This is a genomic window from Shewanella putrefaciens (assembly GCF_016406305.1).
GTDB classification, from domain to species: Bacteria; Pseudomonadota; Gammaproteobacteria; order Enterobacterales; family Shewanellaceae; genus Shewanella; species Shewanella putrefaciens_C.
The window spans coordinates 3,393,743-3,451,413 of record NZ_CP066369.1 but is presented as its reverse complement, the minus strand read 5'-3'; the positions used below and the strand labels follow the sequence as shown (position 1 = coordinate 3,451,413).

At 47.3% G+C, this 57,671-nt stretch carries 50 protein-coding genes and 1 tRNA gene (2 of these 51 running past the window's edge); 38 read left to right on the top strand and 13 right to left on the bottom strand.

All coding sequences use genetic code 11. From position 1 onward, the window contains the following. From JFT56_RS15100 to dinB, 10 genes are all read left to right on the top strand, one after another. Window positions 1–441: the 3' portion of a Na(+)-translocating NADH-quinone reductase subunit C gene (locus tag JFT56_RS15100; protein WP_198780842.1), read on the top strand. Its footprint begins 348 nt before the window's first position; only the last 441 of its 789 coding nucleotides appear in the window; its start codon lies off the left edge, out of view; the stop codon is at window positions 439–441. Then, window positions 441–1,073 carry an NADH:ubiquinone reductase (Na(+)-transporting) subunit D gene (locus JFT56_RS15095; RefSeq protein WP_006080467.1) on the top strand — a complete coding sequence of 211 codons (633 nt, stop codon included), beginning with the start codon at window positions 441–443 and terminating at the stop codon, window positions 1,071–1,073. Before JFT56_RS15100 ends, JFT56_RS15095 begins: the two co-directional genes overlap by 1 nt. Before the next feature lie 5 nt (window positions 1,074–1,078). Further along, a complete protein-coding gene (gene nqrE, locus JFT56_RS15090; protein ID WP_006080469.1) occupies window positions 1,079–1,687 on the top strand; it encodes an NADH:ubiquinone reductase (Na(+)-transporting) subunit E in 609 nt (202 codons plus the stop codon). Between the two features lie 46 nt (window positions 1,688–1,733). Then, window positions 1,734–2,990 carry an NADH:ubiquinone reductase (Na(+)-transporting) subunit F gene (gene nqrF / locus JFT56_RS15085; RefSeq protein ID WP_198780841.1) on the top strand — a complete coding sequence of 419 codons (1,257 nt, stop codon included), beginning with the start codon at window positions 1,734–1,736 and terminating at the stop codon, window positions 2,988–2,990. A 99-nt stretch (window positions 2,991–3,089) separates the two neighbouring features. Next, window positions 3,090–4,148, top strand: coding sequence for an FAD:protein FMN transferase (locus tag JFT56_RS15080; protein ID WP_233095525.1), 1,059 nt, complete (start codon window positions 3,090–3,092; stop codon window positions 4,146–4,148). A gap of 11 nt (window positions 4,149–4,159) precedes the next feature. Continuing rightward, a complete protein-coding gene (gene nqrM / locus JFT56_RS15075) occupies window positions 4,160–4,384 on the top strand; it encodes a (Na+)-NQR maturation NqrM (RefSeq protein WP_007645837.1) in 225 nt (74 codons plus the stop codon). Between the two features lie 250 nt (window positions 4,385–4,634). Next, entirely contained in the window at window positions 4,635–5,108 is a 474-nt protein-coding gene (bfr, locus tag JFT56_RS15070; RefSeq protein WP_198780840.1) for a bacterioferritin, read from the top strand. Between the two features lie 9 nt (window positions 5,109–5,117). After that, complete coding sequence (gene bfr, locus JFT56_RS15065) at window positions 5,118–5,585, top strand: bacterioferritin (RefSeq protein ID WP_198780839.1); 468 nt, start codon at window positions 5,118–5,120, stop codon at window positions 5,583–5,585. A 350-nt stretch (window positions 5,586–5,935) separates the two neighbouring features. Beyond that, complete coding sequence (locus JFT56_RS15060) at window positions 5,936–7,939, top strand: methyl-accepting chemotaxis protein (protein ID WP_198780838.1); 2,004 nt, start codon at window positions 5,936–5,938, stop codon at window positions 7,937–7,939. 187 nt (window positions 7,940–8,126) lie between these two features. Then, complete coding sequence (gene dinB, locus JFT56_RS15055; protein WP_198780837.1) at window positions 8,127–9,203, top strand: DNA polymerase IV; 1,077 nt, start codon at window positions 8,127–8,129, stop codon at window positions 9,201–9,203. A gap of 179 nt (window positions 9,204–9,382) precedes the next feature. On the opposite strand, the gene JFT56_RS15050 is transcribed toward dinB, so the two are convergent. Then, window positions 9,383–10,843 carry an aminoacyl-histidine dipeptidase gene (locus JFT56_RS15050; RefSeq protein ID WP_198780836.1) on the bottom strand — a complete coding sequence of 487 codons (1,461 nt, stop codon included), beginning with the start codon at window positions 10,841–10,843 and terminating at the stop codon, window positions 9,383–9,385. 219 nt (window positions 10,844–11,062) lie between these two features. Here JFT56_RS15050 and JFT56_RS15045 point away from each other — a divergent pair, with 219 nt between their 5' ends. From JFT56_RS15045 to JFT56_RS15025, 5 genes are all read left to right on the top strand, one after another. Then, window positions 11,063–12,601 (top strand): leucyl aminopeptidase family protein, encoded by a 1,539-nt coding sequence (locus JFT56_RS15045; protein WP_198780835.1) that lies wholly within the window; start codon window positions 11,063–11,065, stop codon window positions 12,599–12,601. A gap of 930 nt (window positions 12,602–13,531) precedes the next feature. Beyond that, a complete protein-coding gene (locus tag JFT56_RS15040; protein WP_198780834.1) occupies window positions 13,532–15,703 on the top strand; it encodes a TonB-dependent siderophore receptor in 2,172 nt (723 codons plus the stop codon). A 412-nt stretch (window positions 15,704–16,115) separates the two neighbouring features. After that, complete coding sequence (locus JFT56_RS15035) at window positions 16,116–17,405, top strand: NCS2 family permease (RefSeq protein ID WP_198780833.1); 1,290 nt, start codon at window positions 16,116–16,118, stop codon at window positions 17,403–17,405. Between the two features lie 198 nt (window positions 17,406–17,603). After that, on the top strand, window positions 17,604–18,722 hold the full coding sequence (gene proB / locus JFT56_RS15030; RefSeq protein ID WP_198780832.1) for a glutamate 5-kinase: 1,119 nt from the start codon (window positions 17,604–17,606) through the stop codon (window positions 18,720–18,722). Between the two features lie 12 nt (window positions 18,723–18,734). Then, a complete protein-coding gene (locus JFT56_RS15025; RefSeq protein ID WP_198780831.1) occupies window positions 18,735–20,012 on the top strand; it encodes a glutamate-5-semialdehyde dehydrogenase in 1,278 nt (425 codons plus the stop codon). Between the two features lie 131 nt (window positions 20,013–20,143). Here JFT56_RS15025 and JFT56_RS15020 read toward each other — a convergent pair whose 3' ends face one another. The 3 genes from JFT56_RS15020 to JFT56_RS15010 all read right to left on the bottom strand — a co-directional run bounded on the left by JFT56_RS15020 (window position 20,144) and on the right by JFT56_RS15010 (window position 22,063). Continuing rightward, a complete protein-coding gene (locus JFT56_RS15020) occupies window positions 20,144–20,446 on the bottom strand; it encodes a hypothetical protein (RefSeq protein ID WP_198780830.1) in 303 nt (100 codons plus the stop codon). A gap of 120 nt (window positions 20,447–20,566) precedes the next feature. Beyond that, window positions 20,567–21,043 (bottom strand): Cys-tRNA(Pro) deacylase, encoded by a 477-nt coding sequence (gene ybaK / locus JFT56_RS15015; RefSeq protein WP_198780829.1) that lies wholly within the window; start codon window positions 21,041–21,043, stop codon window positions 20,567–20,569. Between the two features lie 99 nt (window positions 21,044–21,142). Then, window positions 21,143–22,063, bottom strand: coding sequence for a DMT family transporter (locus JFT56_RS15010; RefSeq protein ID WP_198780828.1), 921 nt, complete (start codon window positions 22,061–22,063; stop codon window positions 21,143–21,145). 292 nt (window positions 22,064–22,355) lie between these two features. Between JFT56_RS15010 and dnaK the strand changes: the two genes are divergently transcribed. Together dnaK and dnaJ are read left to right on the top strand one after the other, a co-directional pair. Next, a complete protein-coding gene (dnaK, locus tag JFT56_RS15005) occupies window positions 22,356–24,275 on the top strand; it encodes a molecular chaperone DnaK (protein ID WP_198780827.1) in 1,920 nt (639 codons plus the stop codon). Between the two features lie 109 nt (window positions 24,276–24,384). Then, on the top strand, window positions 24,385–25,518 hold the full coding sequence (dnaJ, locus tag JFT56_RS15000; RefSeq protein WP_198780826.1) for a molecular chaperone DnaJ: 1,134 nt from the start codon (window positions 24,385–24,387) through the stop codon (window positions 25,516–25,518). 444 nt (window positions 25,519–25,962) lie between these two features. On the opposite strand, the gene JFT56_RS14995 is transcribed toward dnaJ, so the two are convergent. Then, the gene (locus JFT56_RS14995; protein WP_198780825.1) at window positions 25,963–27,018 is read right to left on the bottom strand and encodes a hypothetical protein; all 1,056 of its coding nucleotides are present in this window, start codon (window positions 27,016–27,018) and stop codon (window positions 25,963–25,965) included. 261 nt (window positions 27,019–27,279) lie between these two features. On the opposite strand from JFT56_RS14995, the gene JFT56_RS14990 reads away from it, so the two are divergent. Then, window positions 27,280–28,326, top strand: a complete 1,047-nt coding sequence (locus JFT56_RS14990) for a transposase (RefSeq protein ID WP_198780824.1) — start codon at window positions 27,280–27,282, stop codon at window positions 28,324–28,326. Window positions 28,327–28,338: 12 nt separating this feature from the next. Here the strand turns inward: JFT56_RS14990 and JFT56_RS14985 are convergent, their stop codons facing one another. Continuing rightward, window positions 28,339–28,608, bottom strand: a complete 270-nt coding sequence (locus JFT56_RS14985; RefSeq protein ID WP_198780823.1) for a DNA polymerase III subunit epsilon — start codon at window positions 28,606–28,608, stop codon at window positions 28,339–28,341. 321 nt (window positions 28,609–28,929) lie between these two features. Between JFT56_RS14985 and JFT56_RS14980 the strand changes: the two genes are divergently transcribed. The 9 genes from JFT56_RS14980 (at window position 28,930) to JFT56_RS14940 (ending at window position 39,936) form a co-directional block, all read left to right on the top strand. After that, window positions 28,930–29,478 carry a DUF4256 domain-containing protein gene (locus tag JFT56_RS14980; protein ID WP_198780822.1) on the top strand — a complete coding sequence of 183 codons (549 nt, stop codon included), beginning with the start codon at window positions 28,930–28,932 and terminating at the stop codon, window positions 29,476–29,478. 199 nt (window positions 29,479–29,677) lie between these two features. Next, window positions 29,678–31,018 carry a DEAD/DEAH box helicase gene (locus JFT56_RS14975; RefSeq protein WP_198780821.1) on the top strand — a complete coding sequence of 447 codons (1,341 nt, stop codon included), beginning with the start codon at window positions 29,678–29,680 and terminating at the stop codon, window positions 31,016–31,018. Between the two features lie 160 nt (window positions 31,019–31,178). Next, window positions 31,179–31,763 carry a GNAT family N-acetyltransferase gene (locus tag JFT56_RS14970; RefSeq protein ID WP_198780820.1) on the top strand — a complete coding sequence of 195 codons (585 nt, stop codon included), beginning with the start codon at window positions 31,179–31,181 and terminating at the stop codon, window positions 31,761–31,763. Between the two features lie 159 nt (window positions 31,764–31,922). Beyond that, window positions 31,923–32,732: a M48 family metallopeptidase gene (locus JFT56_RS14965; protein ID WP_198780819.1), complete on the top strand. Its 810-nt coding sequence runs from the start codon at window positions 31,923–31,925 to the stop codon at window positions 32,730–32,732. 219 nt (window positions 32,733–32,951) lie between these two features. Next, the gene (locus JFT56_RS14960) at window positions 32,952–33,569 is read left to right on the top strand and encodes an FKBP-type peptidyl-prolyl cis-trans isomerase (RefSeq protein ID WP_198780818.1); all 618 of its coding nucleotides are present in this window, start codon (window positions 32,952–32,954) and stop codon (window positions 33,567–33,569) included. A gap of 72 nt (window positions 33,570–33,641) precedes the next feature. Then, window positions 33,642–34,454, top strand: coding sequence for a 4-hydroxy-tetrahydrodipicolinate reductase (gene dapB / locus JFT56_RS14955; RefSeq protein WP_198780817.1), 813 nt, complete (start codon window positions 33,642–33,644; stop codon window positions 34,452–34,454). Window positions 34,455–34,624: 170 nt separating this feature from the next. Further along, complete coding sequence (carA, locus tag JFT56_RS14950) at window positions 34,625–35,785, top strand: glutamine-hydrolyzing carbamoyl-phosphate synthase small subunit (RefSeq protein WP_198780816.1); 1,161 nt, start codon at window positions 34,625–34,627, stop codon at window positions 35,783–35,785. 27 nt (window positions 35,786–35,812) lie between these two features. Further along, window positions 35,813–39,037 carry a carbamoyl-phosphate synthase large subunit gene (gene carB, locus JFT56_RS14945; protein WP_198780815.1) on the top strand — a complete coding sequence of 1,075 codons (3,225 nt, stop codon included), beginning with the start codon at window positions 35,813–35,815 and terminating at the stop codon, window positions 39,035–39,037. Window positions 39,038–39,186: 149 nt separating this feature from the next. Further along, on the top strand, window positions 39,187–39,936 hold the full coding sequence (locus tag JFT56_RS14940; protein ID WP_198780814.1) for an RluA family pseudouridine synthase: 750 nt from the start codon (window positions 39,187–39,189) through the stop codon (window positions 39,934–39,936). 73 nt (window positions 39,937–40,009) lie between these two features. Here the strand turns inward: JFT56_RS14940 and JFT56_RS14935 are convergent, their stop codons facing one another. The 4 genes from JFT56_RS14935 to JFT56_RS14920 form a co-directional block, all read right to left on the bottom strand. Continuing rightward, window positions 40,010–40,783, bottom strand: coding sequence for a substrate-binding periplasmic protein (locus JFT56_RS14935; protein ID WP_198780813.1), 774 nt, complete (start codon window positions 40,781–40,783; stop codon window positions 40,010–40,012). Window positions 40,784–41,012: 229 nt separating this feature from the next. After that, window positions 41,013–42,101 carry a methyl-accepting chemotaxis protein gene (locus tag JFT56_RS14930; protein ID WP_198780812.1) on the bottom strand — a complete coding sequence of 363 codons (1,089 nt, stop codon included), beginning with the start codon at window positions 42,099–42,101 and terminating at the stop codon, window positions 41,013–41,015. A gap of 278 nt (window positions 42,102–42,379) precedes the next feature. Beyond that, window positions 42,380–43,753: a magnesium transporter gene (gene mgtE, locus JFT56_RS14925; protein ID WP_198780811.1), complete on the bottom strand. Its 1,374-nt coding sequence runs from the start codon at window positions 43,751–43,753 to the stop codon at window positions 42,380–42,382. 19 nt (window positions 43,754–43,772) lie between these two features. After that, window positions 43,773–44,492 (bottom strand): hypothetical protein, encoded by a 720-nt coding sequence (locus JFT56_RS14920; protein ID WP_198780810.1) that lies wholly within the window; start codon window positions 44,490–44,492, stop codon window positions 43,773–43,775. A 587-nt stretch (window positions 44,493–45,079) separates the two neighbouring features. On the opposite strand from JFT56_RS14920, the gene JFT56_RS14915 reads away from it, so the two are divergent. Both JFT56_RS14915 and JFT56_RS14910 read left to right on the top strand, forming a co-directional pair. Further along, window positions 45,080–46,285: an endonuclease/exonuclease/phosphatase family protein gene (locus JFT56_RS14915; RefSeq protein ID WP_198780809.1), complete on the top strand. Its 1,206-nt coding sequence runs from the start codon at window positions 45,080–45,082 to the stop codon at window positions 46,283–46,285. 241 nt (window positions 46,286–46,526) lie between these two features. Further along, a complete protein-coding gene (locus JFT56_RS14910) occupies window positions 46,527–47,717 on the top strand; it encodes a class I SAM-dependent rRNA methyltransferase (RefSeq protein ID WP_198780808.1) in 1,191 nt (396 codons plus the stop codon). A 145-nt stretch (window positions 47,718–47,862) separates the two neighbouring features. Here the strand turns inward: JFT56_RS14910 and rpiA are convergent, their stop codons facing one another. Then, window positions 47,863–48,525 carry a ribose-5-phosphate isomerase RpiA gene (rpiA, locus tag JFT56_RS14905; RefSeq protein ID WP_198780807.1) on the bottom strand — a complete coding sequence of 221 codons (663 nt, stop codon included), beginning with the start codon at window positions 48,523–48,525 and terminating at the stop codon, window positions 47,863–47,865. Window positions 48,526–48,763: 238 nt separating this feature from the next. Here rpiA and JFT56_RS14900 point away from each other — a divergent pair, with 238 nt between their 5' ends. From JFT56_RS14900 to JFT56_RS14885, 4 genes are read left to right on the top strand one after another with little or no spacing between them, the layout of a single operon-like run. Further along, window positions 48,764–49,693 (top strand): DUF808 domain-containing protein, encoded by a 930-nt coding sequence (locus JFT56_RS14900; protein ID WP_198780806.1) that lies wholly within the window; start codon window positions 48,764–48,766, stop codon window positions 49,691–49,693. 51 nt (window positions 49,694–49,744) lie between these two features. Beyond that, window positions 49,745–50,677: a 3'-5' exonuclease gene (locus tag JFT56_RS14895; protein ID WP_198780805.1), complete on the top strand. Its 933-nt coding sequence runs from the start codon at window positions 49,745–49,747 to the stop codon at window positions 50,675–50,677. Further along, window positions 50,674–50,832 (top strand): hypothetical protein, encoded by a 159-nt coding sequence (locus JFT56_RS14890; protein WP_198780804.1) that lies wholly within the window; start codon window positions 50,674–50,676, stop codon window positions 50,830–50,832. The genes JFT56_RS14895 and JFT56_RS14890 overlap by 4 nt, the downstream gene beginning before the upstream one ends. Window positions 50,833–50,880: 48 nt before the next feature. Then, window positions 50,881–51,840: a hypothetical protein gene (locus JFT56_RS14885; protein ID WP_198780803.1), complete on the top strand. Its 960-nt coding sequence runs from the start codon at window positions 50,881–50,883 to the stop codon at window positions 51,838–51,840. Window positions 51,841–51,960: 120 nt separating this feature from the next. On the opposite strand, the gene JFT56_RS14880 is transcribed toward JFT56_RS14885, so the two are convergent. Beyond that, window positions 51,961–52,299 carry a PBPRA1643 family SWIM/SEC-C metal-binding motif protein gene (locus JFT56_RS14880; RefSeq protein ID WP_198780802.1) on the bottom strand — a complete coding sequence of 113 codons (339 nt, stop codon included), beginning with the start codon at window positions 52,297–52,299 and terminating at the stop codon, window positions 51,961–51,963. Between the two features lie 396 nt (window positions 52,300–52,695). Here JFT56_RS14880 and JFT56_RS14875 point away from each other — a divergent pair. From JFT56_RS14875 to JFT56_RS14860, 4 genes are all read left to right on the top strand, one after another. After that, window positions 52,696–52,772 (top strand) — tRNA-Trp (locus JFT56_RS14875). Between the two features lie 158 nt (window positions 52,773–52,930). Continuing rightward, complete coding sequence (locus JFT56_RS14870) at window positions 52,931–53,221, top strand: DUF2607 family protein (RefSeq protein ID WP_198780801.1); 291 nt, start codon at window positions 52,931–52,933, stop codon at window positions 53,219–53,221. A gap of 84 nt (window positions 53,222–53,305) precedes the next feature. Further along, the gene (locus JFT56_RS14865; protein ID WP_198780800.1) at window positions 53,306–55,465 is read left to right on the top strand and encodes a TonB-dependent siderophore receptor; all 2,160 of its coding nucleotides are present in this window, start codon (window positions 53,306–53,308) and stop codon (window positions 55,463–55,465) included. Continuing rightward, complete coding sequence (locus JFT56_RS14860) at window positions 55,455–56,669, top strand: DUF1624 domain-containing protein (protein WP_420136002.1); 1,215 nt, start codon at window positions 55,455–55,457, stop codon at window positions 56,667–56,669. Before JFT56_RS14865 ends, JFT56_RS14860 begins: the two co-directional genes overlap by 11 nt. Window positions 56,670–56,752: 83 nt before the next feature. Here JFT56_RS14860 and dpsA read toward each other — a convergent pair whose 3' ends face one another. Continuing rightward, entirely contained in the window at window positions 56,753–57,220 is a 468-nt protein-coding gene (gene dpsA, locus JFT56_RS14855) for a DNA starvation/stationary phase protection protein DpsA (protein WP_198780799.1), read from the bottom strand. 222 nt (window positions 57,221–57,442) lie between these two features. Between dpsA and JFT56_RS14850 the strand changes: the two genes are divergently transcribed. Beyond that, window positions 57,443–57,671 carry the 5' portion of a DNA polymerase III subunit psi gene (locus tag JFT56_RS14850; RefSeq protein ID WP_198780798.1) on the top strand. It continues 122 nt past the right edge of the window, so the window shows 229 of its 351 coding nt (coding positions 1–229); it begins with the start codon at window positions 57,443–57,445; its stop codon lies off the right edge, out of view.

Sequence of the window (57,671 nt, the reverse complement as noted above, 5' to 3'; positions counted from 1 at the left end):
GCTTCTGTGAAGCGTGTTGCAGAGGATGCAGTGGTTTATTTGGTTCGTGATGAACAAGGTAAATTGACTAGCGTGATCCTGCCCGTTCACGGTTATGGTCTGTGGTCGACTATGTATGCCTTCCTCGCGTTAGATGCTGATCTCAACACGATTCAAAGCCTAGTTTACTACGAGCAAGGTGAAACCCCTGGCTTAGGTGGCGAAGTGCAAAATGCCCAGTGGAAAGCAAAATGGCATGGCAAAAAGTTATTTGATGAGCAAGGTAACATTGCCATCAGCGTAACTAAAAACCCTGCTGTGGCTAGCTCTGAATACGGTGTAGACGCATTATCTGGTGCGACACTGACCAGTAACGGTGTGCAACATTCACTGACATTCTGGTTAGGTAAAGAAGGTTTTGCGAGTTTCATTGAAAAAGCACGCAATGGAGGTCTCAGCTAATGTCTGACGCTAAAGAACTGAAACAGGTTCTGACAGGACCTATAGTCAACAACAACCCGATTGCATTACAAGTTCTTGGTGTATGTAGTGCGTTAGCGGTAACGAGCAAGCTCGAAACTGCATTGGTCATGGCGTTGGCATTAACTGCGGTAACTGCGTTTTCGAACCTGTTTATCTCAATGATCCGTAATCATATTCCTAGCAGTGTGCGTATTATCGTACAGATGACCATTATTGCCTCTTTGGTAATCGTGGTTGACCAATTGCTGCAGGCTTATGCTTATCAGATTTCTAAGCAATTATCGGTATTCGTCGGCCTTATCATTACGAACTGTATCGTAATGGGACGCGCCGAAGCCTACGCGATGAAAACACCGCCAATGATGAGCTTTATGGATGGTATCGGTAACGGTTTAGGTTACGGTGCAATTCTGTTAGCCGTTGGCTTCGTACGTGAACTGTTTGGTAACGGTTCTCTGTTCGGTGTTGAAATCCTGCACAAGATCTCTGATGGTGGCTGGTATCAACCAAACGGTCTGCTACTACTGCCTCCGAGTGCGTTCTTCCTGATCGGTGTTCTGATTTGGATTATTCGTACCTATAAGCCAGAGCAAGTTGAAGCAAAAGGGTAAGTGCGATGGAACATTATATTAGCCTGTTAATTCGCTCTGTTTTCATTGAAAACATGGCACTGGCCTTCTTCCTTGGTATGTGTACTTTCTTGGCTGTGTCTAAGAAAGTGACCACCGCCATGGGCCTAGGGATTGCGGTAGTTGTAGTGTTAACTATCTCTGTTCCTGCTAACCAAGTTATCTATCAAGGGCTGCTCGCTCCTGGTGCTCTCGCTTGGGCTGGCGCACCTGAAGCCGATTTAAGCTTCTTGAAATTCATTACCTTTATCGGTGTGATTGCAGCTTTGGTTCAAATTCTGGAAATGGCACTGGATAAGTACTTTCCACCTTTGTACAACGCCTTAGGTATCTTCTTACCTTTGATCACTGTGAACTGCGCGATTTTCGGTGCGGTATCATTCATGGTTGAGCGTGACTACAAACTCGGTGAGAGTGTGGTGTTTGGTTTCGGCTCTGGAGTAGGTTGGGCATTAGCTATCGTATTGATGGCCGGTATCCGTGAGAAGCTGAAGTATGCCGACGTGCCTAACGGCCTGCGTGGTTTAGGTATTACCTTTATTACCGCTGGTTTAATGGCCTTAGGTTTCATGTCGTTTTCTGGCGTGTCGCTGTAAGGGACACCAAACGGCTTCTTGAATTGGACCTTCTAAGGATAAGTTAATGGATATTCTTGGTATTTTTAAATCTACTCCGCTCGAGGTTTACCTCGGTGTGAGTATGTTTACTGCTATCGTCCTCATCTTAGTATTAGTGATTTTATTCGCTAAATCTAAACTTGTGGCGAGTGGTGACATCACGATCGGCATCAATGACGATCCTGAAAAAGCGATTAAAACCGGTGCGGGCGGTAAGCTGTTAGGCGTTTTAGCCAATAGCGGTATCTTCGTATCGAGTGCCTGTGGTGGCGGTGGCTCATGTGGCCAATGTCGCGTGGTGATTAAGTCTGGTGGTGGTGATATTCTGCCAACTGAACTTGACCACATCAGCAAAGGTGATGCCCGTAAAGGTTGTCGTCTTTCGTGTCAGGTTAACGTTAAGAACGATATGGAAATCGAGCTTGACGAAGAAATCTTCGGTATCAAAAAATGGGAATGTACTGTTATCTCTAACGATAACAAAGCCACTTTCATTAAAGAACTGAAGCTACAAATTCCTGATGGCGAATCAGTTCCATTCCGCGCAGGCGGTTATATCCAAATTGAAGCGCCAGCTCACCATGTTAAATATGCAGACTTCGACGTGCCTGCAAAATACCGCGGTGACTGGGAACACTTTGGTTTCTTCAATCTTGAGTCTAAGGTTGATGAAGAAACGATTCGTGCTTACTCAATGGCTAACTACCCAGAAGAGTTTGGCATCATCATGCTGAACGTGCGTATTGCTACGCCTCCACCACGTAATTTGACACTGCCTTGCGGTAAGATGTCATCTTACATTTGGAGCTTAAAAGCGGGCGATAAAGTGACGATTTCTGGTCCATTCGGTGAGTTCTTCGCGAAGGATACCGATGCAGAAATGGTGTTTATCGGCGGCGGTGCGGGTATGGCACCAATGCGTTCGCACATTTTCGACCAACTCAAGCGCCTTAAGTCTAAGCGTAAGATGAGTTTCTGGTACGGTGCGCGTTCTAAGCGTGAAATGTTCTACGTGGAAGACTTCGACGGCCTCGCCGCTGAGAATGAAAACTTCGTATGGCATGTGGCGCTGTCCGATCCTCAACCAGAGGACAATTGGGACGGTTATACTGGTTTTATTCATAACGTATTGTATGAAAACTACCTGAAAGATCACGAAGCCCCAGAAGATTGCGAGTTCTACATGTGTGGACCTCCAATGATGAACGCTGCCGTAATTGGTATGTTGAAAAATCTTGGTGTCGAAGATGAAAACATCCTACTGGATGACTTCGGCGGCTAATGTTCATTAGCCTGAGATGAAAAAAGTTGCAGATGTTGAGGACCATCTCTCATCTGCAACTTTTGCATTTAAGGGCACAATAAAGAGTTGTTGGTCACTATGTCTAAGACCTTAGCGTTAAAAACCGCAATGTTAAAAACCTCAGTGTTAAAGCATTCAGTGAACTGGCTAGTCCTCCTTGGGCTGGCCTTTTTTATTTCGGGCTGTACAAAACCGGACGAAGTGATTTCATTAGCCGGTAGCACTATGGGCACGACTTATCACATTAAAGTCGTTTCGAATAAGCAGATGCCGACGGCGCAATTACTACAGGCAGAAATTGATCTGGCGCTTGAGTTAGTCAATGATCAAATGTCTACCTATCGCCCTCATTCAGAATTATCCCGTTTCAACCAACTGCCATTAGAGCAGAGTGTTGAAGTTTCTGCCGATACCATTAAAGTGGTGCAGGAAGGCATACGTCTCTATGACGTAACCGATAAAGCCTTGGATATCACCCTTGGGCCATTAGTGAATCTATGGGGATTTGGGCCTGATAAGCGTCCAACTCAAGTGCCATCACAGGCCGATATTGATGCGGCTAAAGCGAAAACCGGTATCCACGAACTTTCTATCGAAGGCAATCGTTTAAGTAAACACAACGCCCATTTGTATGTGGATCTATCATCAATTGCCAAGGGCTTTGGTGTCGATAAGGTGGCCTCTATTTTAGATAAGTACCAGGCAACGGGTTACTTAGTGGAAATTGGCGGCGAGCTAAGCATTAAAGGTACTAAGAGTGATGGCAGTTCTTGGCGCGTGGCGATAGAAAAACCCACAGATGATGGTATGGCAGTGCAACAGGTGATTGAGCCGGGCACTATGGCTATGGCCACTTCAGGGGATTATCGCAATTATTATGAAGAAGACGGTCAACGTTTTACCCATATAATTGATCCACGTACTGGTTTACCTGTAAATCATAAGCTAGCCTCTGTGACCGTGCTGCATAAAGAGTGTATGACGGCCGACGGTTTTGCGACGGCGATGATGGTTTTAGGCACAGAAGCATCATTGGAGCTTGCCAAGAAGGAACACTTGGCGATAATGCTAATAGAAAAGCAAGGTGAAGGATTTAAAGTCTATTATAGTGACGCCTTCAAGCCTTTCCTTAAGTAGTTGGAGTAAACATGAGCACTTTTATCGCGGCATTTGTGATTTTGTTATTGTTCTTTTTGCTGATGTCGATAGGTTATCTCATTAAGCGCAAAGCCGTTGAAGGAAGCTGTGGCGGTTTGGGTGTACTAGGGATTGAAAAAGCCTGCGATTGTGATGATCCCTGCGACAAGCGTAAGCGTCGCATGGCTGCTGAAGAAGCGCGCCGTGAGAAGCTAACCAAAGACCGAATTATTTAACCCCTCTTAATCGACAATAGCCTCCTACCTAGGAGGCTATTTTTTGCCTGAAACTTACCAGCCTAGACGATTCACTTAAATTTATCCTTGGGATATGAGGTAGATAGCGTGCTAATCTAAGTGAAAATGAGAATGTTTTTTATCTTTAAGTTTGTGAAAAATAAAGAAAATTTGAGTTAGTCGATAAATTGTACTAGGCTAGAAGCTTGATTTAGATCAATCTTTTTCCCTTTAACAAGGATCGTAACTTATGAAAGGTCATCCAAAAGTGGTTGGGCAACTGAATCGGGTGCTTACCTGTGAGTTGACGGCCATCAATCAATATTTTCTCCATGCTCGAATGTTTAAACATTGGGGCCTAGAAAAGCTCAATCACGTCGAATACAAAAAATCCATTCAAGATATGAAACACGCCGATAAGCTTATCGAGCGGGTGCTGTTTTTGGAAGGACTGCCGAATCTGCAGCAACTTGAAAAGTTACGCATTGGTGAACATAGCCAAGAAATGCTCGACTGCGATCTAGCCATGGTGCAAGAGCAGCTAACACTGCTGCGCGATGCGATTAGCCTGTGTGAAGCCGAGCAGGATTATGTCAGTCGCGATCTGCTAGAAGATATTCTTGAAGATGAAGAAGAGCACTTAGATTGGCTCGAATCACAGCAGGAGCTAATTAGCTTAACCGGTATTCAAAATTATCTGCAGTCACAAATGAGTGAGTCATAGGAGCGAAATATGAAAGGCGATAAAGACGTTATCGATGCATTAAATCGACTCCTAACGGGAGAACTCTCGGCGATGGATCAGTATTTTGTCCATGCCCATATGTACGAAGATTGGGGGCTAAACGAACTCTATGAGCGGATCGCCCATGAATCGGATGATGAGAAAGGTCATGCGGCAAAACTGGTACAACGTATTTTATTCCTCGAAGGCGTGCCTAATGTGGCGGCCCGTGAGGCATTAAATATCGGCTCAAATGTGGAACAGATGCTGCGTAACGATCTCGCCTACGAATATAAGGTTGCCGATGATTTGCGTAAAGTCATTGCCCTGTGTGAGCAGAAGCAAGATTACCAGACCCGTGAAATTCTCGAAGTATTACTCGACGATACTGAGTCTGACCATATGTATTGGCTCGAAAAACAACTCGGACTAATTGACCGAATTGGTTTGCAAAATTATCTGCAAACGAAAATGTAGTTAAAGTTGCACCTCAAATTAAGGCCAGTTAAGTCATTTAACTGGCTTAATGTTATCAAGTCCACTTAAGAGACAAAGCTTGCCTTGAGCAGGTTTGGACGAGTACGGCTCCCGCATAATTAGAGTATATAGCCTAATTGACTGCCAAATAGGTCTTTCACCAACTCATCCTCTGTGATCTATATCAAATTTAGCAAATAGTGTTAAACGACTATTCCTGTGTCTTTACAAATACTTGTTTACGTATTTTCTGAGCATTTCATCTGTTGTTAGTCGGTAAAAATTGTTACCGTGTGAAACTGTTTTTGTACGCCTTTTGTCAGTTATAGCTCAGCCAGACGGGAAGATTAATGGAATATATAAAACGCTCTCTCAGTTTACAGTTGGTGGTGACTATCGTTGGTGCACTTGCTGTACTCCTCACTTTAGTTGCTGCTTTGCTTGTTAATAAAGAAAGTAACAATACCCGTAAGCAAGTGGATGCGGATATTTCGGCGCTGGTAGCCTTAAAAGCCAACGAAATCAGTGGTTACTTTATTGCCAAGGGGCAAGTGATCCATTCAGTGTTTGCCGAGCCCGGGTTAGTTAATTGGTTTAGTCAGTACCATGCCCGCGGCAGTAACCTCGCCACTGATGCGCAGTACCAAGATATTATTCGTTATTTTAAGTCGTTCTCTGAGCGTGATAGCGATGTGAAGTCAGTGTTCTTTGGCTCGGCCAATACCTTTGAATATTTTGATTTAAATGGCCGTTTCGATGGCGATCCTAACTATTACACCAATAAACGCCCTTGGTGGCAGGAGGCGATTGACCAGCGCGGTCTGTTTGTTGGCGATCCCGCAGTCGATGCCAACGACGGTTCTATTTCTGCGACGGTTAAAACCCCTGTCTATGGGGCCAATGGCGAGCTTATCGGCATTGGTGGTATGGATATTTTGATCGACACCATAGGCAAAAACCTTTTGGCACCAATCAAATACCGTAATTTCGGTCAAGCTTTCTTGATGACGGATGAAGGCAAGTTGGTGTATTTCCCTGGTTTCTCCGAGCGTTTTCCTCCGGGGTCCTTAGCCAATCAAATTGATAGTCAATTTAAGGACACTGCAGGTTTTACCGCCCTAAGACAGCAGATGCAGCGTGAGCCTGAGGGGTTTGCTGAAGTCACCTTCAATGGCATTTCCCAGCGGGTGGTATTTGTGTCTGTCGGCGGCGATTATCCAAAACAAAAATGGCACTTAGCCTTTATGTTGCCCCACGAAGTGATTGAAGCACCCGTTACGGCGGCATTTTGGAATGCCTGTTTTGTCGCCATCGGCATTATGATCTTAGTGGGGATGACGGTTTGGTTGATGTTACTGCCCTTTAGACGTCAGTTGTCTAAGTTGCTCGATGCGATGGAAGACATTGCCGAAGGTGATAGCGATTTATCCCAACGTATTCTTATGCAGCGGGAAGATGAGTTAGGTAAGTTGGGTGATGCTTTTAATCGCTTCGCCGAGAAAGTGCAGCATATGCTGTTGGATACTCGAAGTTTAACCCAAGAGGTGGGCACGGGTGTTGTCGATGCGCGGCAGATCTGTGACTTAGCCGTATCGTCGGTCTCATCGCAGAAGCAACAGATAGATTCGGTTGCCACCGCCGCAACTCAAATGGCGCAAACCAGCCAAGAAATGGCCGTGAGTGCCCAGCGGGCGAATGATTTTGCCGAGAAGGCGCAAACTCAGGCCAGCGATGGTACGCAAATCGTTTCCCGCGCGACCGAAGGCATGAAGGCGCTATCCCAGCAGGTGATTGAAGCGGCGAAAGTGATTAAACACCTACGCAGCAGCTCAGAGCAAATCGGTGAAGTCCTGAGTGTTATCCGTAATATTGCCGAGCAAACCAATCTACTCGCATTGAATGCGGCGATTGAAGCGGCGCGGGCGGGGGAGCAGGGCCGTGGCTTTGCCGTAGTGGCCGATGAAGTACGTACTTTGGCATCCCGTACCCAAGATTCTACCGCCAATATTCAAGGAATTATCCAAACGCTGCAACAGAGTGCCCTGCAAGCGGAGCAAGTGATGGAGTCGGGCGTCGAGCAGGCGAAAGCGGGTCAAGTGTTAACGACTCAGGTTGAAGCGGCGCTGAATGACATTGCCACGGCGATCATGTCTATCCAGCAGCAGACGGTAGAAATTACCGTTGCTATCGGTCAGCAAGCTGTGGTGGCCGAGGAAGTGGCGCAAAATGTCGAGAATGTGCGTGGGCTATCGGATCAGTCTTTGTTATCGAGCCAGGATTTGTCCCAAAGCCTGCAGGGTTTTGAGCATATGACCCGTGAACTCAGCCGCAATATCGGCCAATTCAAGATCTAAACCTGAGTGAGGCAGCGTGTTCACTAATATGCTGACGGCTTGCTAACTTAGCCCATGCATTAACGAATTATTCCCCCATAAAAGGAGCCTAGGCTCCTTTTACTTTTCGCCTTATTCCATGTAAATCGGCTAGCGGCACTTGATTACTGTTTTTATATACAGTATTTTGGCGTTGGAGGAATTCAACGTGCGAAAAATTATTCACATCGATATGGACTGCTATTTTGCCGCAGTGGAAATGCGCGACTTTCCCGAGTACCGTGGCAAGCCGTTAGCCGTGGGCGGTAGCAGCGATCGCCGTGGAGTGATCAGCACTTGCAGCTACGAGGCGCGTAAATTTGGTGTACGTTCGGCGATGGCGACCGCCTATGCCCTTAAGTTGTGTCCCGATCTTATTTTGGTACCTGGGCGGATGCAGGTTTACAAAGAAGTGTCGCTGCAAATTCGTGAAATTTTCTCCCGCTATACCCCATTGATTGAACCGCTTTCCTTAGATGAAGCCTATTTAGATGTGAGTGAGTGCCAACAATATAAGGGCTCTGCGACTTTGATTGCTAAGGCCATTCGCCGCGATATCTTAGCCGAAACAGGGTTAACCGCTTCGGCGGGCATAGCCCCGGTGAAGTTTTTAGCTAAGGTCGCCTCGGATCTGAATAAACCAAACGGCCAATATGTGATTACCCCAGAGACGCTTCCCGAGTTTGTTAAAACCCTATCGCTACGTAAAATTCCCGGTGTCGGCAAAGTCACCGCCGAAAAGCTTGCTTCACTCGGGCTTAACACCTGTGGCGATGTGCAGCGCTATTCGAAACAAGAGTTACTTGCCCGATTCGGTAAATTTGGCGGAGTCTTGATTGAACGTTCCCAAGGAATCGATGAACGGGGTATTTCCATCGGCCAAGAGCGCAAATCCGTCGGGGTTGAAACCACGCTGGCGAAGGACATTTATACTCTAGAGCAGTGCCAACAGGTGATGCCGGGATTGATCCAAGAATTAGCCCTACGTTTAAGTCGCAGCGCTAAGGAGCGCAAAATTCATAAGCAAGTCGTTAAACTCAAGTTTAACGATTTCAAGCAAACCACCATAGAGCACCGCAGCGATGAAGTCTCGATTGTCATGTTCTACGAGCTACTGGCGCAGGCGATGGCAAGGCAAGAGGGGCGCGGCATTCGCCTATTAGGTATTTCAGTGGGGCTCGCCGATTCTATCCTCACCGCCTCCGAGAGCCTAACTGCCCAGACTCAACTCGATTTAGCCTTCTAGGGCGTATAGATACTTTAGGGGGGATGTTGGTGAAGATTAAGTGGTAAAGATTGAGTGACGAAGATTGTGTTGTGAGAATCAAGATTAAGCGACAAAGATTTAGCGGCGATAAAACTAAGGCCATATCTGAATTTTGCAGATATGGCCTTCGATTGGTGCGAATCGCTTAAGGCTAATCCTTAGGCTTTAACTGGAATGCGCTCGAGTACGGCTAATAATAAGGTCCAGTATTGGCCGACTGTGGTGATGTTCACCATCTCGTCTGGACCGTGGGGATAGCGAATGGTGGGGCCAATCGAGACCATATCCATCTCTGGATAGGGTTTCTTGAATAGACCACACTCGAGACCCGCATGGATCACCATGATCACTGGCTCTTTGTGGTAAATGTCTTGATAGGTTTCACGCACTATCGCCATTACGGGCGAGCTGTTATCGGGTTTCCAGCCTGGATAAGCGCCGCTTAAATCAATTTCGGCTCCGGCTAAGTTAGTTAACGCAGTTAACATGCCTTCGACTTGGCTGCGACCAGAATCAATTAGTGAACGGATAAGGCATAGGATTGTGACTTGTTCATCGTCTGTGCTGATAACGCCTACGTTGAGTGAGGTTTCAGTCACCCCTTCGACTTCATCGCTCATGCGGATCACGCCGTTCGGGCACACATGTAGCAAATCGATCAGGGTATTTTGGCTGTTCTCACTCATCACCCGTTTTGGCGTTGGGATTTCAGTCAACACTAAACGCATATCGGGATCGGCAATAGCAAGTTCTGTGCGTACTAAGGCTTCGAAGGCGCTGACTTTTTCATTAAGCGCATCGACATTTTCGGCGGGCAACATAAAGCTGATATTGGCTTCCCGTGGAATCGCATTACGCAGTGAACCGCCGGTAAATTGGGTCAGCTCTAACGCTAACTCATCGGCATTTTCAAACAGGAAACGCGCCAATAGTTTATTGGCGTTGCCACGACCTAAGTGAATGTTCACCCCAGAGTGGCCACCCTTTAAGCCCGACAAATGCAGACTAAAGGCCGAGTAACTTTGCTCAGAGGCCTGCCACACCATAGGCAGGGTGATTTGGGCATCGACGCCGCCGGCGCAGCCCATGTAGATTTCACCTTCTTGCTCTGAATCTGTGTTGATCAGGATCTCAGCATCGAGCATGCCCGCCTGTAAACCGAAGGCGCCCGTCATGCCCGCTTCTTCATCTATGGTCAGCAGCACTTCTAATGGGCCGTGCTTGATATCATCAGAGCCTAAAATGGCCAGCGCCGATGCCATACCGATACCGTTATCAGAACCTAAGGTTGTACCTTTGGCTTTAACCCAATCGCCATCTACATAGGCTTCGATAGGATCTTTCGTAAAATCATGGACTTTATCGGCATTCTTCTGTGGCACCATATCGATGTGAGCTTGGATCACCACAGTTTTACGATCTTCCATACCCGGCGTAGCAGGTTTACGGATGATTAAGTTGCCAACGGCATCTTCGACTACGGCGAGTTGCTTATCTTTGGCCCATGCTTGGATGTGCTGGCTTAAGGCTTGCTCGTGTTTGGAAGGGTGGGGAATAGCACAAATTTGTTCAAACCATTGCCATAATGGCTGTGGGTATAACTGACTTAACGCTGTCACGGATGTGTCCCTCATAAGGTCTTGTGGGTATAGGGCAAATTTGCGGCCATTCTAGCACATTCTGTGCAGCCAAATAATCACAGCGTCACAGGCTTTTGCTACGCTGGCAGCCAAAGTTTCCAGTTCGATTTTTTAAGAGGGTGCCGATAGCACTTTTAGATTGGTAATTAGGCGATAGAGCGGGAATAATGCAGACACAATAATGAAAAAGGATGGGTCATGTTTCAAGTTAATTTCGTTGATGTAAAAGCAGAAAATGCCATTTTTGATGGTGAAGGTTGGGATGCGGTTGTGGTGGTGACGCCCGATCTGGATGCCATCGATTTTGATGAGATAGGGTTATTAGCTAAGCACGGTGCCCACGTGGATAAGCGTGTCGGTAAGAGCCCGACATTACTGTTTGCCCCTGGGCTGGCGGGAGGTCGCTTGATTATCGCGCCTGTCACCCAAGTGAACGACGAGTATGTGGACGTGCGAGTCTATGCCGATGCCGCAAGGGCGGCGATTGCCATTGCCAAAGAGGCGGGCGCAAAACGCCCACTGTTATATGTAGTGCCATCGAAGGACGCGCGTTTTGGTTTTGCCGCTGAAGTTGCGGCCTTAGCCTGCGGTCAAGAACTGTGGCAAACCTTAGAGCTGCGTGAGGCGACCGGCTTAACACCTGCATTTGAGGCCATAGGGTTATTCTCTTCATCAACCCATAACAGTAATTTGCTCAATGCCTTAGAAGCAGGACGAGTACTAGCGCGGGATTTATGTGGTACTGAGCCCGAGCGCATGTCGGCTAAAGCCTTTACCGATTATTGTCTGCAATCCTTTAAGGGCAGCGTGATCAAAACCGCCGTGGTGGAAGACAGAGATATTTTAGAGCGAGATTATCCGCTGCTCAGCGCCGTGGCGCGTTCGTCTTTTGCCGTCAGTCGTCATCAGCCCCGAGTCGTGAAATTAGAGTATTTGCCAGAGGGTGAGGTGACTCGCACTTTCCTGTTTGCAGGTAAGGGCGTGATTTACGACACCGGCGGCGCCGATCTGAAAGTCGGCGGTGCTATGGCGGGCATGAGCCGCGATAAAGGCGGCGCTTCTGCCGTGGCGGGGCTATTTAAAACTCTGTCCATGCTCAAACCTAAGGGAATTCGCGTGATTGCCGAGTTGGGGTTAGTGCGTAACAGCATTGGTAGCGAAGCCTTCGTCACCGATGAAATCATCACTAGCCATGCGGGGGTGCGAGTGCGGATTGGTAATACGGATGCCGAAGGGCGTTTAGTGTTAGCGGATTTACTGAGTCATTTACGCATCAAAGCCGTGTCGGCGGTGAAGCCAGAACTATTTTCGGTGGCAACACTGACTGGGCATGTGGTGCGCTGCTATGGCGGTTATCCTGCGGCGGTGGAAAACTCGGTAGCGAGCGCACAGCAATGCGCTGTCACTTTACAACAGCAGTCGACTCAGTGGGGCGAGCCCTTTGAAGTGTCGAGCCTGCGCCGTGAAGATTTTGCTAAGATCCGCGATGTGTCTGGCGCTGCTGAAATATTATCCTCAAATAATGCGCCGTCATCGGTGACTGCCCGTGGACATCAATATCCTGCGGCGTTTTTACTGAAGGCGTCAGGGCTATTTGACCATGGGCTTAATGCCCCCATTCCCTTAGCTTATACCCACTTAGATATCGCCGGCAGTGCGACTGAAGGTGATCCGCTGTATGGCAAACCTACGGCCAGTCCGCTGGTGGGCTTGTATCAATATCTGATCAATCGCTAACGATTTGTGGTAACAAATAGAAATAATTCTGTAATATCTTACTTATTAGATGTTTACAGGATTATTTCTGTTTTTATGTGAAGCAGATCGCCATTAACTCCACTATGATTGTGTAATTTAATTACATTAAAAAGCGTTAATTAAAAAAAATACAAATAAAGGTTGTAATAAAACTACAAATCCATATAATTGCTTTCGTGGATTAGGCACTACGCCTTTCCTCTCTAGTCTATCCAGGATGGATATTTTTCTCCAAGGACCCGAGTGACAAGTCGTCTCAACGGATTTGAGAATCTCTAGTTCCAAGGAACCGAGCCAAGCTTCACTAGAGCACTTAATCACAACTTATTTAGGAGTATTGACTATGTCTTATACAGGCAACAACCATTTTTATTGGCAGAACACTTGGTTCAACACTGATGTTTTGCGTGGCGGTTTATTCGCCATGAGCTTTAAGGGCTAACCCTCCTTAAAGTTTTAGTTTCCATCATCCATCAACCTTTGTATCGCCTTTTTTGGCGTGTTTAGACTCAAGTAGCATATCGGTGTTTTTGCATGGGTATGCCAGGTTTTTCCCGCTAGCGCGGTAATGTACTTCCCCGAAAGGGACGCTTGAAATATGTCTTTGCCTGCTCATTGAGCAGGCTTTTTTTTGCCTTTTTTTCTCCTAACGCTTAGCAACGGATACCTATGATCGGAAAATTCTATAGCGGATTGAGGCTGTTATCTTAAAATGACAATGTCATCGCTAGAGAATAGCGTTCCTATAAGAGCATGTTTTTTAAAAGTAAATTGCTGTAGATGTTCGGTGGGAGTGTTCTACGACTAAAGAATGATAAAATTTGTTACCTTTGTCACACAAAATGCAAATGCAAACCGTTCTCAATAGTGTTACCGTATGCACACCCTGAAGCAACAACCTAACTAACTATGCGCTTTAATCTACTTCCTCTTGCGGCTGCTGTGACTCTGGCATTAAACCCCTTGGCAGTTTGGGCTGAAGATCAGTCTTCTGCTGCCGATGCAAAAGATCAAAATATCGAAAAAATTACTGTGATGGGTAAATACACCATCAGCAGAACGATTGATACTGCGACAGGCTTAGGGCTGTCGCTGCAGGAAACTCCTCAGTCCGTCAGTATTATGACCGCCGAGCGGATACAGGATCAGGCATTAAATACCGTTGTCGATGTAGTCAATAACACTGTGGGTTTGTCTTCATCTAAGACAGATAACGTGCGTAATGGTTTTTCTGCCCGTGGATTCGATGTTCAAAACTATCAAATTGATGGCGTGCCATTATCGTGGAGCTTAGGTGGGGATGCGGGGGAAACTGTCTCCGATGTGTCTATTTACGAGCGCGTTGAAGTGGTTCGTGGCGCGACAGGATTACTCACAGGTGCGGGCGATCCTTCTGCCTCCATTAACCTTGTTCGTAAACATGCAGATAGCTCCGATCTTAAGGGGTACGTCGATGTGGCGACGGGCAGCTGGGATAAAAAAGAAATCACCGCCGATGTCTCCAATGGGTTGAATGAAAGCGGTAGTGTGCGTGGCCGCATGGTGGCTAAGTATTTGAATAGCGACTCTTATCAAGATCTCTATGAGGACCGTAAGACCATTTTCTACGGTGTTGTCGATACCGATATCACCGAGAATACGCTGCTGCGAATAGGGGGGAGTTACAATCATAATGACCCTAAAGGCGCTATGTGGGGAGCATTACCCGCGGTATTCAGTGATGGTTCCCCCACAGATTGGGATGTTTCTACGACTACGGCTGCCGACTGGAGCCGCTGGGAAACAACTAATATCAACTACTTTGCTAACCTTAATCACTACTTCAGCAACGGTTGGCAATTAGTGGCGAACTATAATCGCATGGAGTATGAAACCACCACCAAAATGATTTATATGTCTGGTTTACTCGATGAAAATACCGGAGCCGGATTAAGTGGCCAGCGTTATCACAGTCATGGTGAGAGTAATTCCGACAACTTCGATTTGCAGTTGAAGGGCGATTATGAGTTATTTGGGCAACAGCATGAGTTTGTAACGGGGGCTCTCTATAGCAAACAAAAATCCTATGCCGACACCTTTGAACCTATCCGCGACAATATGTCGGGGTGGGATTCACAGCCAGTCGATAACTTCTATGAATGGCAGCAAAATCAATTTGCAGAGCCTGAGTGGTCAACAGATGCTAATCGCCAGTTGGATATGGATACGGAGCAGAAAGGCGTTTACGCTGCCACTCGATTGACCATTACCGATGATTTTAAAGTGATTGCCGGTGGACGTATTTCCAGTTGGAATCGTGAAGGTGTTAGTTATGGCACCGATACTAACTTTGGTGATGATGGTGTGTTTGTGCCCTATGTGGGCGCCTTGTACGACATCAATGAAGCGCACCGGGTTTATGCCAGTTACACCGAAATCTTTAACCCGCAAAACTACATAGATATCAATGGTGATTACCTTGATCCATTAGAAGGTAAAGCCTATGAGCTAGGCCTTAAGAGTTCTTATCTCGATGATCGCCTGCACACCACAGTGGCAATATTTCAAATCGATCAGGATAATTTAGCCATTCTTGCGGGCACTGTGATGATTGATGGTCAACCCGTGAATTATTATGAGGCTGCCCAAGGCACTAAGAGTAAGGGCTTTGAGTTGGAAGTCGTGGGTGAGCCCGCCGATGGTTGGAACATCTCCGCGGGTTATTCGCAGTTTAATGCTGAGGATAAAGAGGGGAAAAGAGTCGCGACAACCAGCCCTCAGAAACAGTTTAAGCTATTTACCACTTATCAATTTGTTGAGCTTTTACCCGAGCTGACCGTGGGCGGAGGCGTTAATTGGCAAAGTGACAGCTATTCTGAGGGGGGCACAGTACGGATTGAACAGGAGGCTTACTCATTAGTGAACCTGATGGCACGCTATGATTTAGCCGATAATATGGATCTGCAGTTCAACCTCGAGAATCTGCTCGATGAGAAATACTATGCCTATATGTCGACCTCAGACTATCTGCCCGAAGCTTATAGCGTATATCACTACGGTGCGCCGCGTAACTTTACCGTGAGCTTTAACTACCGTTTTTAAGTGCTTAAATCGTTTGAACTAAAAGTAGCCGGTGTTCCTCGTAGCGCCGGCTTTTTTATGTGCAGCGCTTGCTATATCAGTGAATATCAGGGGTCTAATTCATGGTGGCATGTAAGTCGTTGCCATCCATCAAGATTATCCTGCTTAAAAAACAGTGCGCTTTTACTTTTAATAGACGCTTGAATATTGTGCTCGTGCCTATTGGCTTGCTAAGCCTAGTTACCACAGTTTTTTATAGGGTTAACTCGGGGTGATTTTTTTGTTCTGATTAGCGATTTCTATCAAGCATTTTTCTATCAATGTTCTGGCCTGACCAGCACAAACTCCCTATAATCGCCAACGAATAACACTAGCTACATAGTATTTACATTTTTATCCCCTACCTACTCAAAATAAAAAGGAACCCAGTTCCATGTTAGAAAAGCTGTTCAAACTGAAACAAAATCAAACGAGCCTCAAGCAGGAAGCAATAGCAGGTTTGACCACATTTATGACGATGGCCTACATCATTTTTGTCAATCCAATGATGTTAGCCGATGCGGGTATGGACCATGGTGCCGTGTTTGTGGCGACCTGTTTAGCCGCCGCTGTCGGTTGTTTAGTGATGGGACTCCTAGCGAATTATCCCATCGCCCTCGCCCCCGGCATGGGGCTTAACGCCTTTTTTACCTACACTGTCGTGGGGGAAATGGGTTATAGCTGGGAGACAGCCCTAGGCGCGGTATTTCTCTCGGGAATTTGCTTTTTAATCTTATCCTTAGTGCGTATACGGGAATGGATTGTGAATAGTATTCCTATGTCGTTGCGCCTAGGTATCGCCGCGGGGATTGGATTGTTCCTCGCACTTATCGGCCTTAAAAGCGCAGGTATAGTGGTGGCAAGTCCTGCAACCTTAGTGACTATGGGGGATATCACAGCGTTCCCAGCTGTGATGGCGGTGTTAGGGTTCTTCCTGATTATTGCCATGGTGCAACGTGGCATGAAGTCGGCGGTGATTTTAAGCATCCTGATAATCACTGGCCTAGGATTAGTGTTTGGTGATGTGCAGTACCAGGGCATAGTTTCGATGCCGCCTTCTGTTGCGCCGACCTTTATGAAGATGGATTTATCCCAAGTATTTGAAGTTACAATGCTGTCAGTCGTGTTTGCCTTCTTATTTGTGGATCTCTTCGATACCTCTGGCACCTTAGTCGCCGTCGCCCAGCGCGGTGGTTTTCTCGATGATAAAGGCCGTTTACCACGGTTAAATCGTGCCTTAACCGCCGATAGTTTAGCGACCATTGCGGGCGCGGCTTTTGGGACTTCGACGACCACTAGCTATATCGAGAGCACATCGGGTGTGAGCGCGGGTGGCCGCACAGGTTTAACCGCCGTGGTCGTTGGGTTGCTGTTTATTGCCGCATTATTCCTGTCGCCATTGGCGGGCATGATCCCCGCCTACGCTACTGCGGGCACCTTGTTTTATGTGGCGATTTTGATGATGTCGGGTCTAGTTCATGTGGAATGGGAGGATTTAACCGAAGCCGCCCCAGTGGTGGTGGTGTGTATTTTAATGCCGCTAACCTTTTCCATTGCGACTGGCATCGCCTTTGGCATTATCTCCTATGCCGCAATCAAGTTAATGACGGGACGTTTTAGTGATCTGAACCTAGGTATCGTAGTCTTGGCGGCATTATTTGTGGCTAAATTCATTTATGGCTAATGGATAGCCCTTAGTGAATAACCTTTAGTGAAATAGCCTGTTATTAGGCAAAATGTTGAGGGTCATCTAATCGATGACCCTTTTTAATGCGCTATCCCAAGCAAAATAGAAAATTTATGGCGACTTAAGGGCTCCTCGCTACCAATTAGTGAATGGATTAGGTATAAGGATTGTTCGGTTATTTTTTACAAATGAATAATGAACTTAAGTGAGATTGCGTATCGCCGCGTAGTAGTGAAATTGGGGACGAGTGTGCTGACCTCCGGCAGTAAACAGCTGGATAAAGCCCATATGGTTGAGCTTGCTCGTCAAATGGCCGCACTGATGAAGTCAGGGGTCGAAGTCGTATTATGCACCTCAGGGGCGATTGCCGCTGGGCGTGAACATCTCCAATACCCGACACTGCCCGACACTATGGCCAATAAGCAATTGTTAGCCGCTGTCGGGCAAAGTCAGTTGATCCTCGCTTGGGCACAACTCTTTAGTATTTATGGGCTGCATGTGGGGCAACTCTTGCTAACCCGTGCCGACCTACAGAATAGGGAACGTTATCTCAATGCTAGGGATACCCTTAATGCTTTGTTAGCAAACAATATTATCCCCATCATCAACGAGAATGATGCCGTCGCCACCAACGAGATTAAAGTCGGTGATAACGACAATTTATCGGCCCGCGCGGCGCTGCTGTGCGATGCTGACTTATTGATTTTATTGACGGATCAAAAGGGTCTATTCGATGCCGATCCGCGCACTAATCCAAACGCTAAACTGATCTCCCAAGTTGTTAAAATTGACGATAGCCTGCGGATGCTGGCGGGCGGCTCTGTATCGGGTTTAGGCACGGGCGGTATGTCGACTAAACTGGAAGCGGCGGATATTGCGCGCCGCGCCGGGATTGAGGTGGTGATTGCCTCGGGGCATCATCCCGATGTGATCAAAAAAGTCGTCGGTAAAGAATCCGTTGGCACTCATTTTAGTGCGATTGAAAACCCGCTCGAAAGCCGTAAACAGTGGATATTAGCTGGCCCCGCGACTCAAGGTTCCATAGTGCTGGATGCGGGCGCGGTAAAAGCCGTCACCGATAAGGGCCGTAGCCTATTGTCTAAAGGTATTATTGGGGTTAAGGGCGAATTTGAGCGCGGTGCAACGCTGCAATTAGTTGATCAAAAAGGTAAAGTGATTGCGAAGGGGATGACGAGATATTGTGGTCAAGCCTTGAGTTTGATTGCGGGCAAGCATTCCGACGAGATCGAGTCTGTGCTCGGTTACGATTATGGTGACGCCATAGTGCACCGCAACGACATGGTGGTCTTATAAGCGAGGTCTGTTTTGAGTGAAATGAATCAAGCGCAGTATTTACAGCAACTTGGCCAAAATGCCAAGCAGGCAAGCTATGCCCTAGCCAACTTAACGGCGCGCCAAAAGGCCGATTTACTCGAGGCCATCGCCGCGGCGCTAACGGAAAACACCGCCGCCATTTTAGCCGCCAATGCTAAGGATGTGGCTGCAGCTAAGGCCGATGGCTTAACGGAGGCGATGATCGACAGATTATTGCTCGATGATGCTCGCCTTGCGGGCATTATCGGTGATATCAGCGATGTGGTCCGCCTTGCCGATCCCGTCGGCGAAGAATTTGGCAGCAAGTTGTTAGATAACGGTTTAAGGCTGACTCGCCGCCGCGTGCCGCTTGGGGTGATCGGGGTGATTTATGAGGCTCGGCCTAATGTCACCGTGGATATCGCTGTGCTTGCCCTTAAAACGGGTAACGCGGTGATCCTCCGTGGCGGTAAAGAAACCCTTGAATCGAATAAGCTTATTAGTGAAGTGATCCGCGGCGCCATTGCTGCCCAAGGTTTGCCCATAGATGCGGTGCAATTTATTGATTCGCCGGATAGAGCCCTAGTGACAGGGTTACTAAAGCTTGATCAATATGTCGACATGATAGTGCCCCGCGGCGGTCAAGCGCTGCAGCGCCTTTGCGCCGAGCAGGCGACGATTCCGGTGATCTTAGGTGGCATTGGTATTTGCCACTTATATGTGGATAAAAGTGCCGATCTAGAGCGGGCCTTGGCGGTGATTGCTAACGCCAAAGTACAGCGTCCAACCGTGTGTAATGCTCTCGACACCTTGCTAGTAGATGAGCGGGTGGCAAGCCGTTTTGTGCCGCAAATTGCCGAGTATTTGCATCGTTTAGGCGTGCGTTTTTCAGTTTGTGAGCAAAGTTTTGCTTTGCTCGATGGTTTAGGCTTCGATGTGACGCTCGCCAAGGTCGAGGATTTTGGCATCGAATGGTTGTCGTTAACCTTAGGTATCAAAGTTGTGGGCGATATCGACGCCGCCGTGAGTCATATTCGTCAATATTCGAGTGGCCACTCGGAAGCGATTTTGACCGATGATATTCACGCCGCAGCGCACTTTATGAATGAAGTGAACTCAGCCGCCGTGTATGTGAATGCCAGCACCCGCTTTACCGATGGTGGCCAGTTTGGTTTAGGTGCAGAAGTGGCAGTGAGCACGCAAAAACTCCACGCCCGCGGTCCAATGGGACTCGAGGCGCTAACCACGTATAAATGGTTAGCGTGGGGCGATTACACTAGTCGTATTTAGCTGTTAAAAACCCAAAGTCAAAAACCAATAAGGAAAAGCCGTCAATGCTCTGCATCGACGGCTTTTTTATTCGCACTATCTAACTGAATCAATTGGCAATAATTGGTGTGACTCGTCAGTTAAGGTTTTTATCAATGAATAAGCGGCGTATAGGTGGCAAGTAGCCAAACACAGAAGAAAATCGCCGACATAATGCTAGTGAATTTACGAAAGGCCTTGATGTATTCCAAGGTATAAATAAAGTACTTCTCTTGCACTCTGCGGGTGAGTAATACCGAGGGGAGCAAAAAACTGCAGTAGAGCATAACTACCATAGTGGTAAACCCATTCCCCCAAAAATGTTCATAGATAAAGAGGGCAATACAAAGCAACATAGCGACCCAACCTAAAGGTCCTATACCATCCTCTTGGCTCCATTGTGTTGATTTTTCCATCTGACTGTCCTTAGCCTTTTTTGCTGGGCAATACAATTTATAGATGGAAATATCCGCTTTTACAAACGCTTTCCTAACATAGATTTAAAGGGCTATTGTTGGCTGGTTTGCGGAATCTTATTAAAGCGTTTTGATATCGGCAAATGAGCCTTTACATAGCTGGGCTAGATCATTGGCGCTTAGACAGATCTCCAACCCGCGGCGTCCAGCACTGACATAGATTTTTTCAAATGCAAGCGCGCTTTGGTCTATTAAGGTGGGGAGTGATTTTTTCTGGGCTAAGGGGCTGATACCGCCCACAAGGTAGCCGGAGGATTTTTGGGCAAGATCAGGATCGGCCATTTGCAGCTTTTTCTGGCCTAAGGCTTTGGCCACCGCTTTAAGATTAAGTTGATGATCGACGGGGACTAACGCCACCGCAAGGGGCGCGTGGGCTTTATCTGTGGCAACTAATAATGTCTTAAATACCTGTGCAGGTTGGAGCCCTAAGGTATTTGCCGCCTCTTCACCGTAGGCGGCGCAATGGGGATCGTGGCTATATTCTAAAATTTCAAATGCAATCTTGGCTTTTTTCGCCAGTCGAACGGCAGGCGTCATGCAATATTCCTTCGCAAAAATGGGGGATATTAGCCGCTAATTCGACGTAAAAATGTTAGCCGCTTCATTTTTTGTGCCCCTTGGGATGAAAGTTAACCCTTAGTCAGCAAGTTTTGGGTTTATTTTTGACTTTCGTTCCCAATATCTCGGTAAAAGCTGTTGCAACATCATCCCCGAGAGAATAAACCCAAGGCCAATATAGGTCGTTATCGCAATGGTTTCCTGCAAAATCCACGCGATAAAACCAATCGACATAACAGGGGATAGAAAGACTAAGGTGCTGATATTGGCGGTGCGGGTGGCGGTTTTCAGCGCCATTAGCCAGAGCACAAAGGTAATGCCCATCTCAAACAAACCCACATACATACCTGCAAAAATCGCCTTAAGACTAAAACTGGGCAGGGTATCTGTCAGCACTAAGGTGACGGCAATAAAAGGTAAGCCGATAAGAAAACTCAATAATAAACTCACCACGGGATCGCCTTGATCTTTAGTGTTCACAATCCAATATAGGCACCAGAGTAAGGTGCTTGCCAGGGCTAGGCCAATCCCGAGTGGGCTATCGAAGCGAAAGCCGCTGATATCGCCGCCGGTGGCAATAATAAACACCCCAGTATAGGCAATCAGCGCCGCTGCAATGTCACTCTTACGCAAATGTTGCTTTAACAAAGGCGCGGCGAGCAGTGGCAGTAACACCGCCCAAGTGTAATTGAGTGACAGGGCCTGCTGCGCGGGCAGTAAGGAATACGCCTTAAACAGCACCACATAGTAGAGGAAGGGATTGATTAACCCTGTGATCAGGTAAAAGGTTGGGCGCCGTAAAAATTGTTGCTTAAGCAAAGAGAGCTTCTTTTGCCAGGCGAGGATACCGCCAAGTGCGACAATCGAAGTGAGCACGGCAACAAAGACTAATTGCAATGGACTGTAATATCCGAGGGCAATTTTAAAGGCGGTGGCGACTGTCGACCACAGGAATACCGCCGCCATGCCATACAGGTACGCTAAATTTGAAGATTGCACTGTTAATTACCTTGCCCACTGAAACCACTGTCCGAATATGGGCAGATTGAATAACAGCTTTGGTGGATAAGCAAGTGTATTTTGTGTGTTGGGATATTTTATACAATCATCGGCCTGTAAAAGATAAAGTAAGAAAATTTTTTTGTTCACCCTTGTAATTAAATTCCCTGTCCCAATATAGGTGTTAAGGCAGAGAAGGCGGCCAAAAATGGACTTGATAAACAATGCGTCCGGCCCCATATCAAAACCAACTAAACAAATTTAGATTGAATGAAATTTTTCGGAGGACCTCATGGGTAAAATTATTGGTATCGACTTAGGCACAACAAACTCTTGTGTAGCTGTCCTCGATGGTGGCAAAGCACGCGTACTAGAGAACGCTGAAGGCGATCGCACAACCCCGTCAATCATCGCTTATACCGATGATGAGACCATCGTGGGTCAACCAGCAAAACGCCAAGCTGTGACTAACCCAAACAATACATTCTTCGCGATCAAGCGTTTGATTGGTCGTCGCTTTAAAGATGACGAAGTTCAACGTGACGTGAACATCATGCCATTCAAAATCATTGCAGCCGACAACGGCGACGCATGGGTTGAATCCCGTGGCAATAAAATGGCACCACCACAGGTTTCTGCTGAAATCTTGAAAAAGATGAAGAAAACAGCGGAAGACTTCTTAGGTGAAGAAGTGACAGAAGCGGTTATTACCGTACCTGCTTACTTTAACGATTCACAACGTCAAGCCACTAAAGATGCGGGTCGCATCGCAGGTCTTGAAGTTAAACGTATTATCAACGAGCCAACGGCTGCAGCATTAGCCTACGGTATCGACAAGAAGCAAGGCGACAACATAGTTGCAGTGTACGACTTAGGTGGTGGTACATTCGATATCTCTATCATCGAAATCGACAGCAACGACGGCGACCAAACCTTCGAAGTATTGGCAACTAACGGTGATACCCACTTAGGTGGTGAAGACTTTGACAACCGTTTAATCAACTACTTAGCTGATGAATTCAAGAAAGATCAAGGCTTAGATCTGCGTAAAGATCCATTAGCGATGCAACGTCTGAAAGAAGCGGCTGAAAAGGCAAAAATCGAGCTTTCAAGCACTAACCAGACTGAAGTTAACCTGCCATACATCACGGCAGATGCGACAGGTCCTAAGCACTTAGTGGTAAAAATCACCCGTGCTAAATTGGAATCTCTGGTTGAAGACTTAATCATTCGTACCTTAGAGCCACTAAAAGTCGCTCTGGCTGACGCAGACTTATCCGTATCAGACATCAACGAAGTGATTCTGGTCGGTGGTCAAACTCGTATGCCTAAGGTTCAAGAAGCAGTAACAAACTTCTTCGGCAAAGAACCTCGTAAAGACGTTAACCCAGACGAAGCGGTTGCTGTAGGTGCTGCGATTCAAGCTGGCGTACTGTCAGGTGATGTGAAAGACGTTCTGTTGTTGGACGTAACACCATTGTCTCTGGGTATCGAAACCATGGGCAGTGTAATGACCAAGCTGATTGAGAAAAACACGACTATTCCGACTAAGGCACAGCAAGTGTTCTCAACAGCCGATGACAACCAAAGCGCCGTGACCATTCACGTGTTGCAAGGTGAGCGTAAGCAAGCGAGCGCGAACAAGTCATTAGGTCAGTTCAACTTAGACGGTATTGAGCCAGCACCACGTGGCATGCCACAAATTGAAGTGATGTTCGACATCGACGCCGACGGTATTCTGCACGTGTCTGCAACAGACAAGAAAACCGGCAAGAAACAAAACATCACCATCAAAGCTTCTTCTGGCTTAAGCGAAGAAGAAGTGGCGCAAATGGTACGTGACGCAGAAGCCCACGCGGAAGAAGACAAGAAGTTTGAAGAGCTAGTGCAAACTCGCAACCAAGCTGACGGCTTAGTTCACGCAACTAAGAAACAAGTTGAAGAAGCGGGCGATGCACTGCCAGCAGACGATAAGGCTAAGATCGAAGCCGCTATGGCCGCCGTTGACACTGCCAGCAAAGGCAATGACAAAGAAGCCATCGAAAAAGCGACTCAAGACTTAATCGAAGCGTCTGCTAAGCTGATGGAAATTGCTCAGGCTAAAGCTCAAACTCAAGGCGGCGCACAAGAAGGTGCTGCTAAACAGTCTAACGCTACTGCCGATGATGTTGTCGATGCTGAATTTGAAGAAGTGAAAGACGACAAGAAGTAATGATTTGTTTTCAATCAAATAGATTGATTTCAAAGCGTTAATTTCTAGGCGGGCGTTATGGGGAAACCCTAACGCCCGTTCGTTCAACTTAAGCCAGAAGCATGAGATTATGTCAAAGCGAGATTATTACGAAGTATTAGGTGTGAGTCGAGACACCAGCGAACGTGAAATTAAAAAGGCCTACAAACGTCTGGCCATGAAGTTTCACCCCGATCGCAACCCAGGCGACAAAGCTGCAGAGGCGAGCTTCAAAGAAGTGAAAGAAGCCTATGAAATCCTAACCGATGCCGACAAAAAAGCGGCCTACGACCAATTTGGTCATGCGGGTGTGGATCCTAATCGCGGTGGCGGTGGTTACGGTGGTGGACAGGGCGATTTCGGCGATATTTTCGGTGATGTCTTTGGCGATATTTTCGGCGGTGGACGTCGTGGCGGTCAACGCCAAGCGGCCCGCGGCTCAGATTTACGTTACAACCTAGAGTTATCACTGGAAGAAGCCGTAAAAGGTTTAACCAAAGAACTGCGCATCCCAACACTGGCGACCTGCGATCTGTGTGACGGTAGCGGTGCTAAAAAAGGCACCTCAGCAACCACCTGTGGCACTTGTCATGGCCAAGGCCAAGTGCAAATGCGCCAAGGTTTCTTCGCGGTGCAGCAGCCTTGTCCAACCTGTCATGGCCGCGGCAAGATCATCAAAGATCCTTGCACTAAGTGTCATGGCGATGGCCGTGTTGAAAAGAGCAAAACCTTATCGGTTAAGATCCCAGCCGGCGTCGATACGGGCGACCGTATTCGTTTAGCGGGTGAAGGCGAAGCGGGTGAATTTGGCGCGCCTCCAGGGGATTTATACGTTCAGGTCAGTGTGCGTGAGCATGCGATTTTCGTCCGTGATGGCAACAACCTGTACTGCGAAGTGCCGATTTCCTTCAGTAAAGCGGCCCTAGGCGGCGAGATTGAAGTCCCAACACTGGATGGCAAAGTCAGCCTGAAGATCCCTGCCGAAACGCAAACGGGTCGTATGTTCCGTTTACGTGGCAAAGGCGTCAAGTCGGTTCGCAGCCATGCGGTAGGCGACTTGCTCTGCAAAGTAGTCATGGAAACACCGGTTAACTTAAACGATCGTCAAAAAGAACTGTTACGCGAATTTGAAGCCACCCTAACGGGTGAGTCGAAAAAACACAGCCCAAAGGCTGAAGGCTTTTTCGATGGCGTGAAAAAGTTCTTTCAAGATCTGAATAGCTAATTAGGTTGGGTGGCGCAGCGGTTAGCTGCACACTAGATAAATAAAGCCTCGCAGTGTTTAACACTAGCGGGGCTTTTTTATGTTCGTATTTTAGTAAATTCATTTTGATAGGATTGGCGCTAATAGGGCTTAAGCATCAGGTTAGTTTTCTATTTCTAAAAGAAAAGTCAAAGTCGTGGGGCTTCACCCCACACCCGACCAAGGAGGACTGCTCGTCCTATCCTCCTTGGATGCTCCAAGACGCCCCTAACGGAGTTGAAAACCCCTTGTGCTCATTGGCAAATTTGCTATCGCTTCCGAAGGGTGCGTCCCTGCACCTGCGAAAGCTAGCTCGCCATCCATGGCGAGACTCACGCAATTTGCCTATTCGCCCTGCGGCAACTCCGAGGGGATGGTGTATTCCTTAGGCTTTGGTGTTATTGGTAAATTGTTCAGGCATAAAAGTTATACCTGTCCGATCCTTCGCACTTCTGAAAGGATCGCATTAGCTTTAGTGATTGTCTGTGTACCTATCAAGCCTAAATCAACTTCGGACTTGTCAATTGTAAGTAGGAGATTTGCAATAGACTTAAATGTGTTTCTAAGCTGTTCAATACGCATATCGTTGATATCTTTATTATTCACTGCAACACCATCAAATAGTTTACCAAGTCTTGCCACCCACTTTTGTTGCACTGGATCTTCACTTTCAAACATAACTTCAAACTCTTTGTATCCAATGACATCAAAGCATCGATTGTTAGACTCAGATTTAACCAACATTAATTCTCCGATACCTGTTTGCCAGTCTCTATATATCCAAGCTTCTCTAATTGCTAGTTTCTTCGCCACATCAAATTGTGTAGATTTAAGCTGTTCATCAGGGATTTTATCTAAAACTAAATCATTACATATATAGTCAGCGCACTTACGGGCGACTTCTAAGTTTCGAGCTGCTGATAACTCACTGATCAGGTGAACTTCACTAACCTTAAGTTCATGTTTAACTATGCGTGATATTTCGGATCCTAAGCGCATTAAGCTTTCTTCAGGTACTTTAATTTCCCAAATATTAGACAAGCATTGAGCTCGCATTTTTTCAGTATGCGGTCCATCAGCCAGAGATATCTCGAGATCTTTAAGGGCTTCAAGCAGCTTCTGGCTATCACCATTATTACTTGCTCTAATGTAAGACTGCTCTTTTTTTATTGCCGCAATCCAGCCAAGTAGGCTACCTAATCGGTATAGGGTACTAATATATTTATAGTTATCAAAATCAGTAATAACTTTACCACGCTCTAAAAATTTTGCTTTTGTGCTATCAAAGAAGATTTCATCCAACCTCCAAAACATGCTTTCTGCAGATTTCCCTAACGGCTCTGCATATTTTTTATAAACTTCTATTTTTTGTTTTTTCTCTTCTTTATTTGTTTTCCACTTTGGAAGTAAAAAATCTCTAATAAAGAATAAGGAAACTGCGACTAGGGATGAAATTAATACAGCTTGTATTCTAATGTCCATAAATTCTCTTCGTTTTATAATTGACTTATTATCAGAAGGTTAAAATTAGAAATCTAGTAACTTACCCGATAAAGTCTGCTGTTTAAGTTATTGATTAATATAATCCTATATTTTATCTCTCTTTGATGTAAAGCAATTTGATTATTTTTTAACGCCAAATCAAACCAAAGCACAAATCGGGGACATCCATATCTTTTTGTATTTTTCAGCTCCTTCTACTAGGCTTTAAATTATCCTGATTTTGTCTGTGTGGAGTTTGTGATGACTTCGGCCAGAAGACAGTTAATTGATGCCAGTGCGACGCCTTTCTATCATGTGATAAATCGTTGTGTTCGTAGGGCTTTTTTATGTGGTGAGGATAAACTCACGGGTCGCAGTTACGAGCATAGACGTGGTTGGATTGTCGATAAAATCAAAGCCTTGTCCGCTATCTTTTGTATCGATATTTGCGCCTATGCGGTGATGAGTAACCACTATCATTTAGTGCTTAAAATTGATGTCGACAAGGCCAAATCGTTAACACAAAAAGACATTATCAGCCGCTGGTGTCAAATCACTAAAGGCCATGCTGTCGCGACTAAGTATATGAATGGTGATGCTTTAATCGACGGTGAAGTCATGTTGCTTAATGGCTTACTCGCTGAGTGGCATGAGCGTTTATCCAGCATATCTTGGTTTATGCGTTGTTTAAATGAAGAAATTGCCCGTAAGGCCAATCGTGAAGATGAATGTAAAGGCGCTTTCTGGGAAGGTCGGTTTAAATCGCAAGCGCTGTTAGATGAGCAAGCCTTGCTGGCGTGCATGATGTATGTGGATTTAAATCCAATTCGAGCAGGCATTGCTAACTCTTTGCAATCCTCTGATTTTACATCGATTCAAGAGCGGATTAACTCGCTAAATTCACCCAATAGCGCATTAACAATCTCAAAGCCACAAATAGGCTCATCAACTAGTCAAACTCAGATGCCCCACCAATCCCTCGCCAAATTTGATGGTTCAACACATCTAAGTCAGCAATCGGGCATTCCGTTTCATTTTGCCGATTATCTGGAACTGATTGATTGGACAGGTAGAGCCATTCGCCTTGATAAAAAAGGCTATATCAATAATAACCGCCCAAAACTGCTCAATGAATTAGGCATAGCGCCCGACGCTTGGTTGACTTCTGCCAAAGAATTTCGCCGTCAATACAGTGGCATAAGTGGTCGATGGGATAGCATGTGCGAGTTTAAAAAGCAGCACAACAGCGGGAAATGGTGTAAAGGCAAAGTTTTTAGCCAAGCTTTACACCCAAAGGCTTCAAGTTGAGACAATCTTGTATTATTCAGTAAATGCGGCTTCGACTTTTTCTAACTCTTGCTCGGTTTTAAGCTGAAACGCTTGCTGTTTTTTAAGCTTGGCTTCTTCTTCAAGTGCGGCTTCTCTTTGTTTAAATTCGTGTCTCTCTGGTTTAGTCAGAAATTTAAACGCGAGTTTGTTGCCTAGCACGTAGGCGACGACGTCTTCGCCTTTTGTGCGGCGCTCATCGACGCGTTGTGAAAAACGGGCGTTATCGCGGGCTTTACGTTCTTCGGCATTTAACTTACTCATAATCTTTTCTCCTCATTTAGTTAATCACGGTAGTGTTCCACTACGCTCAGTTAAACAAATGAGTTGTGTTGCACATTCATAAAGCTGATTGGGCGGGGTTCTACCATAAGCTCGCTTTAAACCCGCGAGGTAAAAAGAGCCCGTCTAAAACGGCGCATTGAATGTTAAATTGAGATGTTTAGATAAGCTTGGAATTGGGTTAGCCTGCAAGATGAAGAACATGCCTCTTGAAGATATAGCCGTTACCCTCAGTTATGGTAAAACGGTTTATGACTAATAGCCCAACGCGATGATTTTCAATAATCATTAAAGGAGATAACTGTGAATGACTCACTCTTAAGCGAATTGCTCGCAAAGCTAGCACCAAGGTTCGTGGCGAATATGCCGCGTCATCAGGGGATTCATTGGGCTGAGGTTGAAGCCAAAATTCGCCAAAGCGGCACGCAGAATCAAAATGCGCTTCATGCGATGGAACTTACTGGCGGTGAGCCTGATGTGGTGGGTGTTGATCCACATACGGGCAAATTTATTTTTGTTGATTGTGCAGCGCAAAGCCCTTTGGGCCGGCGCAGTCTTTGCTACGACCAAGCGGCGCTGGATGCACGTAAGAACAATAAGCCCGTTGGTAGTGCAGTGGAACTTGTGACGCAAATGGGCGCACAAATGCTGACTGAGGCACAATATCGTGAATTACAAACCTTAGGTGAGTTTGATACTAAAACTTCCAGTTGGCTGCAAACACCAGTAGAGATCAGAACGCTGGGCGGCGCAATTTTCGGCGATAGACGTTATGGGCAGATTTTTATTTATCACAATGGTGCCGACTCTTATTATGCCGCGCGTGGTTTTCGGACTCGGTTATTAGTGTAGCGAGCGTCTGGCTGCTAGCGCTGAAGCGGTTGTGTCGAGCGAGTGGAAAACTGATCATGCCCAAACCGTAGCGGCACTATTCTGTGCCAGCATGGGGCTTGGCTTAAGCTGCACTATTTACACAATAGTGTAAACAAGATTGGTATTCATTGCCCACTCTGCGTAAACTTTCGCTCCCGCTTCTTAATCTGGTGCTGTGATGACCTTTCCCGAGCCTTCCTCTTCCCCTGATTCGTTAACTTTTGCCGAGCTTGGGTTAAATGCCGCGTTACTTAAGGCCTTGCCTACAAGGCTTAAATATCCGACACGGGTGCAGCAGTTGGCGATTCCAGCCATTCTTGCGGGACGGGATTTGTTGGCCTTAGCACAAACCGGTAGCGGTAAAACCTTAGCCTTTGGTTTGCCCTTGTTGCACGCCATCACTCAACACATCGAGCAGCAAGGATTACAGGGCGCTAAATCAGTGCCAGCCCCCAATGCGCTGGCGTTAGTGCTAGTGCCTACACGGGAATTAGCGCTGCAAGTGACTGAAGCGTTGCAAGCGGTGGCGAGTCAGTTATCCGCACCTGCTCTTTTGAACATTCAGCTTCTGTGTGGCGGCGTCCCCTTGGAAGACCAATTAGCCGAACTTGCAGCCAAGCCGCAGGTATTAGTGGCAACCCCTGGGCGTTTACTGGATTTATGTAAGCAATCCCACATCAGCCTAGATTCGATAAAACATCTTGTGCTGGATGAAGCCGACCGCCTGCTGGAAATGGGGTTTTGGCCCGATGTGCAAAAGCTGATGGCGTTTATGCCTAAGCTCAAGCAAAGCTCGTTGTTTTCTGCCACGCTGCCCGAGGCTTTGGATACTTTGGCCGGCAAACTGCTGGTCAATCAGCCGCTGCGGGTCGAAGCCCACAGGGTCAATTCAGTAGTTGGTGAAATCGAAGAGCGGCTCTATTTAGTCAACAAGGGCAGCAAAGCGCAGGCACTGATTGCCCTATTAAAACAGTATCAATGGCCGCAGGTGCTGGTGTTTATTAGCGCCCGTGATGATGCCGATGCCGTCGCTAAACGGCTTGCTAAAGCGGGGATGAAAGCTGCCGCGCTGCACGGTGAAAAAGATCAAACCGTGCGCAGCCAAACCTTGGCCGACTTTAAAGCCAATCGCATTGAAGTATTAGTGGCGACGGATTTGATGGCGCGCGGCATTCATGTCGATGCCTTGCCTGTGGTCATCAATTTGGATTTGCCCATGAGTGCGCCTGTGTACGTGCACCGCATTGGCCGCACCGCGCGCGCTGGCGAGAAAGGGCTAGCGATTTCCCTCGTGTGCCACGGTGAAATGGCAAGCTTAACAGCCATCCGAACTTTGACCGCGCGGGAGTTACCCTTAGCATTGTTGGCCGATTTTCCAGTAACCGATAAGCCGAGTGAAAAAGTCAGTGATGGCGCTGTGGATGGCAAGGTTGAGCGTAAGCGGCCGCCACGGGATAAGCAGGCGAATCGTCGCAGCATTAATAAACATAGTGCTAAAGCGTTTATAGGTAAGCGCTGAGTTTGGAGTTATTCAAGCCTTTAAGCTGAAGCACAACTATCACCAAACTAATCATCAAACTAATCACCAAACTAATCACAGAATAAAGCGCATTGGCTGCTGTTAACGCTTTCGCTCTGGGTGTAACTTAGTGACTTATTTACATTAAGGGATCTAAGCTATGGGTTCGACATTAGCGTTAAGCAAAGCACTTCATAAAGTGGTGAATAACGGTTTAATGACCGAACACTTTATGCTGCGCCCCTTCCAGCGAGCGGATCTCGAAGCTTTTACCGCCTATCGAGCCGATCCTAAGGTCGCCCAATATCAAAGCTGGACTGATTACTCTTATAGTGACGCACTCGCGTTGTTCGAGAAGATGGATTATGCGCAATTTGGTGCGCCCGACCATTGGTTTCAGCTTGCAATAGTCACTGCTGCGTCGGGAGCGACATCGACCACCTTAGTTGGCGATCTAGCGCTGCATTTTATCGATGAGCAGCAGGTGGAGATTGGCTTTACGATTGCGCCTGAATATCAAGGTAAACATGTCGCTTTTGAGGCAGTGAGCGCATTGCTGGATTACCTCTTTATTGAATTACATAAGCATAGAGTCATTGCCATCACAGATACTCAAAATCTTGCATCCTGCCGCTTACTCGAAAAACTTCGCTTTAGGCGCGAAGCCCATTATGTGAAAAACATCTTCTTTAAGGGCGCGTGGGGCGATGAGTATCTCTACGCCTTATTAAAAGAGGAATATTAATCCTTACGGGTGACGTCGGCGCAGCAAAATGGTTAATGCGCCGTCCTATGCGTTTCTCCATTTGGCTTATCTTGTCTATCTCAGTAAAATCCTTCCATTAGTTGGGCCCGTACTGGCTCAAGGATCTTCACGCCCGCCATGGGATTTAAGGAGTGTCACATGAAATCAATGCGTTTAGGCTTAGTGGGTTTGGCGGTCGCGTTCGGGTTATCGGCCTGCGCGACCACGAAATCGCCCACTGGGCGGGGGCAGACTTTGCTCTATTCGTCGGCGCAGATGCAGCAGATGGGTGATGCTTCTTTTGAAGAGATGAAAAAGCAGCAAAAGGTCAGTAGCGATAAAAAGCTGACGCAATACGTGAATTGTGTCGCTAATCGGGTGACGGCAGTACTGCCGGACCAAACCCAGCGCTGGGATGTGGTGTTATTTGACTCTGAGCAAGTGAACGCCTTTGCTCTGCCGGGCGGCCATATAGGGGTTTATACCGGGCTACTCAAGGTGGCTAATACGCCGGACCAATTAGCCACGGTTTTGGGCCATGAGGTTGCCCATGTGCTGGCACAACATGGTAATGAGCAAGTATCCCGTGGGCAGTTAACTGGAGTGGGGATGAAAATCGCCGATGTGGCGCTAGGCGCTAGCGGTGTGTCAAACCGGGATTTATATATGTCGGCATTGGGGCTAGGTGCCCAGGTTGGGGTGCTTTTACCCTTTGGCCGAGCCCAGGAAAGCGAGGCCGATATTATGGGATTAGAGCTGATGGCGCGTGCGGGATTTGACCCAGCCCAAAGTGTTGCCCTCTGGCGCAATATGGCTAAGGCGGGCGGTAGCCAAGGGCCAGAATTGCTCTCGACCCATCCATCGAACAGTAATCGCATCGAGCAGTTGGAACAATTACAAGGGCAGATGCAACCTATGTATCAAACTGCGAAGACGCAGATTAAAAATCAGTGCATTGCCCCTAAATAAAGGGAATGGTTGCGCTAAAAATGCAAGCTGTTAATTCAATATGCCATGCTTTAAATCCTTACCATGAGTAAGTTAATTAGGCATGGGTGATGGATAAATACGCATTAGCCCCGTGAAAATTCGCTAGAAATTAAATAAGCAGTCAGTTTATCAGCATAGGCCTTGGAACTATGGTAAACTGGCGCGCAAAATTCCATTGAACATTGAGAGTCGTTAATTATGTCTGATAAATTCAGTACTGTTGAACAGCAAGCAAGTTACGGTGTAGGCCGTCAAATGGGCGAGCAACTGGCCGCCAATTCCTTTGATGGCGTGGATATTCCAGCCGTTCAAGCGGGTTTAGCCGATGCGTTTGCTGGTGCTGAAAGTGCTGTGTCTATGCAGGATCTGCAAGTTGCATTCACTGAAATTAGCCGTCGTATTCAAGCCGCTCAAGAACAAGCCGCTGCAGCCGCATCCGCTGAAGGCGAAACCTTCCTAGCTGAAAATGCTAAGCGTGATGGCGTGACTGTGACTGAATCTGGCCTGCAGTATGAAGTATTAGTTCAAGGTAATGGTGCTAAACCTACCTATGAAGATACAGTGCGTACTCACTACCATGGTTCTTTTATCAATGGTGACGTATTTGATAGCTCTGTTGCCCGCGGTCAACCGGCTGAATTCCCAGTATCAGGAGTTATTGCGGGTTGGACTGAAGCACTGCAACTGATGCCAGTGGGCACTAAGTTAAAATTATACGTACCACATCATTTAGCCTACGGTGAGCGTGGCGCGGGGGCTTCTATTCCTCCATACTCAGCTTTAGTATTTGAAGTTGAGTTGTTAGACATAGTCTAATGTGATTGAAACGCCTAAGCCTGTCTTAGGCGTTTTCTTATGGGCTAGATGAACTGTGTTGAGGAGATTGAAATGGGTGGACAAGTGAGAGTTGCCATCGTCGGTGCGGGTGGTCGCATGGGACGCACTCTTATTGAAGCGGCTTACAATCACGACCATATTTTGCTGGGCGCCGCCATTGAGCGTGCGGGTTCGAGCCTAGTGGGTGTGGATGCGGGTGAGCTTGTTGGCATAGGTAAGTTGAATGTCATTATTATGGATTCGCTCGATTACGCGACCGATGACTTTGATGTCTTAATTGATTTCACCGCGCCAGAAGCCAGTATTGTCCATTTAGACTGGTGTGTTCGCCATAAGAAAGCCATGGTGATCGGCACAACCGGTTTCAATCATGCTCAAAAAGAACAGATTAATGCCTTTGCCGAACAAACCCCAGTGGTGATGGCGCCTAATATGTCCGTTGGCGTTAACCTGATGTGGAAATTGCTCGAGTTGGCCGCTGAAGTCATGGGTGATTACACGGATATCGAAATTATCGAAGGCCATCACAGACATAAAAAAGATGCGCCTTCGGGCACCGCCCTGAAAATGGGGGAAGTGATCGCTAAAACCTTAGGCCGCGATCTGGAGAAATGTGCCGTATACGGCCGCGAAGGAATTACCGGTGAACGTGACCGTGAAACCATCGGTTTTGCGACCATTCGTGCCGGTGATTTAGTCGGTGAACACACGGCCATGTTTGCCGATATCGGTGAGCGCTTAGAGATCACCCACAAAGCCTCCAGTCGAATGACCTTTGCTAACGGCGCCATGCGTGCCGCCCACTGGTTAGTGGAGCAGAAGCCGGGCCTGTATGATATGCAGCAGGTTTTAGGTTTGAATTAATTCATTAAAAACGCCAATTTGGCGTTTTTTTTTGCACCCAGTTACCAATGGGTAGACGGTTTCGCGTTTTTCCTGTAAACTCGCTGGAATTTGTCAAAATTTCGTAAATCAGCGGAAATTGGTATCTTAACATAACATAAAAACATTATATTTCAGTGGCTTGGCTCTTTATGGAGGTCGCGTTGACAAAGTCTGCCTTACTCGTACTCGAAGATGGAACCGTATTCACTGGCACAGCAATTGGTGCCGATGGACTCTCTGTTGGTGAAGTTGTTTTTAACACTTCCATGACAGGATACCAAGAAATTTTAACTGATCCATCCTACTCACGCCAGATTGTAACTTTAACCTACCCACACATAGGCAACACTGGTACTAATAATGAAGATATTGAATCCAATGGGGTTCACGCCTGTGGTCTTATCATTCGCGATCTTCCGCTCATAGCGAGCAGTTTCCGTAATCAACAAACCTTAAGCGATTATCTTAAAGCGAACAATGTCGTTGGCATAGCAGATATCGATACCCGCAAGTTAACGCGTATTCTCCGTGAAAAAGGTGCCCAAGCCGGTTGTATTATGGCGGGTGCTGACTTAGATGAAGCCAAAGCCCTTGCCGCTGCTAAAGCCTTCCCAGGTTTGAAAGGCATGGATTTAGCGAAGGAAGTCACCACAGATAAAACCTATCAATGGCGTAAAGGCAGTTGGCGTTTAGTCGGTGGCTTACCAGCAGATACGCCAGTAGAAGAGCTTAAATACAAAGTGGTTGCCTACGACTACGGTATTAAGCAAAACATTCTGCGTATGCTCGTGGACCGCGGCTGCGACGTCACCGTTGTGCCAGCTAAAACCTCGGCAGCCGAAGTGTTAGCGATGAACCCTGACGGCGTGTTCCTCTCTAACGGCCCTGGCGATCCAGAGCCATGCGATTATGCCATTGAAGCGATTCAACAAATCCTCAAAACAGAGATACCAATTTTCGGTATCTGTTTAGGCCATCAGTTATTGGCTCTGGCATCGGGCGCGAAAACCTTAAAGATGAAGTTTGGTCACCACGGTGCCAACCACCCAGTGAGCAATATCGAGCAAGGTAATGTGATGATCACCAGCCAAAACCACGGTTTTGCTGCCGATGAAACGACTTTACCCGCCAACATTAAAGTGACCCATAAGTCACTGTTTGATGGTTCACTGCAAGGTATCCATCGTACGGATAAACCTGCGTTTAGCTTCCAGGGTCACCCCGAAGCGAGCCCAGGCCCGACCGATGCAGCACCGCTGTTCGATCACTTTATCGAGCTTATCGACATATACCGTCAGAACGCCAAGTAGTACGCTAGCTAGGAGAAGAGAAGAGCAATGCCAAAACGTACAGATATAAAGAGTATTCTTATCCTAGGCGCCGGTCCGATTGTTATTGGTCAGGCATGTGAGTTTGATTATTCAGGCGCACAGGCGTGTAAAGCGCTGCGTGAAGAAGGTTACCGCGTCATTCTAGTGAACTCTAACCCTGCCACTATTATGACCGACCCAGAAATGGCCGATGCGACATATATCGAGCCAATTCATTGGGAAGTGGTGCGTAACATTATCGCTAAGGAACGCCCAGACGCGATTCTGCCAACCATGGGCGGCCAAACCGCACTGAACTGCGCCCTCGAGCTTGAAGCCAAAGGTGTGCTGGCGGAATTCAATGTCGAGATGATTGGTGCGACCGCTGATGCGATTGATAAAGCAGAAGACCGTAGCCGTTTCGACAAAGCCATGAAGAGCATTGGCTTAGAATGTCCACGCGCGGGCATTGCCCACAGCATGGAAGAAGCCTATGGCGTACTCGACCAAGTCGGTTTCCCTTGTATTATCCGTCCATCATTCACTATGGGTGGTTCGGGTGGCGGTATCGCCTACAACAAGGAAGAGTTTGAAGAAATTTGTTCCCAGGGTCTCGATTTATCGCCAACCAAAGAACTGCTAATCGATGAAAGCTTAATCGGTTGGAAAGAGTACGAGATGGAAGTGGTCCGTGACCGTAACGACAACTGCATCATCGTCTGTTCTATCGAAAACTTCGACCCTATGGGCGTGCACACCGGCGACTCTATTACCGTTGCGCCAGCACAAACCCTGACCGACAAAGAATACCAATTGATGCGCAACGCCTCTATGGCCGTACTGCGTGAGATTGGGGTGGAAACGGGCGGTTCAAACGTACAGTTTGGTATTAATCCGAAAGATGGCCGTATGGTGATCATCGAGATGAACCCAAGGGTATCGCGCTCATCGGCATTGGCATCGAAGGCAACGGGTTTCCCGATTGCGAAAATCGCCGCTAAATTAGCAGTCGGTTTCACCCTCGATGAGTTGATGAACGACATCACAGGTGGTCGTACGCCTGCGTCATTCGAGCCTGCAATCGACTACGTTGTGACTAAAGTACCGCGTTTTAACTTTGAAAAGTTCGCGGGTTCCAACGATCGTTTAACCACGCAGATGAAATCAGTGGGTGAAGTGATGGCTATTGGCCGTACTTTCCAAGAGTCACTGCAAAAAGCTTTGCGTGGTTTAGAAGTAAGTCGCCATGGTTTAGACCCTATCACTGATATGACTAAGCCCGAGGCTATGTCACGCATTCGCCTCGAGCTGAAAGAGCCTGGTTGTGACCGTATTTGGTACATTGCCGATGCGATGCGCGCAGGTCTTGGCCTAGATGAGATCTTCCGCCTGACCAATATCGACCCTTGGTTCCTGGTTCAAATCGAAGAGCTTGTCCAGCTAGAAGGCCAAGTTGCCGAAGCGGGCCTTGCGGGCTTAAACGAAGATTTACTGCGTAAGCTCAAGCGTAAAGGCTTTGCCGATGCGCGTCTGGCCGATGTATTAGGCGTGAGCGAAGCCGAAGTGCGTAAGCTGCGTGACCGTTTTAATCTGCACCCTGTCTACAAGCGCGTGGATACCTGTGCGGCCGAATTTGCCACAGACACGGCTTATATGTACTCAACCTATGAGGAAGAGTGCGAAGCTAATCCTTCAAACCGTGACAAAATCATGGTGTTAGGTGGTGGTCCAAACCGTATTGGTCAAGGTATCGAGTTCGATTATTGCTGTGTGCACGCGGCGTTAGCGCTACGTGAAGACGGTTATGAAACCATCATGGTCAACTGTAACCCTGAAACCGTTTCCACCGACTACGACACATCAGACCGTCTGTACTTCGAGCCAGTCACACTGGAAGACGTATTAGAAATCGTCCGTATCGAGAAGCCAAAAGGCGTTATTGTGCAGTACGGTGGCCAAACGCCATTGAAACTGGCCCGTGCCCTTGAAGCTGCAGGCGTGCCTATTATCGGTACTAGCCCAGATGCGATTGACCGTGCAGAAGACCGTGAGCGTTTCCAACAGGCGATTCAACGCTTAGAGATGAAGCAGCCTGAAAACGATACAGTCACCACTGTTGAAGGTGCTGTGATTGCCGCCGAGCGTATTGGTTATCCGCTAGTGGTGCGTCCATCCTATGTATTGGGCGGCCGCGCGATGGAAATCGTGTACGACCAACAGGACTTACTGCGCTACTTTAACGAAGCCGTGAGCGTATCTAACGCGTCGCCAGTATTACTTGATCGCTTCTTAGATGATGCTATCGAAGTGGATATCGACGCCGTATGTGACGGTGAAACCGTGGTGATCGGCGCCATTATGGAGCATATTGAGCAGGCGGGTGTACACTCGGGTGACTCTGGTTGTTCATTGCCACCGTACACTTTAAGCCAAGAAATCCAAGACCGCATGCGCGTGCAAGTGGGTAAACTGGCAATGGAGCTCGGTGTTATCGGTTTGATGAACGTACAGTTTGCCGTGAAAGATAACGAAATCTACATGATTGAAGTTAACCCACGTGCTGCCCGTACTGTGCCATTTGTCTCTAAAGCGACGGGCGTGCCTTTAGCTAAGATTGCCGCCCGTGTGATGGCGGGTCAAAGCTTGAAGTCGCAAAACTTCACTAAAGAAGTGATCCCACCTTTCTACTCTGTGAAAGAAGTGGTGTTGCCCTTTAATAAGTTCCCCGGTGTTGACCCACTGTTAGGCCCAGAAATGCGCTCTACCGGTGAAGTTATGGGCGTGGGCGATACCTTCGCCGAAGCCTATGCTAAGGCGCAGTTAGGGGCGACTTCTGAGGTGCCTAAGTCGGGTCGTGCGTTATTGTCTGTGCGTAACAGCGATAAGAAACGCGTTGCCGATTTAGCGGCTAAGTTAATCGAATTGGGTTACCAAATCGATGCCACCCACGGTACTGCGGTTATCCTAGGCGAAGCGGGTATCAACCCACGCTTAGTAAACAAGGTGCACGAAGGTCGTCCACACATTCTCGATCGCATCAAGAATGGTGAATACACTTATATCGTCAACACCACCGAAGGTCGTCAAGCGATTGAAGATTCTCGTCAATTGCGCCGTGGTGCACTGCGTTACAAGGTGAACTACACTACGACCATGAACGCCGCATTCGCCACTTGTATGGCCCATGCTGCCGATGACCGTACTAATGTGACTTCGGTACAAGAGCTACATCAGCGCGTGCTGGCTAAATAAGTCTGACTGTTAATGCACGTCAATAAGGCCGTATAACCTAGGTTATACGGCCTTATTATTTAGGCCTGTGTCTGTTTTATTGAGTTTTTCAGCTTGTTTTGAGTATGACTTAACTCATTTTATTTCCCATTTAGGTTGCTTGAAAAACTATGTCAGCTCCAATCGATGGCCTTGCCAAAGTCGATACTTTTATTGCGCCGCCCTGTGAGGGCCAGATTAAGATCCTTTATCAAGATAGTGATATTTTACTGATAGATAAGCCGAGCGGCTTATTGAGCCTGTCGGGGAAGAATCCGCTCAACTTAGACTCGGTACATTATCGGTTAGTGCAGGATTTTCCGAGTGCCACCTTAGTGCACAGACTCGATTTTGGCACTTCGGGGATCATGCTGGTGGCGCGCAATAAAACCGTTAATGGCTTGTTGACTAAGCAGTTTCAGGCACGCACTCTTGAGAAGCGTTACACCGCTCTGCTCCATGGGCATATCGCCGCTGACAGCGGGGTGATTAATCTGCCGATCGCTAAGAATATCGAGCATTTCCCACTGCAGAAGATTTGCCATAGCACAGGCAAAGCTGCGATCAGCGAATATCGGGTGCTGGAACGATTAACCGAGCCTTTTGCCACTCGGGTCGAATTTACTCCCGTTTCTGGCCGCACCCATCAACTTAGGCTCCACAGTCAGCAATTGGGGCATTCGATTCTAGGATGCGATCTCTATGGCGGCGTGGGGGAGAAGGTGGCTGACACAGCTGATGTGGACACAGTTGATGCGCATGGGCTTGGTACAACTAAGATAACCAATCACCGCAGATTAATGCTGCATGCGACCCGCTTAGCCTTCGACCACCCAATAACGGGCGAGCGTATCGACTGGATTTGCGACTGTCCTTTCTAAGCGTGGTCCATTCTAAGAGCTTCTTTATAAAAGCTCCTTTCTCAGCGCAATCGGTGGGTCAAAAAGATTCGATTTAGTGGCTAAGCCCAATTCGCTCGGTTTGCATCGGCGGGATATCCTTGGGGAGCCAAGTGTGGTAAATCGCTTTGAAGGTGCCATCGGCTTTTATCGCTTCGAGGCTGGTTTTCCATTGCTCGATCACATCATTGGGCGTGCCCTTTGAAAAGGCAATATACAGATGATTGGCACTGATGGTATAGAGGGACTCGACATCATCAATACTGGCACCCGCTTCGGCAAGAATGCTCGGTGCGGTGAGATTGGCATTACACCAAAGATCGATACGATGTTTCATCAATTGCTTTGCACTCAATAGCGGAGTCGATGAGGCGGCAATATTGCTAAAACCATGTTCAATGAGTAATTGTTCCTCCACTGAGGCACGATAGACGCCAATCGCCTTAGCCGTTTTAGCATCATCTAGGGTATTGATTTTTATGCCGCTATTTTTTAAAGCATAAAAATTAGTCGTGCCGACGGCAACGGGCCCTATCATAGTAAACATCTGTTCCCTTTCGGCCGTGCGCGTCATTGTAAACAGGACTGTATTGGGCTGTTCGGTTAGCATTTTCCAGCCCCTAGCCCAAGGTACGACTCTTATAGGATCTGAGTTTTTGATGCGCTGCTGAATTTCTTCTACGACCTGAACCGCTAAACCTGTGGGTTTACCCTCGATGGAAAAACTGATCGGCGACCATTCTTCGGTATAGATATTCAGCGGTTGCGCGCTAGGGGAAAGTGCACAGAAGAGAAAAATAGCTAATAAAGTGCCTGTGATTAATTTCATTAATAACCTTAAAAATTATAACGTTATAATTGAGTCTCACCGCTTGCTCTTGAAACGATTAAAGATGAACCCTGTGCACAAATCAAGTATAGCTTTGGGGGGATTTTCTAAGATTAAATTTAATATACGCTTGGGATGATAAAAAAGAGCGCGGATATGGCGCTCTTTTATGGGGATTTCTTGTTTGTAAACAGTTGGTTATAAATAGTGGATTAGACACTACTGTGATCTAGGCCCGATACACATCCCGCATAAGATTATCTAGGCAATGGACAACGCGCATACTGGCATCTTCCATGAGGTGCAGTTGTTTCACCATCTCAGGCAGATGACCCTTTTGCCTGGCGTTGAGCGCCGCTTTACCCGCCTCGTGCACCGCCTTATGTGGTGCATCTAAGGCCTTGAAGTTACTCAAATGCTGATAATGTTCAGCCCCAAATCCTTTGAAATACCATTGCCCTAAGCGACACTCGGTATGCGAGTTTACATCGTGACTATGCTTTGGTTTTTCAATCAGTTGATATACGTTGCTCTTCCAAACCGCATGGTCGAGTTTAGTGGTATTTAAGAAAGAGGCGGTGGCGGCGTTATGGATAACCTGTTGCATTTTTTTAGAGCGCTGTAATACGTCTTCAACCACTTGGCCTATCTGGGTGGATGATGAGGCGACATCCATAGCACTGCTTTGATTATTATGAACAATCTCTTTAATGCTCGCTGCTTGAGTGACAATTTGCTTTACGAGTTTTTCAATTTGGCTGCTGGCCTCATGGGCTTTACTCGCCAGCTGGCGCACTTCATCGGCAACTACGGCAAAGCCCCGTCCCGCTTCGCCCGCCCGGGCAGCTTCGATGGCGGCATTCAATGCTAGAAGGTTAGTTTGTTCTGAAATGCCTTGAATTGCCGCGACAAATTGGTTGATCGATGAGGTTGTCGTATCTAGTTCGGTCACGGCTTTCATGCTGCTCATGGCCTGCTCATTAATATAAGTCGCCCTATTACCTAAGCTCACTATGGCGACACGGGTCTGATCGAAAATTTTATCGAGTTCTGACAGTTCTTCTTGTTCGGCGGTGAGCAATTCAGCGCTTTGGGCTAGTCCATCGCGCACCGCATGTAGCATCTCGCCCCCTTGGTTTTGGCAGACAATCACTTCATTAAAAAGATCGGTATTTTGGCGCGATTGCTGCTGCATGGTTTCGTTTTCACGCACCATAGCTTTTAGTTCATCAATTTCGATTTGATGCCTACGCTGCTGCTCGGCGAGTTGTTGCTTGAGTACATTATTTTCCGATTTGAGCTTGGAATTAAACCACATAAAAACCTCTAAACCTTTGTTAGTATCGTTATGGTTACTGCTTGTTGAATGGTTGTGGATTTACGAATGTTAAGGATAGGTAAAAATTAATCTTGTTAGTGAAATATTACCCGATCCCTAGGGTTTATTCTTATATTTTTTGTGGTTATTAGCCGATTTAGCGAGGAGAACAAAGCGAGGCCCTAGTTTTTATCGGAAGTTTCTATAGACAGTTGAGAAAGGAAGTGTTGCTGGGAAGCACGGCCAAAACCATCGGCGGTGCTCCCCATTGATCTTATCTAAGGCATAGGTAAATCGAGCACTAGGGTTGCAATGCTGAAGTAAACCAACACACCAATGATATCGGCGATGGAGGTGATCAGTGGCGCACTCGCCGCCGCCGGATCCATCTTTAATTTGCTCAGCAGGAAGGGCAGCGACATACCAATCAAGCTGCCAATAATCACCACAATTTGCATAGTGATCGCGACAACCAGAGCGATTTCAGGCCCGCCGCGCCAGAAGCCGAGCAGTGATACGGCCGCGGCCATGCTGGCACCCAGTAAACCCGCCACCAGTAATTCGCGGCTGAGCATAGATAGCCAATCCTTGATTTTAACTTCCCCCGTGGCTAAACCGCGCACCATTAAGGTGGCCGATTGTGAGCCCGCATTACCGCCGCTATCGATAAGTAACGGCAGGAAGAAGACCAAGGATACATAACTGGCAATGGTATCTTCGAAAAAGGCGATCCCCGCTCCTGAGAAGATATTACCAAATACCAAAATAACCAGCCAAACCACACGTTTACGGTAGAGTAAACCAATGCTGGCGGTCTTAAGGTTATGGTCAATATTGCCGATGGCCGCGGTTTTCGTGAACTCAAGATCCGCCTGTGAGCTGGCGATATCCATGGCATCATCGTAGGTGACGATACCGACGAGTTGGCCTTTGCCATTGACTACGGGCAGCGCCATTAAGTCGTAATGGGCGATCATCTGTACCGCTTCTTCGCGAAAGGCGTTGGCATCGAGGGCTACGGGGTCGGGCTTCATAAAATCGACCACTCGCTCGTGGGGCTGTGCCAGCAATAGCTGCCTTAGAGACACAGTTCCTATTAAGCGGCCTAACATGTCCACCACATAGGTTTGATAAATAGTTTCCTTATCGGCGGCCTCGGTGCGTAGGGTATCAATGGCCTCTGCCGCGGTATGACGGCTATTAAGTAATGTGTAATCCGAGGTCATGACAGCACCGACCTTGGCTTTATCATAGGCGGCGAGGGTGCGCATATCTTCCCGCTTGGCCAAGGCTAGCGCAGGTAGAATCGCCGCTTGCTGGGGTTCATCGAGTAAATTGTAAAGGTCGGCACGTTCATCGGCCGCCATGTGCACCAGTAGCGCCGAAAGCGTGGTTTTATCTAACTGCTGCACTAAGCTTGCCTGGAGTTCGTCGCTCAGGTAACGAAACAGATTAGCGCAAACCTTAGGCGTTGCCAGTTGCAACAATAGGACTTGCTGAGCTTGGTTAAAGACGTTAAATACGGCGGCAATATCGGCAGGATGACGTTTTTCGGCTAATTCAGCCATGGCGCTGGCACTGCGTTGCTCGACAATCATCTGTAGGTTATGGATGATTTGTTTAGTGTTGTTTGTGCTGTTATTCATGTTCATAGTTCATTCTCTCAACGATCTAGTGACCAAAGTAAAAGGTGATATCTGCGCCAAGTTGCAGCGCGTTGCCGCTAAGGGCATTGCCTAGGCTCAATTCCAGCTGTAGCTGTCGTTGCGGCGTGTGTTGATAGGCGAGCTGATAGGCCGGATTACTCAACTCTTTTTGGTATAGCTCGACTATCACTCGCTGATGGCTATTGAGTTCATAGGCCGCCGCAATACCCGCAAGTAATTGGTTTGACTCATTAAATCCATGGGTGAAACCTAAGTTGGCATATAGGCTGACATCGGAGTCGCCTAAGGTTTTGCCTACTATGCCGAACATTTCGGTGGTAAATTCGTTACTGGAATCAAGGTTTTTTTGCAGATTGATCACCACAGCACTGTGCCAATCGTCCTGCTGCCGACCTGAATCTGAATCTAAACCTAAGTGAGAGTTTACGTTGAGCGGCAGCTTGATACCGACTTCAGCCTGCTCTTTGCGGATATCGTCATGGGCATTGGACGCTAATCCTAAATGCCATTCCCATTGATTGCGGCTGCAAGTGGTGGCTGCGTTAAATTGTGGGCGAGCATGATCCGACCTAGGTTGTTGCCAGCCCATTTCTAATTCACAGCGATCCGCAAGGGCTGGGTCATCCACTTCGAGGTGCGATGCCGCCGCACTCATGCTGTAGTACAAGCTGATGCTTGCACAGGATAAAGATCGTAAAATGAACGCGTTGTTTATATAAGCCATGGTTAGGCTCCTCAGATGTAAACCCTTAGGCAAAAACCTTTAGGGGTAAACGAAGTCTACTGAGGCAAAAACTTGCTTTGAGATGCAAAAAATACACATAACCCAACTCCAGCGAACCTGCTGGAATAGCGAAAAGCGCAGCCATAGGCCTAGGCTTTAGGGTTTGTGATTAATATTTGGGGGAGGCGGAGTGAAGAATGGTTCACACTACTACCCTGCTTAGCAGGTAGCAGCAATGATTGCGGGCTAGTGCTAGGCGTTAAATCCTGTCTTTTGGACAGGGCATCTACTGTCGCTTATGTGTGTGCCCACAGTGGGTCTCCGCAATGATGAAAAGTGGCTTGATTTTAAGGGACTCAAATCGAAAGTCAACCGCACAAAAGATTACATATGTTTTTGTTTAGATTTATATTTTAAGCAAAAGTTAACACTTATGTAATGCTGGGTTTAGTGTGAATTTATTGCGGCCATTGATGATTTTTTGTGCTTGCAAAGGTTGTCGGTATGTTTTGTAAATTGAGCTTTGCTGATAAGCCAATGGGAGCATAAATATCCACCGCCGTATTCAGATTGAGAGGTATTAAGCTGTGACACATGATATCGATGAGCCAAAGTTAAAGATGGCTGCCGTTCCCCATACGAGGGCGGCCAATATTAAGATCGCCAGTATCAATCTGTTTAATTTTATTGAACCACCTTTGGCCTACTACGATTTTGAAAATATCTATAGCCATGGCCAGTGGCAGAAAAAGTGTCAGTGGTTGAGTGAGTTTCTCGCACATCGCCAGCTCGATATTGTGGGATTTCAAGAAGTGTTTAGCCCTGAACCGCTCAAACGAATCGCCAGTGAGCAAGGTTTAGTGCATTTTGCGATTGTCGATGAGCCCACGCTTATCAGTGATTACATTTATCGCAGCCCAGTGGTCGCACTTGCCTCCCGTTATCCCATAGTGGAAGTCAGCAGTGTTGAACCTGACGAACGCTTAGTGGCGGCCATGGGATTATCGAGTGAATTTGCCTTTAGCCGCAAGGTGCTGCGGGCAACCATTGAGGTGCCGCAAATAGGTTTGTGTGATCACTATGTGGTGCACTTTAAATCAAAACGCGCGGGATTAGCGCTCGAGCCTAAGCCATTTGAACCTAAGCCATTTGAACCTAAGCCATTTGAACATCAGCCCCTTGGTGTAGACCATGTGGCGCCTACAGCAAGCATGAAGCTGCATTCAGAAACCCAATTACTCACAGAGCAAGCCCTAGGCCGCTGGGCATCCACCATGCAGCGCGGCGCGGAAGCCGCATTATTATTCAATGGCATATTGGTACGAAGACAAGAATCTAAACATCCCGTTATCCTAATGGGTGACTTTAATGACAGCCTAACGATGGGCGCTTTAGATGCGTTAACGATACAGGGCGAGAGCATTCACAGTAATGATATTAAAGCCGCTGGCCTTGGACATTTATCGGATGCTGCGTTAGCGGCGGTGTTTGCCCAGTATCAGCTTAAGGATGCCTATGAGTTATTTATTGAAGCGAACTTGAGGGACAGTTTGACTGGCAATACCGCTTACCATAGGGAACACAGGGCGGCGACCCATTACTATGGCCCTAAAGGTTCAGTGCTGGATTACATTTTGCTTTCAAGCGAGTTTGATGCGAGCCACAGCCGCAGTTTGGCGCAAGTCATCGATTATCAGACCTGCGATAGGCACTTAGTCAGACCCGAATATGAGCGCGATGCTTACAGTACTGACCATGCGCCAGTTATCGTTGAGCTAGCACTGCGCAGCTAAATTCGCGTGTTCACGACTTATTCGTTCGATTTCAACCTTATTTAGTATGAATATCATTCAGAGTTAACCGCTAAAATAAGGTATGATCGACGCCCCGTGGATGATGGTAAATAAGCGCTGCGGCGCGTTCGGTACTCGCACTTAGGTGACATTGGGTATATCATCCGCTTCCCATTTTTTAGACTGCAGCCCTTTTCAACGGCGGCGCTATTCTACAGGCAGAGTATTTTACAGGCAGACTATGGCTATCAGGATCAAACTTAAACCCGGGCGCGAGAAATCGCTCGAACGCCGCCACCCTTGGGTATTTTCTAATGCGATTCATAACATTAAGGGAAAACCTTCAGCGGGTGAAACCGTGGATGTGGTTGCCCATGATGGCCATTGGTTGGGCCGTGGTGCTTGGTCTGGTGAGTCACAAATCCAAGTGCGGATTTGGACCTTCGATCGTGAAGAAGAAATTGATCGCGCGTTTTTTGCCAGACGTTTACAGCGAGCGCAAATTGGCCGTAATGACTTAATCCGCGAGCAAGGCTTAACGGGTTATCGTTTAGTGGCCGCCGAGTCCGATGGTTTACCTGGGATCACAATCGATAAATACGCCAATGTGTTGGTGTGTCAGTTACTGAGTACGGGTGCGGATTTATGGCGCGATACCTTAGTCGAGCTATTGGCCGAGCAATATCCTGATTGCGCTATCTATGAGCGCTCCGATGTGGATTCCCGTAAGAAAGAAGGCCTACTGCCAGTGACGGGTTTACTGCACGGCACTCTGCCTGAAATGCCGGTGATTATCGAAGAAAACGGCATCAAGATCGCCGTTGATGTGATTAAAGGTCATAAGACAGGTTTCTATCTCGATCAACGGGATAACCGCGCCATCGCCGCCCGTTTTGTGAAGGATAAATCGGTACTGAACTGTTTCTGCTACACAGGCACCTTTGGTCTATACGCCGCCAAAGCGGGCGCAGCCAGTATCGAAAACGTCGATGTGTCTTCTTTAGCCTTAGCGACTGCCCGCCTTAATATGCAAGTGAACGGTTTGAGTGATGACAATGTGCATTACAACGAAGCCGATGTGTTCAAGTTGCTGCGCCAATACCGTGATGAAGGCAAGACTTTCGATGTGATCGTACTCGACCCGCCTAAGTTTGCCGATAATAAGGCGCAGTTAAATGGCGCCTGCCGTGGTTATAAAGATATCAATATGATTGCATTGCAGTTATTGAATCCTGGCGGGGTGTTATTGACCTTCTCTTGCTCAGGATTAATGCCTGCGGATCTGTTCCAAAAAATCGTGGCCGATGCCGCGCTCGATGCGAAACGCGAAATTCAGTTTATCGAACGCTTAAGCCAAGCGAGCGATCACCCAATCGGTAGCGCTTTCCCCGAAGGATTCTACTTAAAAGGTCTAGTTGCCAGAGCTTGGTAAGCCAAGCGCTTGATATAAGCTGTCTGCGATGGGCAGCTTAGTCAGATAACATTGAATCCTAAAAAGAACCATAAAAAATGCCAGCCCTTGAATAAAGTGGCTGGCATTTTTATCGCGTATTTTTGCGAAAGTTTTTACACTTCACTTATTTGGCTGTAAAGGTTTTTACGCCATCAGGGGTGCCAACGAGTAACACATCTGCGCCGCGTTTAGCGAACAGACCGTTAGTCACAACGCCGACTATCTCATTGATCTGGCTTTCCAATTCCTTTGGATTAAGGATCTTAAGATTGTACACATCGAGGATCACGTTGCCGTTATCTGTCACAACGCCTTCACGGTACACAGGATCGCCGCCCAGCTTAACTAACTGACGTGCCACATAGGAGCGCGCCATCGGAATGACTTCTACTGGCAGTGGGAATTCACCAAGAATATCGACTTGCTTAGTGTTATCGACGATACAGATAAACTTCTCAGCCACAGCCGCGACAATTTTCTCACGGGTTAACGCCGCGCCGCCGCCTTTGATCATGTCCATATGGCCGTTGATCTCATCGGCGCCGTCCACATACACAGATAAACGATCGACACTGTTTAAGTCATAAACGGGAATGCCCAGCGCCTTCATCTTCTGAGTGGATGCCTCAGAGCTAGAGACGGCGCCTTCGATATCGGCTTTCATGGTCGCCAGTGCATCAATAAAGTGATTCACAGTCGAACCTGTACCAACACCGACGATACTGTCTTTTTCAACGTACTTAAGTGCGGCCCAGCCGGCTGCTTTTTTCATTTCATCTTGAGTCATGTTGACATCCTGTTAAGGCAAATGAGTAAAAAATTCTGGGCTTAGTATACTCCTTTCCGATAAATAATGCGGCCCAATTCCTATGCCACTGTGATCTCAGTTGCAGACAGTCCTATATAAGAAAGTCCCCAATACTCTAATTAACTTAAGCAGTTAAGATAAATGCATTTCACTGTACGCATTCAATCTAACTAAGTTACTATGGCAAAAGTTGATTAATTGATTGAAGGGACTACTTATGGCTGGGGCGAGTTTATTGACTTTACTCGATGATATTGCATCCATTTTGGATGATGTCGCGGTAATGAGTAAGGTGGCGGCGAAGAAGACTGCAGGGGTGTTAGGTGACGATTTAGCCCTCAATGCCCAGCAAGTGACGGGGGTGAATGCGGACCGTGAATTACCCGTCATTTGGGCCGTGGCCTTAGGATCGTTTCGCAATAAATTGATTTTAGTGCCAGCGGCCATGTTGATCAGTGCGTTTATTCCCTGGGCTGTGACGCCATTATTGATGTTTGGTGGATTATTTTTGTGTTACGAAGGGTTTGAAAAACTGCACCACAGCTATCTTCATCGAAAAGATCAGCCACATGAGAGTCACCAAATTCAGCAGCAGCCAGAAATCACCGACTGGGTTGCCTTTGAGGCCGATAAAATCAAGGGGGCGATCCGTACCGATTTTGTATTATCGGCGGAAATTATTGCCATTACCTTAGGGATAGTGGCGGAGAAATCTCTGTCGACGCAGTTTCTCACCTTAGCCGCTATCGGCATTGTGATGACCATAGGCGTATATGGTTTAGTCGCCGCCATTGTGAAGATGGACGACGCTGGGTTGTATTTAAGCCAGCGCCAAGGTCAGTCCGTCATCACCCAATTGAATCGTAAACTCGGGTTTGGCCTGTTAAGCGCCGCGCCCCTATTGATGAAAAGCTTAACTATTATCGGCACAGCAGCCATGTTTATGGTGGGCGGCGGGATTTTAACCCATGGCCTGCATGTAGTTAGCGAGCAAATTCACCATGTGGAACAAGCGATTGAGGCTGTTAGTGTGGTTGGTCCTGCGTTTGCGTTATTAACACCAAGCATACTTAACGGTTTATTTGGTGTGTTAGCGGGTGCGGTCGCGGTCATCCTGATGACAGGAATACAAAAACTGCGCAGTTAGTTAGCCGAGCATATCGATAATCTAAGATTGACCGAACAGGGAAGGGCGACGATGAAGTTAATGAAATACTGTATCTCCCCGAGTAAGTTGGCTTGGTTACGCAAAGAGTTTGGAAAAGATGCTAACGGACTGATTGCGGCGATGGATGCGGCGGGGACGGCTTATCTCGACAAGCTGAATGCCGTGACCGAGCCGCAAGTGGAAGATATGGCCGCGGCCGATGTTGAAAGCATTTGCAAGACTAAGACCCAGCAGCGAACGCAGCGTCAGTTGGCGTATTTGTGGTTACAACAGCGGGTTGCCTTAGCGACCCGTACCGATGAGGCAGAACTGGCGGGATTGTCAGCCTTTGAATTGCAACCGCTTCACATCGAGGTGGTTCAACCATCTGAATTATATTCTGTTTTGGCGCGATTACAGAATGAGCGAGTCTTAGGTTTTGATACTGAAACCCGTGCTAGCTTTGAGCGCGGTGTGCAGCATCCCTTGAGCCTTATCCAAATCGCGACGGCGGACGCTTGCTATCTGTTTCAACATGCCATTCTAGGTGAGCAATTTGCGCAGGTAAAAACCTTGTTAGAAGATGAAAGCATACTCAAAGTCGGAGTCGGCTTACGCGGTGATACGCGGGCGCTTAAGCGGCAATGGGATATTCATGTGGCCTCAACATTAGATTTAAACTGGGCACTGGCACAACTTGGGGCTGATAAGGAGATGGGGACGCGCCAGTTAGTTGCGGCGCTTTTGGATGTTCGTATCGACAAATCTCAGAAACTCACCCTATCAAATTGGCAGCAGGTGCCTTTATCTGATGCTCAAATCCATTATGCCGCCGCCGATGCCTTGGCGGCACTCATGTGTTTCAACGCGTTAATCAGCAAGCTGACCCCCTTTTATCATGCATCGAGTGCCACAAAAGCCGCGCCCTTAATCCCTTTGAGTCTCATGGTGCCATTGGCTCAATATTTTGAGGATGCCGAATGAAGCGCAAAAACCAAGATGCGGCAAAGGAAAGCAGCAGGCCATTACACTCGGATATGAGTTCGCAGGGCACCAGTACCTTAGGTTTGATTTACCGCGTGCTGGGCATGTTGTTCCTGTTAGCGATGATCACTCTTGGGGTGAACGCCTGGGCTTAGGGACTTTGCGAATATCAGTGCCAGCAGGCAAGAATAAAGGAGAACACTATGTTAGATGCTATTTGTGAACTCGACACCGAGGATCATTTAACTGCGAGAACGACTTATAGTGTTTTTAAGTTTCAACAGTTGCCCGATGAGGATATCGAACGTTTGCGGCAATGGTTAATTTGCCCTGCGTGCGGCGGTAAAGCATATTTTCGTAAAGCTTCAAAGGATGGTAAAGCCGCCTGTTTCGGCTCCAGATATCACCAAGCCGATTGCATTGAATTTAAACCTTCGGCGCAGAAATCCCGTGAAGAACAAGATGCCCTCGAAGTGCAGCAACAGCTGGTGGATGCCGATGCCTTAATGATTGATTTTAGCCGCAAACCCCGCCGCCATTCCCCCACAAACAAAACGCCAACCGCGCTATCGGCAAGCAAGACAGAGCCAACGCCTAAATCGTCCACTATGCCTACATCTTCCTCTATGCTTGAGCTATCGAAAGTATCTGTAGCAACGTCTGTGGATGATAGAGTGCAAGAGCCAAAAAATGACTACCAAGTTAACACTGCGACGCACCCAACCGAAAAACGGGTGCCAAGCCAAGGGCTCGAAAAGTTGCTGCACAGTTTGTTGCGCGGAACCGATCTGGCGAAATCAGATCTTTGGGTATACACGGACAGCGAGTGCAAATACCGCTGGCGGGCCAAGAATCTATTTGTGAATTTTGCCGATGCGGACCCAAGCGATAACAAACCCCATATGTATTGGGGCACTATCTCCCATACAGACTCGACGATGAGTTGGCTTAACCCCGCCGACAGCAAAGATATCGGCATTCCCATCGATGGGATAAAACAGTCTTTATTGGCGCAATTTGAGATAGAAGATAAACGCTGCCTCGAAGGGGCGGGTTTGATTTTATTTGGTAAATGCTTTTGGAATAAAGAAAAGACCCGCAAAATTATTCAGCTATGGAATAACGATCTGCAACGGATTTTTATCTCAAAGCAGGAAGATTAGCTTTGGGCAGAAACTAGCTTTGGGCAGAAACTAGAATTGGGGGAGGGAGAAAAGGGGCTATTCCCGACGTACAAAAACGTCTCAGTAAAAGTCCCTCTCTATTTTCGCAGATTAAAGCGTTTATTTGCCGCAGCACTTTTTGAATTTTTGACCGCTACCACAGGCGCAAGGCTCATTGCGGTTTGGTTTTTTCTCGAAGGTGGTGGTCTTAGGCTTATTCAATAAGCCTTCTAATTCAACGATATCTTCAGCAACGTCGGCATTGACTTCGATACTAGCGAACAGTTGATGCTCGGCAACAATCGCCTCTATTTCGAGTTTACGCGCTTCGCTACCGACGACGAGTTCGAGCGGTGAGGCTTCGGTGCCCGGTTTAGTCACACGTTTAGTGTTGTAGCCATAACTCTCATGTTTTGGCTTAGGCGTGCGACGGCCTTTAAAGAAAAATTTGTCAGACATTTGGGGTCCTGTGGATCTGTGTATGAAATTGACGACGCTTATACTATAAAAGCCCACGTTTATAAATCGAACTCAGATATTTTTTCGATAACTGCGTTTATAGCGGCTCTTTTGATTTAGGTGATTGGCGATAATACTCTTGAAGATAGTGGAATAACTTTATCCAGCAATATATCCCCAAGCTACCTGAAGATCCGAGTTTCAGATCTGCAGGTTGTTTGAGTATTTGCCCAAGGCGTTGCCGCTTGATGGATTTTAGTGACGCGTTTTTCAGCATTATGCTTTCAAAATCAACATGCACAGTAAAACTTGTTTGAAAAATCCTCAGTTAATAGCGTTTGTCATAAAAAGTCCTTTACCTTTGGGAGTGCTTTTAGCATAATGCCCCACGTCAACAGGGGTGTAGTTCCAATTGGTAGAACAGCGGTCTCCAAAACCGATGGTTGCGGGTTCGAGTCCTGCCACCCCTGCCAAATAAAACAACGGCTTGCATAGAAATATGCGAGCCGTTTCTTTTTTCCTGTCATAAAATTTCCTAGTGCATTTGCTTACATTTGTTAAGTAAAGGTGTTTGCAACTTTCGTTGTGCCTAACATACAATCGCAAGCCCTTTGGTTTGAGGATGTATGGTTTGAATTCTGTGATGCAAACAAGGCGCACTCTGGCACTATGGCTTGCAGCCATCTTAGTGCTGGTATCTGTCGCGCTTGCGGTGCACAGTGTTTCCCATGCTAATGACGATACCAAGGCCCACTGTGCGCTGTGTTTACATCAGCACCAGTTGCAACATGCGCTAACCAGTACGCCCTTTCATTTTCAATTGGCTCAACAGTGTTATATCTGCGTTGAGTTCCAAGCCATTTCCTTTCAACGACTTGTTAGTCGTTACTTCAACAGTCGTGCTCCGCCCATAACAGCCTAAGTTACTGTTTATTCAGCTTGTCTTAATTCATTTTGTCGCCTTGGCTTAGCTAAGGCGCCGATGCTGTTTATTTTCGGAGTGAAAATGACCTCTTTTTATATTCCCAAGCGCGCTGCGCTGTTGCTGGGCGCCCTGTTTGCGCTCAATCCTATTGCTATGCTGTTGGCCGCAGAGGGCAATCAATCGAGTGATGCTGCTAGTGATACAGCTCTTAGCACTGGCATTGAACGTTTAAGTATCCATTATCGCCAAACCTACCGCGGCAATGTGCCTGCTACCGAGCTTCCCCAAGCGATTAGTCTGTTGGATGAGCAGCTGATAAAAGATGCAGGGCTGACGCGGTTTCAAGATGTGCTGGATTATTCCGCCAGCGTGGCGCGGCAAAATAATGGCGGTGGTTTATGGGATAGTTTTTCCCTGCGCGGTTTTCCGGGTAATGAAAACATGCCATCGGGTTATTTAATCAATGGTTTTAATGGTGGTCGCGGTTTCAGCGGCCATAGGGATTTATCGAACGTCGCCTATGTGGAGATCTTAAAAGGCCCGGGTTCTGCCCTTTATGGACGCTCTGAGCCCGGTGGCACGGTCAATATCGTCACTAAGAAACCCCAATATGAAACCAGTGGTTATGTAAAAGCGTCGGCGGGGAGTTTTGAGCAATATCGATTGGAGGGCGATGTGACCTCAGGTTTGACCGACAACCTAGCGTTTCGGCTTAACGGCGCTTGGCAGGAGCACGATAGTTTCCGCGATTATGTGTTTAGCGATAAAAAAATCATTACGCCATCGGTACGTTGGCAGATGTCCGATAAAGCATCTTTGCTGTATGAAATGGAATACCTCAAGCAGGAACAGCTATTCGATCGCGGCATTGTTGTGCTTAATAACGATATCAATACTGTACCCCGTTCACGTTATTTGGGTGAGCCTAATGATGGCGCAACTGTGGTGAATGCTACTGGGCATCAACTGACCTATGACTATGAATTAAATGATGTTTGGTCATTAACCGCTGGCTATAACTATCGAGATTCTAGCTTGAAGGGCTATTCATCCGATGCCGAGTTGGCCAAGGGACGGCAATCGTTATTTGATGATGGCCGCACGCTGACCAGACAGCACAGATACCGGGATTATGCCTCCGAGGATAACTCCCTTCGCCTAGAGTTGAGTGGCCATGTGGACACTGGCTTTATTCGCCATAATTTACTGCTGGGGGCCGATGCTTACCACTACAGTTTAAACACGGCTCTCTATCGGTATCGAGGCAAAAAAGGTGACTATGCTATTGATATCTATGAGCCTCAATACGGTGGACCTCGGCCTGAAGTGAGCTTGCTGTATGATAATGAAGAAACCCAAAAGGCGTGGGGAATCTACGTGCAAGATCAAATGGATCTCACTGAAAAGTGGAAGCTGCACTTAGGGCTAAGATTTGATGCTTATCAGCAAGAAATCACTGAGTCTGTTAAACAGACGGCATCGGCGCAAAGGGATAATCGTATCAGTCCTAAGGTCGGTTTAGTGTATTTATGGTCCGATAGCTTAAGTTTCTATACTTCTTATTCCGAAGGTTTTTTGCCACTTTCGGGAACCGATTATGCGGGTGAGCCCTTCGAGGCCGAAGAGAGCGAATCAGTTGAGCTAGGAATGAAGTTAAATGCGACATGGCGTGAGGATTTAGCGCTGAACGCTAGTTTGGCGCTATTTGATGCAACCAAGAGCAATATCTTGACCTCAGATCCTATCAATGTCGGTTTTTCAGCCACCTTAGGTGAAGCCAAAAGCACAGGAGTCGAGCTGGATCTGATAGCTGAGCTGACGGAGTCACTACAGGCCACATTATCCTACGCCTATTTGAATACTCGCACCGCCAATGACAGCCTAAATCTGGACTGGGGCGTGCAAGTTCCCGCTGGCAGTCCGCTGGTGAATGTGCCTCAGCATACTGGGAATCTAGTGCTTAAGCAGGACTTAAATGATTTTTCTATCGATGCTCATGTCGGGCTGAGTTGGCGTTATGTGGATCAGCGTCTTGGGGATTCTGCCGATCCGAGTTTTCAATTACCTTCCTATCAGTTGCTTGGCATATTTATGAATACTCACCTGAGCGACAATTTAACCCTTGGGGTGAATCTGGATAATGTACTGGATGAGCACTATATCGCCAGTAGTTACTCGGCGCTGTGGGCCGTTCCCGGAGAGCCTAGAAGCATTAAAGTGAGCCTAAGTTATGAGTTCTAGCGTTATGAATTATCAAGGGAAAACCCTAACGCCGAGTATTCGCAGTGCGCGCATTCAAAGTATCGATATGATGCGCGGCGCCGTGATGCTGATTATGTTGCTCGACCATGTGCGGGAACGCTTTTTCCTGCATATGCAGGTGAGCGATCCTATGGATCTGAGCGCAACTTCTTGGGGGCTCTTTTTGAGCCGCTTTGCCGCGCATTTTTGTGCGCCTGTGTTCGTGTTCTTAACCGGCGTTTCCGCTTGGCTTTATGCTCACCCTCGCCAGGGGAAGCCCCGTTCTGCCCGCGCATTTTTGCTTAAACGAGGTGTATTTTTAATCGCGCTGGAAATCTTAGTGATTAACGTCTCTTGGATGGGGAGCTATCACACCCTCTGGCTGCAGGTGATTTGGGTGATTGGCCTTTGCATGTTAACCCTAGCTGCGCTGATAAAACTGCCAAGGCTTTGGATGGCATTACTAGGCTTGCTGATCGTTTTTGGGCATAACCTGTTGACGCCGATCCAGTTTCAACCCGATGAGTGGGCTTACAGTCTGTGGACTCTCTTGCACGACCGCGGTTATCTTGTCAGTGAAGGCGCGCTTAAGATTAAAGTGAGTTATCCAGCGCTGCCTTGGATGGGCGTGATTTTACTGGGTTATGTTGCTGGGCCTCTTTTCAGCCAAAAGCTGAACGCAAGTAAGCTTGACGTGTCCGCGCGTCAGCAAAAGCTACTTATCCTAGGGGCTGGCTGTCTTGCGCTCTTTGCATTGCTTCGTGGCTTTAATCTCTATGGCGAAACCTTACCTTGGCAGGTGGGGGCACATGTAGGTGAAACCTTAATGTCGGTATTTAACTTAACTAAGTACCCGCCATCATTAAATTTTTTACTGGTAACCTTAGGCGGCATGTTTTGGGGTTTAGTGGCCTTAGAACGGTACTTTTCATCAGATGGGAGATTAGGGCGAGCCGGGCATGGGTTGTCTGTGTTTGGCTCAGTGCCTATGTTCTTCTATATCTTGCATTTGTACCTGCTGTTGCTGCTTTATACCTTAGCGAAATTTACCTTTGGCGCTAATCATGGCGAGCTATTTGGTGTGAATAGTATGGGATGGATTTGGTTAATCGCGGGAGTGTTAATCGTCGCACTTTATTATCCCGTTAAACGGTTTAGCGAGTATAAAAAGCACAGCACTCAGGCTTGGATTAAGTACCTCTAAACGTGAGTTATGCAAAGGAAAAGTCGCCAAGCGTAACCGCTTGGCGACTTTGGTTTTAGCTAATGCACTAATAGGTATAGCGGTTACTCTGCTAGTAAGCTTCGCAACATCCAGGCATTTTTCTCATGGATTTGAATGCGTTGGGTGAGCAGATCCGCTGTTGCTTCATCATTGGCTTGACCCACCAGTGGATACAGCGCCCGCGCATTACGAATGATCACTTCTTGATCGCCTAACAATTCACGGATCATGGTTTCAGCTTTAGTGATCCCTTGATCTTCTTTGATCTCAGTGAGTGCCGCGTAGGCTGAATAGGAACCTAAGGCTCTGGAACCTAAGGCGCGCACACGCTCGGCAATGAGGTCAACGGCGAGGGCCAGTTCGGTATATTGCTGCTCAAACAACAAATGTAAACTGGTGAACATAGGGCCCGTGACATTCCAGTGAAAGCTGTGGGTCTTCAGATAAAGGCTGTAACTGTCGGCCAATAACTGGTTTAACCCTGCAGCGATATCTTCTCTATGAGCTTGATTAATGCCGATATTCATCATGGTATTTTCCTTCTATTATTGCCCAATTTGATGGGTATAGATTAGCTGAACTCGATTTAAGATAAAGCGATTAAATTAGATTTTATTAATCGAATTTTGCGATTTTAAAATCAGGAACTGGCTCACGGATAAACATGACTAACCTCCTCGGCAGTAACAATAATAGGCAGTAGCTGGTATGCTTATATCACGGCCTCGATAACAGAGAATAAAAGCTAACCTGTGAATAAATCAGCCTATTTAGAAGCCATGGCGATTACGGCCTGGCAAGTTCGCGACACAAAGGTTAAGCCCTACCAAGTGATTTGGGATAGGGATAGTGAACTGCCCCAGGCCGATCCCCTCATAAATACCGTGCTTAGGTTAATTGGCGTGGCACGGGATGAGTGCGATTTCGATTATGAACCCCATAAGGGTAAGCAAATTGTTTGGGATTTACGCCGCCATAAAG

Bases quoted from the DNA above. Each gene is read 5' to 3' on its own strand.
- JFT56_RS15060 (WP_198780838.1), top strand. From the start codon at position 5,936: ATGGAATATATAAAACGCTCTCTCAGTTTACAGTTGGTGGTGACTATC.
- JFT56_RS15020 (WP_198780830.1), bottom strand. From the start codon at position 20,446: ATGGAAAAATCAACACAATGGAGCCAAGAGGATGGTATAGGACCTTTA.
- JFT56_RS14975 (WP_198780821.1), top strand. From the start codon at position 29,678: ATGACCTTTCCCGAGCCTTCCTCTTCCCCTGATTCGTTAACTTTTGCC.
- JFT56_RS15095 (WP_006080467.1), top strand. From the start codon at position 441: ATGTCTGACGCTAAAGAACTGAAACAGGTTCTGACAGGACCTATAGTC.
- nqrM (WP_007645837.1), top strand. From the start codon at position 4,160: ATGAGCACTTTTATCGCGGCATTTGTGATTTTGTTATTGTTCTTTTTG.
- JFT56_RS14985 (WP_198780823.1), bottom strand. From the start codon at position 28,608: ATGAGTAAGTTAAATGCCGAAGAACGTAAAGCCCGCGATAACGCCCGT.
- JFT56_RS14930 (WP_198780812.1), bottom strand. From the start codon at position 42,101: ATGTGGTTTAATTCCAAGCTCAAATCGGAAAATAATGTACTCAAGCAA.
- dnaK (WP_198780827.1), top strand. From the start codon at position 22,356: ATGGGTAAAATTATTGGTATCGACTTAGGCACAACAAACTCTTGTGTA.
- dnaJ (WP_198780826.1), top strand. From the start codon at position 24,385: ATGTCAAAGCGAGATTATTACGAAGTATTAGGTGTGAGTCGAGACACC.
- JFT56_RS14895 (WP_198780805.1), top strand. From the start codon at position 49,745: ATGAAGTTAATGAAATACTGTATCTCCCCGAGTAAGTTGGCTTGGTTA.
- bfr (WP_198780839.1), top strand. From the start codon at position 5,118: ATGAAAGGCGATAAAGACGTTATCGATGCATTAAATCGACTCCTAACG.
- JFT56_RS14940 (WP_198780814.1), top strand. From the start codon at position 39,187: ATGTCAGCTCCAATCGATGGCCTTGCCAAAGTCGATACTTTTATTGCG.
- dpsA (WP_198780799.1), bottom strand. From the start codon at position 57,220: ATGATGAATATCGGCATTAATCAAGCTCATAGAGAAGATATCGCTGCA.
- JFT56_RS14960 (WP_198780818.1), top strand. From the start codon at position 32,952: ATGTCTGATAAATTCAGTACTGTTGAACAGCAAGCAAGTTACGGTGTA.
- JFT56_RS15045 (WP_198780835.1), top strand. From the start codon at position 11,063: ATGTTTCAAGTTAATTTCGTTGATGTAAAAGCAGAAAATGCCATTTTT.
- ybaK (WP_198780829.1), bottom strand. From the start codon at position 21,043: ATGACGCCTGCCGTTCGACTGGCGAAAAAAGCCAAGATTGCATTTGAA.
- JFT56_RS15040 (WP_198780834.1), top strand. From the start codon at position 13,532: ATGCGCTTTAATCTACTTCCTCTTGCGGCTGCTGTGACTCTGGCATTA.
- nqrE (WP_006080469.1), top strand. From the start codon at position 1,079: ATGGAACATTATATTAGCCTGTTAATTCGCTCTGTTTTCATTGAAAAC.
- proB (WP_198780832.1), top strand. From the start codon at position 17,604: ATGAACTTAAGTGAGATTGCGTATCGCCGCGTAGTAGTGAAATTGGGG.
- rpiA (WP_198780807.1), bottom strand. From the start codon at position 48,525: ATGACTCAAGATGAAATGAAAAAAGCAGCCGGCTGGGCCGCACTTAAG.
- bfr (WP_198780840.1), top strand. From the start codon at position 4,635: ATGAAAGGTCATCCAAAAGTGGTTGGGCAACTGAATCGGGTGCTTACC.
- JFT56_RS14920 (WP_198780810.1), bottom strand. From the start codon at position 44,492: ATGGCTTATATAAACAACGCGTTCATTTTACGATCTTTATCCTGTGCA.
- JFT56_RS14995 (WP_198780825.1), bottom strand. From the start codon at position 27,018: ATGGACATTAGAATACAAGCTGTATTAATTTCATCCCTAGTCGCAGTT.
- dapB (WP_198780817.1), top strand. From the start codon at position 33,642: ATGGGTGGACAAGTGAGAGTTGCCATCGTCGGTGCGGGTGGTCGCATG.
- carB (WP_198780815.1), top strand. From the start codon at position 35,813: ATGCCAAAACGTACAGATATAAAGAGTATTCTTATCCTAGGCGCCGGT.
- JFT56_RS14910 (WP_198780808.1), top strand. From the start codon at position 46,527: ATGGCTATCAGGATCAAACTTAAACCCGGGCGCGAGAAATCGCTCGAA.
- JFT56_RS14970 (WP_198780820.1), top strand. From the start codon at position 31,179: ATGGGTTCGACATTAGCGTTAAGCAAAGCACTTCATAAAGTGGTGAAT.
- JFT56_RS14860 (WP_420136002.1), top strand. From the start codon at position 55,455: ATGAGTTCTAGCGTTATGAATTATCAAGGGAAAACCCTAACGCCGAGT.
- JFT56_RS14865 (WP_198780800.1), top strand. From the start codon at position 53,306: ATGACCTCTTTTTATATTCCCAAGCGCGCTGCGCTGTTGCTGGGCGCC.
- JFT56_RS14935 (WP_198780813.1), bottom strand. From the start codon at position 40,783: ATGAAATTAATCACAGGCACTTTATTAGCTATTTTTCTCTTCTGTGCA.
- JFT56_RS15080 (WP_233095525.1), top strand. From the start codon at position 3,090: ATGTCTAAGACCTTAGCGTTAAAAACCGCAATGTTAAAAACCTCAGTG.
- JFT56_RS14885 (WP_198780803.1), top strand. From the start codon at position 50,881: ATGTTAGATGCTATTTGTGAACTCGACACCGAGGATCATTTAACTGCG.
- carA (WP_198780816.1), top strand. From the start codon at position 34,625: ATGGAGGTCGCGTTGACAAAGTCTGCCTTACTCGTACTCGAAGATGGA.
- mgtE (WP_198780811.1), bottom strand. From the start codon at position 43,753: ATGAACATGAATAACAGCACAAACAACACTAAACAAATCATCCATAAC.
- JFT56_RS14890 (WP_198780804.1), top strand. From the start codon at position 50,674: ATGAAGCGCAAAAACCAAGATGCGGCAAAGGAAAGCAGCAGGCCATTA.
- JFT56_RS14880 (WP_198780802.1), bottom strand. From the start codon at position 52,299: ATGTCTGACAAATTTTTCTTTAAAGGCCGTCGCACGCCTAAGCCAAAA.
- JFT56_RS15035 (WP_198780833.1), top strand. From the start codon at position 16,116: ATGTTAGAAAAGCTGTTCAAACTGAAACAAAATCAAACGAGCCTCAAG.
- JFT56_RS14990 (WP_198780824.1), top strand. From the start codon at position 27,280: ATGACTTCGGCCAGAAGACAGTTAATTGATGCCAGTGCGACGCCTTTC.
- JFT56_RS14900 (WP_198780806.1), top strand. From the start codon at position 48,764: ATGGCTGGGGCGAGTTTATTGACTTTACTCGATGATATTGCATCCATT.
- JFT56_RS14965 (WP_198780819.1), top strand. From the start codon at position 31,923: ATGAAATCAATGCGTTTAGGCTTAGTGGGTTTGGCGGTCGCGTTCGGG.
- nqrF (WP_198780841.1), top strand. From the start codon at position 1,734: ATGGATATTCTTGGTATTTTTAAATCTACTCCGCTCGAGGTTTACCTC.